The following is a 55,922-nucleotide window of genomic DNA, read 5'->3' on the forward strand; positions in this document are numbered from 1 at the left end:
ATGTCGATGTCGACGACGGTGCCCCCGGAGACGGGCCGCACGACCCGGATGTAGTCCGGGGTGCGGCCGGTCATCCGCTCCGCGAACTCGCCGACCGCGATGAGCGCGCCGGTGCGGGTGTTGACGGCGGCGGCGGAGGGCTGGTCGACGACGAGCCCGGAGCCCTTCACATAGACGCGGGTCCTGGCCGCCCCCAGGTCGACGGCGAAGTGGCAGCGTCGCAGCTGCTCCAGCGTGGCGGTCATGGCGGTCCTCCCGAGAGCGCAGACCATGGGTCCGCCGGGTGGGTGGCGGGCCTAGCGTGGGGTGCGTGGTCGTGGTGTCGCGAGGCCGTGCGTGTGGCGGCCTCCCTCGCATCGTGCGCGCCGCCGGGTGCCGGGCGCATTCCGGAGGGGGCCGGGCGGGGTGCCGCTGAATGGGGGGTTCTGTCCCTGAGGGGGCGTCAGGAGGCGTGTCGGAGAGCGGGGAGCGGGACCGGTTCGGGTACGGCCGCCGCGTCCCCGTGGGGTGCTCCCGGGGGGGAGTCCGCCTACCCTTCGACGACGCCCCGGATCAGCCCCGCCTCGACGAGGTCCTGCGGCCGCAGGCGGAGCTGGTCCGCCGTCGCGTCCACCTCGTCGGGGCCGCGCTTGAGGATGGCCGCCGCGAGCTCCGGCGCGATCACCGAGAAGTAGCTGTCCGGTGTGGCCCAGGTGTTGCCGGGTGCCGCGAGGGCGAGCGCGCCCCCGGAGCCGCCCTCGCCGATCAGCAGGGTCGTCACCGGGGTGCGGACCGACGCCAGCGCCGTGAACAGGTCCGCGATGGCCGCGCCGACGCCCTCGCGCTCCGCCTCCGCGTCGTTCGCGGCGCCCGGCGTGTCGACCAGGGTGAGCACCGGGATGCCGAGCCGGTCGGCGAGCCGGATCAGCCGGGCGGCGGTGCGGTACCCGGCGGGCCGGGTGGCCGTCCCGGTCTGCGCGGCGTACGCGACCGTCCGGCCCCCGTGGTCGCCGAAGCCGCACAGCATGCTCTCGGGGTCCGCGCCGCCGCAGCGGTCGCCGGTGAGGGGGACGCGGTGCGTGAAGTAGGCGTCCAGATAGCGTGCCGCGCGCGGGCGTTCGGGCGCACGGGCGCGCCGCACGGCGTCCCGGCCCGAGCCCGGCGCCCCGGTGTCGCCGCCGAGCGCGCGCGGCGGGGGTGCCGCCTCTCCGGAGGACGCCGTCAGCAGCCGTAGCCAGCGGCCCAGTTCATGGCGCAGCCGGCCGGGCCGGACCAGCGCGTCCACCGCGCCGGACGCCAGCTGGGCCTCGGCCGTGTACGCGGCCGGGTCCGCGTCCGGCGGGCGGACCCGGGAGCCCGCGAAGCCGACCTGGGCGCCGGGCAGCGCGAGCGTCACGTCGGCGCTCGCGCCGAGCGTCGCCCAGCCGCCGCCGGTCGTCGGGTCCCGCAGCACCGCGATCTGCGCCAGCCCGGCCTCCCGGGTGAGCGCCGACTGCCGTGCCACCCGCTGGAGTTGGGTGAGGGCGACCATGCCCTCCTGCATCCGGCTGCCGCCCGTCGCCACCAGCGCCACCACCGGGAGCCGGTGGGCGCGGGCGTGCCGGTACGCCGCCTCCAGCCGGTCGCCGGTGCGCACGCCGAGCGAGCCGCCGAGATAGCCGAACTCGAAGGCGATCAGCACCGTGCGGGTGCCCTCGACGACGCCGGTGCCGCACACCACGGACTCCTGCTCGCCGCTGCGGGCGGCGGCGCGGGCGCGGGCCTCGCCGTAGCCCTCCCAGTCCAGCGGGCCGTCGGGGCGGTCGCCGGGCGGCGGGCCGCCGTCCTCGGGGCGCAGTTCGGTGAAGTCCCCGGCCACCAGGGCGATGACCTGGCGTGCCGTCAGGCGTTCCGTCATGCGCCCAGCGCCCGCTTCATGATCTTCCCCATGTCGTTGCGGGGCAGGACGTCGAGGTGGTGCACGCGGCGCGGGCGCTTGTGCGGGGCGAGCCGCCCGGCGACGTGGTCCGCCAGTTCCTCGGCCGACGGGGGCGCCTCGGGGTCCGCCGGGACCACCCAGGCCACGATCCGCTCGCCGAGGTCCGCGTCCGGCTCCCCGGTGACGGCCGCCTCCCGCACCCCGGGGTGCTCCAGCAGGGCGTTCTCGATCTCCCCGGCGCCGATCTTGTACCCGCCGCTCTTGATCAGGTCGGTGGCCTTGCGGCCGACGATGCGGACGTAGCCGTCGGGGTCGCGCACCGCCATGTCACCGGTGCGGAACCAGCCGTCCGCCGTGAAGGCGTCCCGCGTGGCGTCGGGCCGGTTCAGGTACCCGGTGAACAGGTTGGGGCCGCGCACCTGGATCTCGCCGACGCTCTCGCCGTCGTACGACGTCAGGGGGGTGCCGTCCTCCTCGACCAGCCGCAGCTCCACCCCGGGCAGCGGCACGCCGACCGTGCCGGCACGGCGTTCGCCGTCGGCGCGGACGCTGGTGTTCATCAGCGTCTCCGTCATGCCGTACCGCTCGACGACCCGCTGCCCGGTCGCGGCGGTGATCCGCTCGTGGTCGTGGACGGGGAGCGCCGCGGAGCCCGAGACGAGCAGCCGGGCCCTGCCCAGCGCCCGCGCCAGACCGGGCTCACCCGGCAGCGCCTGCGCGATCCGGTGGTACATCGTCGGCACGCCGAACAGCATGGTCGCGCCGTCGTCCAGTTCCCGGGCGACCCCCTCGGTGCCGAACCGGCCGAGGTGGCGCAGCGACCCGCCGCGGCGCAGCGGGCCGAGCACGCCGAGGACGAGACCGTGCACATGGAACAGCGGCAGGCCGTGCACGAGGACGTCCTCGCCGGTCCACGCCCAGGCGTCCGCGAGCGCGTCCAGGGTGTGCGCGACGGCCCGGCGGGGGAGCACGGCGCCCTTGGGCGGGCCGGTGGTGCCGGAGGTGTAGACGACCAGCGCCGCCTCCCCGTCGGGCACCTCGGTGCCGGGCAGTGCGCCCGCGGCGCGCACGTCGACGTCGACGCGTTGCAGACCGGCCAGCGGGGCGGGCAGGTCGTCGCCCGGGGCGGCGAGCACCGCCGAGGGCGCGCTGTCGGACAGGATGTGCCCGAGCTCCCGGTCGCCGGACCTCGGGTTGAGCGGGACGGCGGCGACCCCCGCCTCCAGCGCCGCCACCACCGCCACGGAGGTCTCCAGCGCGGGCGTCGCCCACACCGCGACGCGGCCCGCGCCGCCGATCCGTGCGGCGAGGGCACCGGCGGCGGCGCCGAGCTCGCCGTAGGTCAGGGCGCGGTCGCCGAACCGCAGGGCGGCCCGCCCCGCCGGGGCGTCCGCGAGGGCCGGGAAGAGAGAGGACACGCGTCGTACTCCTTGACTGCTCGACGGGGACGGCGGGCTGACCGTCCGACGGACACCGTGCACCGGGACGCCGGGCCACCCCCAGCCCGGTACGACCATCGCGAGCCAGACCACCGCGGGCACCACGGCCACCACGATTCCTCCGTACACCATCAGCTGCCGGAAGAAACGCTCCCGGTCCACGTCCGGCGCGGCGGCCAGCACCAGGGCGCCGTTCGTGGCCTGCCGTCGCGGGCGGCCGCGGCCATGCGCCGCCACGTCCGCACGGTGGCCAAGGTCCGCCTCCTCGACTGGGAACCGGACGACACCCCTTAAGGGGTGTCCCCGCGCCGCACCCCCACCAGCGCCGCCAGGTCCCCGGCGAGCGGGAGTTCCACGGTGTCCAGCGCCGGGTGCCGCAACCAGTGCATCCGGGGCCGGTCCACCTCGCCGCCGTACAGCGGGGGCCAGCCGGTGGCCGGGGTGAAGTCGTCGACGACGATCCGGCCGCCCGGCACGAGCAGCCGTGCCGGGTCGGCCGCGCCGTCGTCCCCGCCCTTGGCGGCACCGCCCCCGTCCAGCACCAGCAGGTCGTACGGCCCCCGCTCCCCGATCCGCCGCCAGTCGCCGTGCAGCACCTCCACCTCCGGCCGGCCGGCGAACACCTCGGCGGCGAGCCGGGCCCGCTCCGCGTCCCGCTCCACACTGACCAGCCGCACCCCCGGCCGGGCGCCCTCCGCGAGCCAGGCCAGGCCCACCCCGCAGCCCGTGCCCGTCTCACCGATGAGCCGCCCGGCGCCGCCCGCGAGGGCGTACAGCAGCCGACCCTGCTCCGGGCGGCAGGAGTGGACGAACCCGTGGGCGCGGGCCACGGCGAGGGCGCGCCCGACCAGCGGCGGGAGCGCAACTTCCGTGGCGTAGGCGTCCGTTCCGGTGAGCGACATGGCACCGATCCTGCCGTACGGGACGCCGCCCGGGGGCGCGGTCAGGCCGCGCGGTCCACCACGTCCGCCACCACACAGCTGACGTTGTCCGGGCCGCCGGCCTCGTTCGCCGCCTCGATGAGGGCCCGTACGGCGTCGTCGGGGCCGGCGGCGGAGGCGAGCAGCCCGCGGACGCGGGCGTCGGGGACGGCGGTGGTCAGGCCGTCGGAGCAGACGAGATAGCGGTCGCCGGGCTGGGCGTCCTGGAGCCGAAGGTCGGGCGGTGTGCCGGCGGACAGGGCCTTGACCAGCAGGGACCGCTGGGGATGGGTGACGGCCTCCTCCGGCGTCAGCCGGCCCTCGTCGATCAGCGACTGCACCACCGTGTGGTCGTCGGTGATGCGGAACAGGGCCCCGTCGCGCAGCACATAGGCGCGGCTGTCCCCGATGTGCACCAGGGCCAGCCGCGAGCCCGTCCACAGCAGGGCCGTCAGCGTCGTCCCGGCCTCCCCGCCGCCGCCGGCCGCGTCCCGGACCGCCTCCGTGGCGCCCCGGACCGCCTCCTCCAGGACGTTCAGCACATTGCCCGCCGGGAGCTCGTCCGTGTCCAGGAAGCGCAGCGCCTCCACCGCGGCGGCGCCGGCGAGCGCGCCCGCCGGGCCGAAGCCGTCGGCCACCGCGAGCAGCCGGCCCCCCGCGTAGGCGGTGTCCTGGTTGGCGGGGCGGACCAGGCCCCGGTCCGATCCGGCGCAGTAGCGCAGTTCCAGCATGGTGTCGTCCTTCCTCGGTTCCGTCAGCAGATGTCCGACGAGGAACCCGGCGAGGTCCCGCCGCGCGGCCGTGTCGGCCTCGACCCGCGCCCAGTAGGCGCGGATCTCCCGGGCGGCGGCGGCCGGAGGCAGCGCGCACACCTCGCGGATGCGGGCCAGCGGCATCCCCAGCCGGCGCAGCCACGCCACCAGCCGGGCCTGCTCCAACTGGCCCACCGCGTAGTAGCGGTAGCCGGTACCGGGGTCGACCCGGCGCGGCCGCAGCAGCCGCAGCTCGTCGTAGAGCCGCAGGGCCTTCGGCGACAGCCGGCAGGCCCGGGCGAAGGCCCCGATCGTCAGCTCGTCCTCGCGCACCCGGTCCCCCCTCGGTCGTTCGCACCGATGCTGTGGCTTCCCCGAAGGGGAAGGTCAAGCGGTCCGCCCCGGTTCCCTCCCGCGCGCTTGTTAGCCTGCGCAGCGCCCCCGTCCGCCCCCGCCTGGAGGAGCCCGTCGTGCCCCGCATAGCCCTGGTCACCTGCCGTCCCCGGCCCGACGTCAGCGAGGACCGGGACCTGCCGGTGCTGGTGCGCGCCCTGCACGAGGCGGGCGCCGCCGCCGACGCCGTGTTCTGGGACGACGACGGCGTCGACTGGGGCGCGTACGACCTCGCGGTGATCCGTTCCACGTGGGACTACAGCTGGCGGGCCGCCGAGTTCCTCGACTGGGCCGAGCGGTGCGGCGCGGCGACCCGGCTCGCCAACCCGGCGTCCGTGGTGCGCTGGAACGCCGACAAGCGCTACCTCGGCGACCTCGCGGCGGCCGGCGTCCCCGTCGTGCCCACCCGCTATGTCGCCCCCGGCGACAGCCCCGGTCTGCCCGACGGGCACGAGTTCGTCGTGAAGCCCACGTCCGGCGCGGGCGCCCGGTTCGCCGCCCGGTACGCGCCGCACGAGCACGGCACCGCGCTGCGGCAGCTCGCCCGGATGCACGCCGACGGCCTCACCGCGATGGTCCAGCCCTATGCGCGGGCCATCGACACCGGCGGCGAGCGGGCGCTGCAGTACTGCGGCGGGCGCCTGCTGCACGCCAGCCGCAAGGGCGCCGTCCTCACCGCCGGCACACCCTACGACCAGCGCAAGGTGGCCCACCCGGGCCTGGAGCCCTGGGCGCCCACCCCGGCCGAACGGGACGTCGCCGAACGCGCCCTGGCGGCCGTACCGGGCGCGGCCGGGCTGCTCTACGCGCGCGTGGACCTCGTCGACGGGGACGACGGGCGGCCGCAGGTGATGGAACTCGAACTCGTCGAGCCGAACCTGTTCCTGTCCGTGCACCCGGGCTCGGTGCCCCGCGTCACCGAGGCGATCCTGGCCGCCGCACGCTAGTCGGCGACCGCCACCCGCTGCAGCAGGCCCCAGGTGAACTCGGCGGTCACCTCCCGCGGCGCCCCCGGACCGTCCGGTGCCGTGAACGCCAGCCCCCAGCGGGTCGGGGCGCTGCCCTCCAGCGGGCGGGCCGGGGGGAAGGCGCGGGCCACCTCGTCGACCGTGCACGACCAGGGGGTGAGGTCGTCCAGGGTGCCCAGCACCGGCGCCGGGGCGTCCGGGGCGCGCACCAGCCACTCGTTCCACACCGCCCCGCCCGGCGCCAGCAGCACCTCGAACCGCAGCGTCGGCCACAGCGGCACCGGCCACCGCCATGCCTCGCAGTCCAGATCACCGACCCTGCGGGACAGCACCGACTCGGGCGGGCCCAGGACCGAGCGGTAGCGGGCGGCGGAGCCGCGCGCCCGGGGCGAGCGGACCATCGCCTGCCAGCGCTTGTTCGCCTCGCGCATCCCGGCCAACGACACCCCCAGCTCACGGCGCGCGTCCTCGACCAGACCGGGGTTGTGGTCGGCCATCCGGCGCAGCAGGACGAGCTGGAAGTGCAGCGGAGTGAACGGACCGGCGGCATGCGGCCCGCCGGCGGGGCGCTTCGCGGAGGACATGGGACCCATGCTCGCGCACCGGCCCGCCAGGACGGCGGCCGTCGGGCAGGAACAGCACCGAGTTGACGTAGCGGGGCCCGCGGAACGGCAGCACCCGGCGCAACAGGCCCAGCGCGACGACGTGCGACGTCGCGGCCTGGTGCGCCTCCAGCGGGAACGACGCCAGCGGCACCCAGGAACGGCCCGGCAGCACCCAGCCCTCGTAGCCGAGCATCGACAGATAGGTCAGTACCGGGCCGGGCGGCTGGATACGCGACTCCAGCTCCACGAACACGGCGGGCCGGTCCCGGGCGAGGATGCCGGTCGCGCCGCGCAGGACGGCCAGTTCGGCGCCGTCCACGTCGATCTTGACGAAGCCGACGTCCCGCAGCCCCAGATCGTCCAGGGCGACACAGGGCACCCATAGCGCCTGCCCGTGGATGTCCCGGCGCACCAGCGACGACACGCCCCGGTCGCCCTCGTCGTCCGGCGGCAGCCACAGCCGTGCCGTGCCGGGGCGGTCGGCCGCGGCGGCCCGCACCACGCGCAGGTTCGCCGGTGCGCCCGCGGCGAGCAGCCGCGCCAGCCGGGGGACCGGTTCGACGGCCACCACCTGCCGGGCCCGGCCGCACAGCCGGCGGGTCCAGGGGCCGTACCAGCCGCCGACGTCCACCGCCGTGCCGCAGTCGGGCGGGCACAGCTCGCCCAGCCGGGCCAGCTCGGGTTCGAAGCGCGGGTAGACGGCCCGCGCTGTCGCGGCGACCAGCCGCGCGGGCAGCAACGGCGCCAGCCGGGCCGTGAGGGTGGGGGTCATGGGTCCGTCCGGGTCGTCGTCGGGTCGGTCAGGGGGCGAGCCGTCTCAGCAGGGCCTCGTGCTCGTCGTCGGTGACCTGCTCACCGGAGTCCGGCAGCAGCTGCGGGACGCCGTCCACGATCGGATAGCGCCGCCGCAGCCGCGGGTTGTAGAGGGCCTCGTCCGGCGGCACGAGACGCAAGGGGCCTTTGTCGAGCGGGCAGGCCAGGATCTGGAGCAGCGGGTCGTCGGGTCTCATGGGGGTGTCAACTCCTTGGCATCGAAGCGGGGTCGAGGAGCCGGATCGTGCCTGGGCATGGCCAGCAGTACGGCGACGGCGAGCACCGTGCCCGCGAGACGCAGCGCGACCCGCGCCGGGTCGTGGGGCAGGGACTCGCCGAACGAGAGCGTGCCGAGCACCGCCGTGTACAGGCAGGTCACCGTCGTGCACACCGGCACGATCAGCGAGGCCCGGCAGCGCTGCAACGCCGCCTGTGACATGACCAGCCCGAACACCCCGGTGAACAACAGCAGATACGGGTACGGGGAGCGCAGCAGGTCGAGCAGGGCGGCGCCGGGAGCGGTCGAGGACAGGCGGCTCGACACGCCCTTGATGGCCAGTGAGCTGACCCCGTACAGCAGGCCCACCGCCACGCCGTACTCGACACCGGTCGTCGGCATGCGGTGCCGGTGCCGGGTGCGCCGCTCGGCGGAGCCGTACAGCCACACGCCCGCCGCCAGGGACGGCACGCACACCAGCAGGATGAGCGGGTACGGGGCATCCCGGCCGACCTGGTCCGAGCCCTCCTTCAGGGACAGCACGACCATGAGCAGGGCGAGCAGGATGGCGGCCAGCGCGTACCGCTCCCGCGCGGTCGTCTCCTCGCCCAGCAGCCGCGCCGACAGCAGGACCAGCAGGACCAGACCGGAGACGAAGATGCCCTGCGCGGCCGCGACCGGAAGGGTCCGGTACACCGCGAGCTGCGCTCCGAACCCGGCCGCCAGCGAGAGCGACCCGCCGATCCACAGCGGACTGCGCAGCACCAGCCCCAGCAGTCTGGCCGGCTGCCGGATCGTCACCTCCGGCAGGGAGCCCAGCGCCCGCTTCTCCAGCACGAACCCGACGCTGTACAGGGTGTTCGCCAACAGGGCCGCCGCCACTCCCCACCACATGGTCCACGCCCCCTACGTCCGGCGCGCGTGCAGCAGCAGGATCGACGCGAGGGACGGTCGGGCACAGGCCAGCCGGTCCAGCGCCCGCAGCGGACGCGGCACCCCGTGGAAGGGCGCGCCCGCGAGCCGTACGACCTCGAAGCCGGACGCGGCCACGAACTCCCTGAGCGCACGCGCCGTGTACAGCCGCAGATGCCCCACGACCTCCCGCCCCGGCCGCCCGTGGATCGCCCGCAGACTCACCTCCGAGAACACCGGCTGGACCCCGGCGAGCAGCAGGGCGCGGTTGTACCAGGCGGCCAGGTTCGGTGTGGACAGCATGAGATGGCCTCCGGGGCGCAGGACGCGGCGGATCTCGTCCAGTGCCGAGTCCGGGTCGACGAGATGCTCGACGACCTCGCTGAACAGCACGGCGTCCACGGACCCGTCCTGGAAGGGCAGCCCGGTGCCGGTCAGTTCACCCCGGATCGCGTACGGCAGCCGGGCGCGGGCCCGCTGGAGGGCGTCCTGGGACCAGTCGACGCCGACGATCCGGTGACCGGTGAGGAGCGGGGCGGCGGTGGCGGCCGCGGTGCCGTCGCCGCAGCCGATGTCGAGGACGGTGCGCGGTGCCGTACCGGCCGTTCCGAGGGCCGTGGCCAGCATGCGGGCCTGGCGCAGGGAGCGGGGGGTGCCGGAGGCGACCGGGACGGCGGGGTCCTCGTAGAAGTCCCGGAGGCCGCCGTGGCGCGAGGGCGCGGTGGTGTTCACGGGTCCACCTCCGTGGTGTGCAGATAGTGCTCGAAGAGGTCCCGCAGATGGGCGCCGTCGCCGTGGCCGAGCAGGGCCCGGGACCAGCGCAGGGCGAGATGGAGCCGGCCCGCGGTGGAGGCGGTGGTGACGGTGAGGCCGCGCGGCATCCGGGCGGGCGCCGAGAACCACACGGCGTGCGCGCGTCCCGCCTCCTCGCCGAAGTCCAGGGCGTACGGGATCCGGCCGATGTTGCTGAGCAGCGTCGTGGACGTCCAGGGCGCGGCGGCCCGGCGCAGCCCCCGGGTGAGGGCGGCCCGCCAGGCGACCGGCGTCACCGGGGCGGTCAGCAGGGCCGCCCCGCGTCCGAGCTGGGGCCGGGGCCGGGCCTTGAGGGCCCGGGTCCGGGCGGCCGTGCGCTGCAGCAGGGCGGGCATCCGGTCCGGGTTCGGCGTCAACTCCTCGTGCGTGAAGGCCACTTCGACCAGGCGGGTGCCGTTGCCGATGGGCATGCCGGCGTCGCGGGGGCGGTCGTCCACCGGCATGGTGACGCGCAGATGGCGGGGGCGGGCGCCGTGCTCGCGGTTCCAGTGGGCGAGGGTCAGGGCCGTGGTGACCATGAGCTGGTCGTTGACGGTGTAGGGGGCGCCCCGGGGGCGGCGGGGCAGCGGCAGTTCGGTGACGAGCAGACCGTTGCCGGGGGAGGGCTCGGGGGTGCCGGGGGCGACCCGGGCGGGACGGCGCCAGGGGGACGGGGCGGCGTCGGCGGGCGGAGGTGTCCCGGGTGCGCCGCGCACGGGGGGCGCGGCGGGGGAGTTGTCCCGCCCGCCGTACAGCTCGGCGGCGGTGGCCAGCACCCGCAGACAGGCCGGGCCGTCGAGGGCGGTGTGGTTGAGGGTCAGGAACAGCACGGAGCCGGCCCCCGCGTCCGGCGCGGGACGGCCCGCGTCCCGGGGCGGCACCCCGACCGCGTCACCCGCCTCGCTGCCCTCGACCGGCCCCGTCGCCCGGACCACCTCCAGCCTGACCGGCGGTGACGAGGACAGCGCGGGCGCCTCGGCCAGCGCCCGGGTCCGCGCGTCCCGCAGGGCGTTCCGCCCCGGCGGCGGGAAGCGCACCACCTCCACGTCCGGCTCCGCCGTCAGCTCCCACGCGTACCGGAGCCGGTACCACCGCCCCGGCGCCTCGCGCATCAGCACGCGCGGATGCCGGCGCAGCGCCTCGGCGAAGGCGGCGCGCAGCCGTGCCTCGTCCAGCCGGCCCGGCAGGTGCACCTCGATGTGCACGGTCTCCGGCTCCTCCTCCTGGAGGCAGTGCCGGGCCACCTCGTCGACGACGGGGAACGGCACCCGGACCGGTGCGGCGGCCCGCGCGGGGCGCTGGAGCGCGGTCATGTGCCCTGGCCCTTCGCGGAGTCGTCCGTCGCCGTGCGCGGGGCCGGAAGGTCCGGGCCGGGGGCGCCGGGGCCGCGCGCGGACAGGGTCGGGCCCGCGGCGGGGCGCGGCGGCTGCGAGGGCGCGCCCCGGGGGCTCTGTCCCCGCTCCCGGTGGGGCAGGTCCGGCAGCGGGCCGTCCGGTGGCGCACCGGCCGGTGTCCGGGTCTCCTCCGGCCGCTCGCGGACGCTCACGAGCGCGGCGAACAGCCCTATGAGTGCCAGCAGCTGGGCCGTGTGCCCGAACGCGCCCCGCCCGGCCGCCACCGGCTCCCCGCCGCCCACGGCGGCGACGATCCCCGCCCCCGCGAGGGTCACGAACGCGAGCGGCACGAGCAGCGTGTGCCGGCGCCACGCGAGCAGCGCCAGCGCGGGGACCAGCAGTGCGAGCCACCCGGCGACGAGCACGGCCACCACCGTCAGCGCCACGGTGCCCGGCCACAGCCCCGGCAGCGGCGGCGTGGGCCGCGGCCCGTCCGGGTCCGGCTCCCGGCGCCGCCACAGCACCAGCCCCACGAGCAGCGCGAGCCCGACCGCGCCGCCGATCAGCCCGGCCTCGTACGTCACCGCCGGTTCGTACGACAGCCGGACCGTGCCCCCGGCGCCCGCCGGGATCCGCCAGCCCTGCTGCCACCCGTCGAGCCGGACCGGCGTCAGCTCCTCGCCGTCCAGTGTGGCGCGCCAGCCGTCGTTGAAGTTCTCGTACATGGTGAGGTAGCTCGCCGCCCCGGAGCCCACCGACAGGGTGCGCCGGTCGCCCAGCCAGTCCCGGACCGTCAGCTCCCGCGCGGACGCGGGGGCCCCGGCGACCGTGCCGCGGGTCAGCGTCACCCCGGTGAGCGCGAGCGGGCCGGCGTCACCGCCCTCGACCCGGTGCTCCCCGGCGGACAGCCGCACCCCGGCCTCGTCCCGGCCTCGCTGACACAGCGTCACCTCGATCCGCCGGCGCTCCACGAGGTCCCGTACGGTTCCGCGCGCGCCCGTCTCGTACAGCTCACCGTCCACCGCGACCACCGGGCCCTTGCCGCACGCAAGGGTGAACGGCCGGTCGGCCTCCGGCCGCGGGGTCCGGTACGCGTCGAGCGCCGGGACGTACGCCTCCGTCAGGCCCACCGGGAGCCGCAGGTCCTCGTCGACGACCGGGTTGTGCAGGGTGAGCGGCGCCGTCCCGGTGATCGTGACGTCCAGCCGGTCGGTGGTGATCGGCGGGAAGCGGACCACGCCGTTCTGGTCGACGCCCGCGATCGCCGCCCCGTCGGGCGAGGAGATGTGCACTTCGGTGGCCCGGGTGGACAGGCCGCCGGCCGGCGCCAGCACGATCTCGCCCACCGCCTGCTTCCCCGGCCAGGTCAGATGGATCGTGGGCCGGTCGCCCGCGATCCACGCCGTCGTCAGGTCGCCGTCGGTGAGGTTGCGCGCGGACAGTCCCGCCCCGAGCCGGGCGGTGGAGTCGGCGGTGGCGACGATCCGCTCCCGCTGCTCGGGCGCCACCGTGTACAGCAGCCGGTCCAGGGCCTCGCCGGGCACCGGCACCGCCTGCGCCCGCAGCTCGTAGGTCCCGGCCGTGGTGGTCGTGAAGCGCCGGTGCAGGCCCGCCTCGGTGCCCGTCGCGGACAGGCCGGTGGGGTCGGCGGCCCGGGACAGGGAGACGATCTCCGCGTCGGCGGGGGAGTTACCGGCGTCGGTGGGCAGCCGCAGCATCCGGGTCACCCGCACGTCCGGCAGGGCGATCTCCGAGAACCCCGCGCCGGTCAGTCCGGCCCGCCGGGACACGGAGTCCGTGACCGTCAGCTTCATCCAGCGGGTCGCGCCCGCGGCCGCCCTCACCGGTTGCACGGACCCGTCGGGCCGCAGGACGCTGCTGCGCTCCCCCTTCTCCGTCTCCACCCGCACCCGCGTCGGCGCGGCCCGCACCCCCTCCTGCGGCAGCGGCGCCACCTCGAACGACGACGGCATGTCGTACGGCCCGCCCGCGAAGTCGATCCGCAGCCACTCGCCGTCCGGCGACCCCGCCGAGCCCTCGGCCCACGCCGTCGCCGGATCGCCGTCGAAGGCGTTCACCGGGTCGAACTGCGGGAGATGGAACAGCCAGTTGCCGTACGAGGACGCCGTCACCGACCGGGCGCCGCGCAGCTGGGCCACGGTCTGGTGGGCGAGCCCGGTCACCGGCAGGATCTGGTGCGGCTCCTCGCCCGCGTCCTGCGCGGCGCCCGGCGCGTTGCGCTCCCCGGCGGTGTACGTGTAGGACGTGTTCGCGTTGACCAGCCCGAACCGGGTGTCCGCGCGCCGCATCCCGTCACCGGTCACCCGCACCCGCGGCACACCGAGACCGGGATGACGGTCGCCGGCCAGCACCGCGGCACGGCCCCGCAACTCCGGTGCCAGGGGCAGCAGCGCCTCCGGCCCGCCGGAGACCACGGCCGTGCCGGCCACCGGCAGCAGCCCGGCCTGGTGCGGGCGCGTCACGTCCGCGCCGGTGGGACGGTAGATCTCCACCGCGCGCTGCCGCGGATACAGCCCCTCCACCTGGAGCGGGGTGTCCGGGGCGATCCGCCCGCCGGTCATGACCGGCCCGAAGCCCGTCACCCGCTCGTACCCGGACTGCTCCAGGGTCCGCTTCACCGTGGTGGTGGGGACGGCACCGATCTGGTCGGGGTCGAGGTCGTTGCGGACGACGACGTAGTGGATGCCCGCCCGGCCCAGGAATCCGGCCAGCCCCGGCACCTGGCTCCCGGTCATCAGGGCCTGCTCGACCGCGTCCATCGCGCGCCGGTTGCCGGGTGTGCCGAAGGGCACGTAGTCCCGCTGCGCCCAGCGCGAGGCGGCGACCACGTCCAGCGGCTGGTCGATCGTGGTGCCCCACGTGTGGATGCCGTGGGCGGTCGCCGGAGCGACCAGCACCCGGGCGTCCGGGGAGTACTTCTCCATCCAGTCCGCCGTGGCCCGCCAGTACGCGGGGATCTCCTTGAAGGACCCCGGGTTGAGGATCGAGCCGTTCAGATACGGCCACAGCAGTCCCGGCAGCACCAGCACGGCCGCGGCCAGCGGCGCGAACCGGCGTCCGCGCACCGGCCGGGCGCCGCGCGTCTCGGCCGCCACGCCCGCCAGATGGGCGAGGCCCAGCACCAGCGCGAGAGCCAGTCCGGTCTGGAACTTGTAGATGTTGCGGAAGGGCGCCAGTCCGCCGTCCAGCCAGTCCTGCACCACCCCGTGGAAGGGGCCGCCGAACGCCCCGCCGTACCCGGCGAGCAGGACCGGCACGACCGTCAGCGCGGTCAGCACCAGCCACCGGCGTTCCGGCATGTCGCGCCGCGCCAGCCCCGCGAGCCCCAGCCCGGCCGCGAGCGCCGAGCAGACGATGACCACGGCGGACGAGGCGACGGTCCAGCCGGCCGGCAGCCACGCCTCCCCGAAGTGCAGATAGGCCACCCAGTTCCCGGCGCCGCGCAGGGCCTCCGTCGCCGCCATGGTGTCGGTCGTGGTCTGTGCACTCTCCACGTAGGGGAGGAAGTTCTCGCCGTAGGCGCCGAGCAGCAGCAGCGGGATCACCCACCAGGCGGTGGCCAGCAGCACCCCCGGCACCCACCAGGCGATCAGCCTGCGCTGCCGCGGCCCGGGCGGCCGGGACAGCAGGTACAGCGCGGCCGGCAGCAGCGAGGCCAGTGTGGAGGCGGCGTTGACGCCACCCATGAACGGCACGGCGAGCGCCGAGCGCAGCGCGGCGACCCGCGCGCCGTACCATTCGTCGGCCAGCGGCAGCAGCACCCACGGCAGGAAGGCGCCGGGCAGCGCGGCGGCCGACGTCGACCCGATGACGACGGTGAACACGGGCCACAGGGCGTAGGCGGCGGCCGCCACCAGCCGGGAGCCGCCGTTGCCCACCCGCAGCCGCTCGGCCAGCCGCAGCGCGCCCCAGAACGCGGCCGACACGATCAGCGACATCCACAGCCGTTCGGCCAGCCACACCGGCAGCCCCACGGCGCCGGCCAGCCAGTGGAACGGCAGCATCGGCCACAGATAGCCCGCGTACTGGTCCTGCAGACCGCCGAAGCCGCCCTGGTCGTGCCACAACTGGCCCAGGTCGCCGAGGAACCGCCCCGGATCGGTGGTCACGCCCAGCTTGGTGTCGAAGGTCTGCCGCCCCGGCCGCACCGCGAGGAACAGCACGAACGCCACGGCCCAGAACCCCAGCAGCCAGCGCCGGGACCGCGGGCCCTCGGGCGGTCCCGCGGCGGGCACGGGGGTGGGCACGGCCGCCGGGGGAGGGGCCTGGACCGTGGTCGTCGTCATGGTGGACACCGCCTGAGGATGAGGAGGAGGTTCCAGGTGGCGAACTCGCGGACACCGGGCGCCTTCACGACGGCCTCCGCGAGGAACGGCCAGTAGCGGGAGCGCGCCGACACGATCTCGACGTCGTGGCGGGCGCGGACCTGCCGCAGGGTGCTGCCGACGTGCACGGCGAACAGGTTCTCGCCGAGGGTGTGCTTGGCGTCGCGTCCGGTGCGGCGCCGGTAGCGGGCACGGGCGCGTTCGGCGCCGAGGTAGTGCCAGGGCGCCCACTCGTGACCGCCCCACGGGGACAGCCAGTTGGTGAACGACACGTAGAGCAGCCCGCCGGGGCGGGTCACCCGGGCCAGCTCGCTCAGGAAGGTCTGCGGGTCGGCGACGTGCTCCAGCACGTTGGAGGAGAAGGCGACGTCGGCGGCCCCGTCGCGCAGGGGCAGCAGATAGCCGTCGGCGACCACGGCCCCCTCGGGCGGCCGCGCGCCCAGCTCGCGCGGGTCCGGTTCGAAGAGGTACGCGTCGGCGCCCCGCCGCCGGAACTCCTCGACGAAGTACCCGCTCCCGCCGCCCACGTCGACCACGGTCCGCCCGGCGAGGGGACCGCCGTACTCCTCGACCTGGTCGGCGGCGTCCCGGGCGAGGAGGGTGTAGCAGGACGCGGGGTCGTCCTGCTCGTGGCGGAACGCGCGGAACAGGGCGAGGGACCGGCGCAGCGACGGGTCCCGGACGGGCCGGGGCGCCGGGGAGCCGCGCGGCCGGCCGCCGCCGCCTCGCGCGTGCGGCCCGGCCGGCCCGCTACGGCGTACGGCCGCCACGGCTCACCGCCTCCGCGGCCACCGCGCGGAACTGCCGCACCGTCCGCTCCCAGCGGTAGCGCGCCGCCCGGTCCCGGGCGGCCTTCCCCATCAGCCCCCGCCGGTGCCCGGACAGCGCCAGCGTGCACCAGGCGGCGGCGAAGGAGGACTCGCCCCGCGCCAGCACCCCGGTCTCCCCGTCCACGACGGAGTCCCGCAGCCCGGGTACGTCGAAGGCGACGGCCGGTGTCTCGCGGGCGGCGGCCTCGGTGACGACCAGCCCCCACCCCTCGACGGCGGACGGATGCAGCAGCAGCCACGCCGCGCACAGCAGCCGGTGCTTCTCCGCCTCGGAGACATGGCCGGTGAACTCCACACCGGGACCGGCGAGTTCCGTCAGCCGCCGCCGTTCGGGGCCGTCCCCGACGATCACGAGCCGTCCGCCGGTCACGGGCCGCACCCGCTCCCACAGCCGCAGCAGCAGGTCGATCCGCTTGTACTCGACGAGCCGTCCGACGGCGACGAACAGCGGCTCGGGGGACCGTTCGCCGAGCGGTCCGGGCTCCTCCACGCCGTTGTGCACGACGCGGATGCGCTCCCGCTCGACGCCGATCGCGCGCAGGGCGTGGGCCGTGGACGGGGACACGGCGACCAGCAGCCCCTGCTGCCGGGCCCCGGCGAGCGCCCAGTGCTCCAGGCACCGGCCGAGCCGGGCGGCGGGCGCGAGCGGCCCGCCGAACCGCATCGGCCACAGGTCGGTGTGCACATGGTTGACCAGCCGCACGGTCGGTCCGCGGTGCCACAGCGGGGCGAGGTAGGGCATGCCGTTGCAGACCTCGACCAGCAGGTCGCAGTCGCCGACCTGGCGGGCGAAGGCGGATCTCGCCCGCAGGTAGTGGTCGAAGGGGCCGCCCGCGGAGACGACCCGGTAGTCGCGGTAGGCCGCCGGGCCCCCGCACAGCAGGGTGACCTGGTGGCCGAGCCGGGTGAGGCCGTCGGCGAGCCGGTCGACCAGGAGCTCGGACCCGCCGGCGGAGCGGTTGCCCAGGTCGCGATGGGCGAGAAAAACGATTCGGCGCGGTTGTGGGGGGAGCGTCGAAGGGTGGTGCCGCGACGCGCAGGGGAGCGTGGCGCGCGGCGGCGAGGGCACGTGCTGGGGCATCGGTGCTCCAACTCGTCAGGGTGCGGAACTCGGTGTGGGGAGCGAGGTCGGGTTCCTGTGGGGGGAGTGGAGGGTCCTGGGCGGCGTGCGGATGTGGCGCGGGGAATGCGAGAAATGGGACGAGTATGGACAGGCTGTGTCCGGGTGGGAGGGGACAGTTTTCGCCCAGCCGCGGCCCCGCGGCTACTCACCGGGGTGACAATTTCGGCCCGAAACGGAGCTGACGTTATGTCACATCGTGAGAGAAGGGCGGGGCGTCTCCGACGTACCGGTCGATTCCGGGCGCCTTCGTCCCCGGACCACCAGAACGGCACCGGCCACCGCCGCCACGCCACCCGCCACGGCCGCGCCGATCGGCAGCGTCACGCCCACCGTGCGCAGCATCCCGCTGTCCCGCTCGGCCTGGCGCACGGCCTCCTTCTGCGTGGCCGTGGTGAACGCGATCTTCCGGCTGTCCAGCAGCACCGCCGCGTCCCGGTCGCCGCCCGGCGCCCGCAGCGTGCGGCGCGGACCGGTCCGGGCGTAGAGCACCCGGCCCGTGCGCTGGTCCACGACCAGCTCGAACCCGTGGTTGGCGTACCACTCCTCGGCCAGCACCTGCGGCCGCCCGGGCTCGCCGACGAGGCTGCCGGGGACGAGCCGGGTGCCGACCTTGCGGGGCGCGACCTCGGCGGTGAACCGGTAGCCCGTGTACCCCTGGACCTTCTCGGTGCCCGAGTACCGCATGGTCACCGTCGTCCCGCCGGTGTTGTCCCACCACTGGTAGGAGCGTTTGCGCACGTCGAACGGGAACTTCAGATACGCCTCGCCCTCGATGTACGGGCTCTCCTGGCAGCAGTGCACCGGCCGGGTCGTCCTGCGGTCCATCACCCAGCGGTGCGGCGTGACGTCCAGCGCGTCGTGCGGGTCGGCGGCCGGCAGCGTGTCGTCGGTGTCGACGGTGGTGACCACGTCCCAGACGGCGTTGCCGCTGCGCTCGCTCGCCGCCACGTCGCCCCGGACGCGCTGGGTGACGGTGATCGTCCGGTCCGGCACGGTCGCGATCCGCTCGGTGTCGAAGACGCTCCCGGTGCCCTTGTAGACCGCTGTGGTGTCGATGTCGACGGGGTTCACGGCGGCCCGCGGCGTCACGTACCAGGCCAGCATCGGAGCCAGGACCAGCAGAAACGTGCCGAGGCCCAGCAGGATCAACGAGACAGGTGAGGCTGTACGGCGCATCCGGCACTCCTGGGGGTCGACACGTGGACGATGCCTGGCCGTGCTCTGGGCGGGGAACCGTAGGCGGGCCGGACCGGGGTGTCAACGGTCTTGACGGGCCGTCACGGGTTGTCGACACTGGCCGGACAGGCAGAGGTCGGGACCGGACGGGCGACACCCGGGTGGGGGACGACTCCGGGATCTCGGACAGAGAGGCTGACCCTGCGATGTCCAGACTGCTCGCCGCCACGCTGACCGTCGTGCTCGCCGCCCTCCTCGCGGTGGGCGCCGCGCTCGGCGTCGTCGCGCTGCTGGAGGCCACCCCCGACCAGCCGAACACTCCCTTGATCACCTACGAGCGGGCCGGGCAGGGGAGTTGACGGTGGCCGTCACCCGCCCCGCCGCCGGGCCGGCCGCCCTGCGGCGCTCGGCCTGGCACGACGTCCCCCGCTTCCAGGTCCGCCGCTTCGCCCAGCTCGTCCTCGCCGACGCGCCCGCGCTCGCCGAGGAGATCCTGAGGGAGATCCGGCGCGAGTACCCGCACCTCCCGGTCGTGCTGGACGAGTCCGGCGAGCCCATGGCCCTCATCGGCATCCGGCGCGCGATCGAGGTCTTCGTCGGGCACCTGGAGACCTCGCAGGGCCGCCCGACCGTCCCGCCCGGCGTCTTCCAGGACTTCGGCCGCGGCGAGGGCTACAACGGGCGCTCCCTGGACTCCCTCCAGGCCATCTACCGGCTCGGCGTACGGCTGGCCTGGCGCCGGTTCGCCGAGATCGGCCAGCGCGTCGACATCCCGCCGCCCGCCATGTACGAGCTGGTCGACGCCGGCTACGAGTACCTGGACGGCCTGGTCGACCAGTCGGTGCGCGGCTACGCCGAGGCCGCGGCCCGCCAGGCCGGCGAACGCCTGCGCCTGCAGCGGCGCCTGATGGAACTGCTGCTCGCCGAGCGCCACCGCGGCGACCCGGCCGACGCCCTCGCGGAGCGCGCCGCCCGGATCGGCTGGGCGCTGCCGGAGAAGGTCGCGGTGGGCGTGCTGCTGCGCCCGGCGCGGGAGGCGCTGGCCCCGGCCGTCGGCGAGGGCGTACTGCTCGACCTGGAGTACGAGCGGCCGCGGATGGTCGTCCCCGAACCGGCCGCCGCCGGCCGCCCCGAACTGCTCAGCCGGGCGCTGAGCGGCTGGTCCGGGGCGATCGGACCGCCTGTGCCGCTGGCCGAGGCCGCGAAGTCGCTGCGCTGGGCCGAGGCCGCCGTAGGGCTGATGGAACGGCGGCTGCTGCCGGCCGGGGAGGTCCTGCACTGCACCGAGCACACCGAGGCGCTGGTGCTGCTCCAGCCCGAGGAGCTGATCGACGACCTGGCGGTGCGTTGCCTGGCGCCGCTGGCGCACTGCGGGCCCTCGCACGGACGGCGACTGGCGGAGACGCTGCTGGCCTGGCTGGAGACCAGGGGCGGGGCCCCGGAGGTGGCGGCCCGGCTCGGGGTGCATCCGCAGACCGTGCGCTACCGGCTGCGGCAGATCCGCGAGCTCTGGGGCGCGGAGATCGACGACCCGGACCGGCGCTTCGAGCTCGAACTGGTCCTGCGCGCCCAGCGGTTGCGCGGGGTGCTGGGCGAGACGCCCCGGTAGGCGTTTCCACAGTCCCGTCCGGGGCGACGCCGCATGCGAGACCCGCCCCAGCCGGCCGGTCAGGCGTCCTGGCGGACCCGCCGCCCCGTGCCGGACCGGGCGCGGGCGGCCTCCTCGCGCTGCCGGCGCCCCCGCCGGGTCAGGCCCCAGGGCTTCAGCACCGAGATCACCGTCATGAAGACGTACGCGGACAGCGACACCACCGGGCCCATCAGCACGTCCCCGGTGTCCGGCAGCGGCCCGCCCGCGGCGACCTCCGCGACGGCGGCGTTCACGGCGGGCCGCAGGACGAAGGCGGTGGCCGCGGTGGTGCCCAGGGTCAGCCAGAACTTGGTGTACACCCAGCGGTGCCGGGCCAGCCCCCAGGGCGTACCCAGCGACAGCACCAGCCCGCTGACCAGGGTGAGCAGGGCGAGCGGCAGCAGCAGCCAGTCGGCGAACAGCTTCATGGCCCGCACGGACGCCTCCACGGCCGCCGCGGACCCGGTGGTCGCGGCGGTGGTCCCGAGCGCCAGCAGTCCGAGCGTGAGCCCGAGCCAGCCGGCGGAGGCGAGGACATGGACGACGAGGAGGCCCCGGCGGGCCGGGCGGCTCAGCCTCGTGGCGGGGGTGGAAGCGGTGGACGACATGGGCACCACGGTGCCGCGGACGGGTCCCGAGGGCGTCCGACGGCGGGAGTAACCCGGCGTACCCGCGAGGGAGTAGGCGCACGGCCATTGCCGGAGCGAAGGGCTCCGACTAGCCTGTGTTCGTCATTCCGATCGGCTGTTGAAATACCGAACACAGCCTCTTCGACACCCAAGGAGGAGGCCGGACGTGGGACGCCTCGTACCTGCCGTGACCCGGGCTCTCGACATCCTCGAGCTCTTCCTCGACGGGGACGGCACGCTCTCCGCCCCCGACATCGTGCGCAGGCTCCAGCTGCCGCGCACCACCGTGCACGAGCTCGTCACCACCCTCGCCGCCCGGTCGTACATCGTGCAGGTGCCGGGCCAGCCGGGACGGTACCGGCTGGGCGTACGGCCGTACCAGCTCGGCAGCCGGTACGCCGAGCAGCTCGACCTCGCCGCCGAGGGCCAGCAGGTCGCCCGGTCCGTCGCCGAGACCTGCGACGAGACCGTGCACGTGGCCATCCTGGAGGGGACCGACGTCATCTACATCGCCAAGGTCGACTCGACGCACGCCGTCCGCATGGTGTCCGCCGCCGGGCGCCGGCTGCCCGCCCACTGCACGTCGGTCGGTAAGATGCTGCTCGCCTCCCTCCCGGAGGCGGAGCTCGCCTCCCGCCTCCCCGACGGCACCGAACTCGCCGCGATGACACCGAACAGCATCACCGACCCGGCCGTGCTGCGCGAGGCCCTCGCCGGGATCCGCGAGCGGCAGCTCGCCGTCGAGACCCGCGAGTCCAACCCGGACGTCTCCTGTGTGGCCGCGCCCGTACGGGACCGCACCGGGCAGGTCGTCGCCGCACTGTCCATCTCCGTCCCCATGATCCGCTGGAGCGACGAGCGGCGCGCCGAACTGGAGCAGCTCGCCGTCAAGGGCGCCGCCGAGCTGTCGGAGCGCCTCGGCCACCGGGGCGCGGCATGAGCGCGCCCTACGAGGTGGCGGTGCGGGCCGAGGCCCAGCTCGGTGAGGGCCCGACCTGGGACCCCGCGAGCGGCCGCCTGCTGTGGATCGACATCCTGGGCTCCCGCGTCCACACCTACGACCCCGTCTCCGGGCGCCGCTCCGTGCGGACCACCCTGCAGCACATCGGCGCCGTCAAGCCCCGCGCCGGCGGCGGACTCGTGCTGAACCTGAGGGACGGCGTGGGACTGCTGGACCCGGACGGCGGCTTCCGCTGGCTGCGCCACGAACCGGTCCCCGGCCGCCGCGCCAACGACGCCGCCGTCGCCCCCGACGGCTCGCTGTGGGCCGGCACCATGCGGTACGACGAGGCGCCCGGCGGCGGCACGCTGTCCCGGATCACCGGGGACGGCACGGCGGAGGTCGTCCTCGACGACGTGGCGGTGAGCAACGGCACCGGCTGGAGCCCCGACGGACGGCTCCTCTACTACATCGACTCGCCGACCCGCCGGGTCGACGTCTTCGACCACGACGGCGGCCGGGTGGCGAACCGGCGCCCCTTCGCCGCGATCGAGGACGGGGCCGGCGTCCCCGACGGGCTGACCGTCGACGCCGAGGGCGCCGTCTGGGTGGCCCTGTGGGACGGCTCCGCGGTACGCCGCTACACCCCCGACGGGGTGCTGGACCGGGTGATCACGTTTCCGGTGCCGCGCGTGACGGCGTGCGCGTTCGGCGGGCCCGGCCTGACCGACCTGTACGTCACCACGGCCCGGGTCGGCCTGGACGCGCCTCCGCCGTCGGCCGGCTCGCTGTTCGTGGTGCCCGGCGCGGGGAAGGGGCTGGCCCAGCCCGCCTTCGCCGGGTAGGTCAGAGCAGTCCCGCCTTCTTCATCTCCTCGGCGGTCAGCGGCGGCGCGGTGAGCTGGGGCTTCAACGGCCCCACCGCCGCCGCCAGCAGCACCGACGGGCTCAGCAGCACCTCCGCCCGCCGCTCCAGCGACGTCACGTCGGTGACGCGGCGGGCGATCCGCCCGTTGCCCGTGGCCGTGTGCATCAGCCGGTCCACGTACCCCGCCACCAGCCGGTCCCGCAGGGTCGGCCCGGTCTCGGTGGCGCCCGGGTAGAACACGTCCTGGCCGATCGCCAGGTCCCAGGCCGCCCCGACGGGGCGCGCCACGGCCTTCTGGACCCGCCGGGCCAGACCCGCCGCGCCCCAGCCGTGCCGCCGGACCGTCTCGCGCAGGATCAGCGCGCTCTGCGCCCCGACCGCCAGCCCGTGCCCGTACACCGGGTTGTACGCGGCCAGCGCGTCACCGAGGACGGTGAAGTTCTCCGGCCAGGCCGGCATCCGCTCGTAGTAGTGCCGCCGGTTGGCGGTGGTACGGGTGAAGGACACGCCGGACAGCGGCTCGGCCCGCGCGAGCAGGTCGCCGATGACCGGATGCCGCAGCTCCTCGCGGGCGAACCGCTCGAAGTCCTCGTCGGACGCGCCCGGTTCGCCGCCCCGGGTGCCGCTGAGCGTGACGAGCCAGCGGCCGTTCTCGATCGGCAGCAGCACCCCCGCCCGGCCGGGGCCGTCCGCGCGCGGGTCGGCCTGCACGTTGACCACCGGGAAGCCGTCCCGGGCCGGCTCGGGCGCGAGGTGCAGCCGGCTGGCGTACGCGAGACCGGAGTCGACCTCGCGCCGCACCGGCGCGGGAAGTCCCAGCGCGGCCAGCCAGCGGGGCGCCCCCGAGCCCCGGCCGGTGGCGTCCACGACCAGCCCCGCCTCCAGGGTGCTCTCGTGCCCGTCGCGCCCGCGCAGCCGTACGCCGGTGACGGCCCGCGCGTCGCCGAGCAGGTCCACGACCTCCGTGCCGTCGCGGAGTTCGATCCGCTCGTCGGCCAGGACCCGCGCGCGGACCGTCGCGTCGAGCAGGTCCCGCCCGGCCAGGACGACGTGGTGCGACTCGGGCCAGCGCCGGAACCAGCCGCGCGGCGAGAGGGCGACCATGTCCGTGGTGACCGGCGCCCGGCGGGCCCCGGCCGCGAGCAGCGCCTCACCGATGCCCGGCAGCAGCTCCTCCATCGCCGGCAACCCGCCGGACCAGAGCAGATGCACATGGCGGGACTGCGGCAGGCCCTTGCGCGGGTCGGGCCCGGCGGGCAGCACGTCGCGCTCCACCACGACCACCCGGTCGGCGGACCCGGCCAGCGCCCGCGCCGCGAGCATGCCGGTATGCGATCCCCCGAGGACCACGGCGACTCTGGCGGGGGAGGGACGTTCACTCATGCGCGGACATGCTCTCTGCCGGGACGGCCGCGCGGGCGCGGACCGCCTTGATCTCGTCGGGCCTGCGCAGGACGCCGGAGACGGCGTGGATCTCGCGCAGCAGATAGGTGGTGTCGGGTTCCGCGGCGCCGTCGCCGTCCGGGACCCGCCGGCCGCTCTCGACGGCGTCGGCGATCGTCACGGCGACGGCCAGCGCCTGGGCCCGGTCCGGATCCGCGCCGAGCGCGAGGGCGGCGGCGTGGGCGCGCCGGCGCAGGTCGTCGTCGAGATGGCGGGAGAGCAGGAGCAGCGCGTCACGGATGTAGGTCTCCCGGCGGATCAGCCGGATCTCCGGCGCCGCCCGCAGCACGAACGGCTCGTGCCGGCCGGCGACCGGACGCAGCAGCCGGGCCAGCGGCCGCAGCCCACGGCGCCGGCGCCGGACCAGCAGCCGCTCCTGGAGGTACTGGCCGGCGTGCGGGACGATCACGCCGACGGCGACCATGGTGGCGCCGACGCAGGCGGCGGACGGCGCGACGTTGGTGTTCAGCCAGTCCAGGTCGTGCCCGGTCCAGCGGGCGATGATGGCGGTGAACTTGGCAGCGCTGAACGCCAGGTTGGTGACGTAGCCGACGCTCAGGAACCGCAGCCCCCAGCGCAGCCAGCCGTCCAGGCCCTCGGTGCGGATCCAGGTCCAGATCAGCCGGGCGGTGATGAGACAGGCCACCGTGTGCACGATCAGGTAGAGGAGGATCTCCTCGCGCATGAACGGCGTGGACGCGTAGTAGGTGTCCAGGTCCTCGATCTGCTCCACGGGGACGTCGGCGAGCGCGAACAGCACCCACAGCGCGGCCACCACGGTCGCGTAGACCGAGACCACCCAGCGGGTCGCCCGCCGGGTCCGCTCCCGGCGGTCGGTGTGACCGCCGCGCCAGTGCACCACCAGCAGCAGCCAGGACGCGGACAGCGCGGTGATCAGGGAGTACACCCAGGGCGCGGCGATGTTGGGGACGCCGACGACCCGGTTGGTCCAGGCGATGGTGCCGGGAGCCGCGAAGACGAACACCATGCAGGCGAGCAGCAGCAGACCGCCCACGGCACGCAGCAGCGGGTCGCGCCACAGCTTCACGATGCTGGGCAGCTTGATCGCCAGGGCCGCGCCGAGGACGAGGCCCGGGAGCCAGAAGGAGATGTACAGGCCGGACAGGAACTCCACCGGGCCTTCTGCCAGTTGCGGGTGTGTCACCGCGTCCTGCCTCCGCGTCCGCGATAGCCGAGCGAGCGGTGGACCGGGTCGGGCGAGGCGCCCCGGCCCTCGCCGGACACCAGGGTCCGCACGGCGGCGGCCAGCCGGTGCCCGAAGTCGTCCGCCTCCGCCTCGTCGGTCTGCCGGGAGCCGTCGCGCGCGGCCACGGTGAGGGCCACGTCGTCCCAGCCGGGCCGGCCGGCGAGGGCGTGCGCGGCGGCGGTGCCGATGCCGTGGTGGTGGTGCCGGTGCCCGGCGTGCAGGTGCCACAGCTCGTGGCCCAGTATCACCAGTTGCTGGATCGCTTCGGCGCGCTCCTCGACGATGACGAGGTCGAAGTCCTGGAACTCGACCCAGAGTCCGGTCACCTCGATCTCGTCGGGGAACCGCTCGAAGCGCAGCTCGACGGGCCGGCCGCCGCGCCGGGCGCTCATCCGCGCGCACAGCGCGTGGCACACCTCGCGGACGCCGGCCGGGGCGGAGGACCCGGAGCGCACGGCGGCACTCAGGTCGCGGACCAGGTCCCGCATGACGACGGTGGTGTGGGCGCGCCGCAGCCGTAGCGCCGAAGCGACCCGGGCCGCTGTCGCGCGCGCGCCCGCGATGTCCATCGCACCCCCTGTTCCCCCCGCCGCCTCGACGGGCTGTTCGAGCCTACGCGGCACCTGGTGTCCCCGTCATGCGGTCCGGCGTCCGTCGTTCAACGGAGAACGACCGTCGCGCCCCGGGGCATGGACGGGCAAGCGCTTGCACCCTCCTGGAACGTGATCCGGCCGGCCTGGGCCGGGCCGGGGCGACGACTGCGCACTACAGTCGGTTTGTCTTCAACTACCTTATAAATGGCCGGAGTTGGCCCCTGCGGAGGGCGCTTTCCGCCCCCTACGATGCGTACGCTTCCGGCCTTCACAGAAACCCCACCTTTTTCTTCAAAGCTTCAACCAGGGTGGGCCGGGCCGGGGGCGCAGCCACCCCCCATCCTGAGGAGAGATCCATGGCACGTGGACTCCTGAGACTCCTGCTGAGCGGAGGCGCGCTGACCGCCCTGCTCACCGCGGCCCTGCCCGCCCACGCGGACCCGGCGTTCGACGACCCGCCGCCGGACAAGATCGTCATCAAGGTCGCCACCGTGAACGGCTCCGGCTGTCCGCAGGGCACCACGGCGGTCGCCGTGTCCGAGGACAACACGGCCTTCACCGTGACCTACAGCGACTACCTCGCCCAGGTCGGCGGCAACTCCGACCCGACGGCCTTCCGCAAGAACTGCCAGCTCAGCCTGGTCGTGCACGTCCCCGGCGGGTTCACGTACGCCATCGCCAGCGCCGACTACCGGGGCTTCGCCGCCCTCCAGCCCGGCGCCAACGCCATCCAGCGGGCCTCGTACTACTTCCAGGGCTCCCCGAACACCCAGTTCCGCAACCACCCCTTCAACGGCCCCCTCAACGACAACTGGCAGGCCACCGACGAGACCGACTGGGCCCAACTGGTCTGGGCGCCCTGCGGAGTCCAGCGCAACTTCAACATCAACACCGAACTGCGCGTCAACCTCGGCTCGTCCTCCCCGAGCAAGGTCAGCTTCATGACCATGGACTCGACCGACGGCGACATCAGCACGATCTACCACCTGGCCTGGAAGGAGTGCCCGAAGAAGTAGCCGACGCGGGCGCCCTGGCCCCGACCGCCGGCGCGGCCGGGGCCCGGGCACGCATACATTCGGCAAATATTCACACCTGCGCCCGACGGGGCCGCTCCGGGGCCGACCGGGCAGGTGACGGCGAACCAGGTACTGCCATGCGCTCGCCGAGACGGTGGGTCCTGTGAAGAAGTCGGCAGGTTCGGGTGACCCCGTGGTCATGGCGGTGAAGACACCCGTCGCAATGCCGCGGTGCGGGGCGAGGTGACAGTTGGCCGCTTCTTCGCCTCCGTGCTTTGATTCCCGAAATTTCGACAGCCCCGGCTGTCGAAGAGCGTTGATTCGAAGGGAACCGCAGGCCATGAACTTCACCCCTCAGGTCGAGACCGCCGAGATATCCGACGCCGCCTTGGACCAGGTCTCCGGCGGGCAGGCGGGCAGCGCCTCCGCCGGTCTGACGGGCGCCCTCGCCGGCACCGTGAACGCGGTCGCCTGCGTCGACGTCTTCGCCGCGGCCTCCCCCGAGGGCGTGGCGCTGGGCCTGCACACCCACGCGCAGGCACAGGCCACCGCTGTCTGACGGACCGTTCGCGACGGCCCCCCGGAATTCTTCACGGGGGGCCGTCGGCATTCGCAGGGGGTCCACCGATCAGAAGATCGGCCGCTCGATTTCGGCCGGACGTCCCGGCAACCGGTCGCGGGCAGGGGCGCGGATCTTTTCCGTCACTCGTCGGCCTTCCCTCGAAAGTGGAACCCGCAAGGGGTGAGTGCGCGGGAGCCGGTTCAGGCGCCCGCCGCGTTGGGCCAACTCTGGCTGCCCGGCCATCCGGTGGCCGGAGCGGGTGCCAGCCCGGGGCCGGTGGTGCCGCGGACCTGCGCCGCCGTGAGGCCGCCCCGGGCCGGGACGCCGGGCGGGGTGGGGCCGGGCGGCACCATCGTCGCGGCCGGCGCCACCGGGGACGGGAAGGGCATCGGCGTGGGCGCGGGCGCCACGGGGGACGGGAACGGCGTGGGAGTGGGGGCGGGCGCGGCCGCCGCGGCCGCGGCGGCCGGCACCGGGGCGGGCGCCGGCATGGGGACCGGTGCGGGCGCGGGAGCCACCGGTAGGGGGGTCGGCATGGGCGCCGGCATGGGGGCGCCGCCGCTCTGCGGCACCGGCTGCGGCTGCGGCACCGCCGTGAAGCCCGCCCCGTTGGTGGAGCCCACCAGCCGGTCCACGGCCGCCGTACCCGAGCTGTAGTTGGTCCCGTTACCCGGCTCGGGTACGGCGGCTCCCCTCCTGGACCCGTAGAGCACCTGCTCCAGGCCGGACACCAGGCGGCGCACGTCCACCTGGGGGCGCACCACGAGTCGCAGGAAGCGGCTGGACGAACCGATCTTGTTGCCGCACTCGCGGACCAGGATCCGGTGCTCGGTGAGCATCCGGTCGCGGACCACGGTGCCCTCGGCGCCCACGGGAAGGCGCACGAAGAGGAAGTTGCCCTGGGACGGGTAGACCGTCAGGCCGGGCAGCGCCGACAGGGCCCCCGCCATCTCCAGCCGGTCCCTGCGCACCTGCTGGAGGCTCTGCGCGTACTCGGCGCCATGCTCCTTCAGCATGAACACCACGTGCTCGGCGAAGGAGTTGAGGTTCCACTTCGGCAGCATCGAGCGGACCATCCGGGCGAGGGCCGGGTTGGCCACCAGATAGCCGAAGCGGATGCCGTGCAGGCCGAAGTTCTTGCCGAGGCTGCGCAGCACGATGACGTTGGGCCGCAGCATGGCCTCCTGGACGACCGACGGCTCCTGCTCGGCGTCCGCGAACTCCAGGAAGCTCTCGTCCACGACGATCAGGTCCAGATCGGCCATGGCGTCCATGAACTGCACGATCGCGTGCTTGTGCAGAAAGCCGCCGTCGGGGTTGTTCGGGTTGCAGATCACCGCGACCCGGGTCCCCCTGGTCCGGATGAACTCGGCGTACTGCGCGAGGTCCAGGGCGAACCCGCTGGACTCCTGGAGCGGGAACATGTCGACCCGCTTGCCGGTCTCCATCGGCTGGTCGGTCCAGCGGCCGAACGTGGGGACGGGGACGGCGAGGGACTCCCGGACCATCAGATGGTCGATCCAGGTGATCAGCTCGGTGGAGCCGTTGCCCATCGCCACGCACTGCGGCGGAAGCTGGAGCAGGCTGCACAGCTCGGCCGTGATGGTGTCGGCGCTGCTCGGGTAGTACGTGATGATGTCCCGCAGCTTCCCCGCCATGTCCTCGAACATCTCGGGCGTCGGGAAGTAGGGGTTGCAGGGGATGCAGAAGTCGACCGGGCCGGCCCCGTCGCCGCCCTCGCGTGTCAGCGCCGCCATCGACGGGCTGTGTGCCGCGGTGCTGCGGAACAGCGAGGTGACGTTGTCGGCCATGGAACCTCCGTAGGGGGCGGACCCGGCGGGGACGACCGGGCCCGTCGTCTTGGGGTGGCCCGCGCGGGGGAGCGCGGGCCGCCCCTACATACGGAGACTGGGGTGAAGCCGTTCAATCACCGGGGAATCAGCGGGTGAACGAGTGCACCGTCGTCGATCGGTAGGTCTGCCCCGGCCGCAGCACCGTCGACGGGAACGACGGACGGTTCGGCGAGTCCGGGAAGTGCTGGGTCTCCAGGCACAGTCCGTCGCCCTGCCGGTAGACGCGGCCGCCCGTGCCGACGAGGGTGCCGTCGAGGAAGTTGCCCGAGTAGAACTGGAGCCCCGGCTCGGTCGTCGCGATGCGCAGGGTGCGCCCCGAGGACGGGTCCTTGAGAGTGGCGACCCACTCCGGGCGCGGTGAGATCCCCTTGTCGAGCACCCAGTTGTGGTCGATGCCCTTGCCGTACAGGAGCTGCTGGTGGGCCGCGCGCAGGTCCTCGCCGACCGCCTTGGAGCGGCGGAAGTCGAAGGGGGTGCCCGCGACGCGCGCCAGTTCGCCGGTGGGGATGAGGCCCTCGTCGACGGGGGTGTAGCGGGAGCCGTCGATCTTCAGCTCGTGGTTCTCGATCGTTCCGCTGCCCTCGCCGGCGAGGTTCCAGTAGACGTGGCTGGTCAGGTTGACGACGGTGGCCTTGTCGGTGGTGGCCGCGTAGTCGACGCGCCAGTCGCCGTACCGGGTGAGGGTGTACGTCACCTTCACGCGGAGCGTGCCCGGGTAGCCCATCTCGCCGTCGAGGGACGTGTAGTACAGGCGCAGGCCGACGTCGGTGCCCTTGGTGAACGGCTCGACGTCCCACACCCGCTTGTCGAACCCCTTGGCGCCGCCGTGCAGGCTGTTCTCGCCGTCGTTGACGTCGACCTGGTACGTCCTGCCGTCGAGGGTGAAGCGCCCCTTGCCGATCCGGTTGCCGTACCGCCCGATCAGCGCGCCGAAGTACGGACTCGACGCCACGTAGTCGTCGAGGGAGCGGAAGCCGAGGGAGACGTTGGCGAACCGGCCCCGGCGGTCGGGGACCTCCAGGGACTGCACCACACCGCCGTAGGAGAGGACCTTCATCCGGGTGCTGCCGTTGGCGAGCGACCAGCTGTGCACCTTCGTGCCGTCGGGGAGGGTGCCGAAGAGGGACCTGACCGGCGCCCCGCCTCCCGTCGCGTGCGCGCTGCCGAGGGTCGCGGCGGTGATGCCCGCCGCCGCGGCACCGGCGATGACCGTGCGTCTGCTCATGTCCATGTGCGGCTCCTGTTCAGGAAGGCGGGGCCCCGCCGCACGGCGGGGCCCCGTGCGTGGACCTACGAACCGACCTTGCGCTTGTTCCACACGTCGAAGCCGACCGCCGCCAGCAGCACCAGGCCCTTGATGACCTGCTGCCAGTCGGTGCCGATGCCGACGAGGTTCATGCCGTTGTTCAGCACGCCCAGGACCAGACCGCCGATGATCGCGCCGAGGACGGTGCCGACACCGCCGCTCATCGACGCGCCGCCGATGAACGAGGCCGCGATCGCCTCCAGCTCGAAGTTCAGGCCGGCCTTGGGAGAGGCCGCGTTGAAGCGGGCGGCGAAGACCAGACCCGCCAGGGCCGCGAGCATGCCCATGTTCAGGAAGACCAGGAAGGTGACCTTCTTGTCCTTCACACCCGACAGCTTGGCCGCGGGCAGGTTGCCGCCGATCGCGTAGATGTGGCGGCCGATGATCGCGTTGCGCATCACATAGCCGAACCCGACGAGCAGCACCCCGAGGATGAGCAGCACGATCGGGGCGCCCTTGTAGCTCGCCAGCAGCATCGTCAGCGTCAGAACGGCGGCGGCCAGCGCCACCAGCTTCAGCAGGAACAGGTTGAACGGCGGGACGTCCAGCGAGAACTCCTGCTGCCGGCGGCGGTCCCGGAACTCCTGGAAGACCACGACCGCGATCATCGCGAAGCCGAGCAGCAGCGTGAGGTTGTGGTAGTTGGTGTCCGGGCCGACCGCGGGCAGGAAGCCGTTCGCGACCTTCTGCAGCCCCTCCGGGAACGGGCCGAGGGTCTGGCCCTCCAGGAAGATCTCCGTCAGACCGCGGAAGATCAGCATGCCCGCCAGGGTCACGATGAACGACGGTATGCCGCCGTACGCGATGAAGAAGCCCTGGGCCGCGCCCGCGAGCGCGCCCATCGCCAGGCACAGCAGGACCGCGAGCGGCCACGGCATGTCGTTCTTGACCATGAACACGGCGGCCATGGAGCCGACGAACGCCGTCAGCGATCCCACCGACAGGTCGATGTGGCCCGCGATGATGACCAGCATCATGCCGATCGCGAGGATCAGGATGTAGCTGTTCTGCAGCACCAGGTTGGAGACGTTGCGCGGCAGCAGCAGGTCGCCGTCGGTCCACACGGCGAACAGCACCACGATCAGGCCGAGCGCGATCAGCATGCCGTACTGGCGCATGTTGCGGCGCAGGCCCTCCAGCACCAGCTGGAGCAGTCCGTCGCCCCCGCCCCGCGCGCTCTTCCCCGGCGGCGCGGGGGCCGGGCTCTTGGCGGTCACATCCGTGCTCATCGGGTTACCTCTTTGTCCTTCGTCATCTGACGCATCAGCGATTCCTGCGAGGCCTCTTCGCGGGAGAACTCGCCGGTCAGCCGGCCCGCGGCCATCGTGTAGATGCGGTCGCACATGCCGAGCAGCTCGGGCAGCTCGGAGGAGATGAAGACGACCGCCTTGCCCTGGGCGGCCAGCTGGTCGATGACCGTGTAGATCTCGTACTTGGCGCCGACGTCGATCCCGCGGGTGGGCTCGTCCAGGATCAGCACATCTGGACCCGCGAAGATCCACTTGCTGAGGACGACCTTCTGCTGGTTGCCGCCGGACAGCTTGCCCACCGGCTCGAAGACGGTCGGCGCCTTGATGTTCATGGACTTCCGGAAGCCCTCGGCGACCTGCCGTTCGCCGTGCTCGTCGACCACGCCCCGCTTGGCGACCTTGCCCAGCGCGCTGAGCGAGATGTTGCGGTTGATGGTGTCGATGAGGTTCAGGCCGTAGTGCTTGCGGTCCTCGGTGACGTACGCGATGCCGTGCTTCACCGCCTCCGGGACGGTCTTGGTGCGGATCTCCTTGCCGTCCTTGAGGACCGTGCCGCCGTGGTAGCGGCCGTAGGCGCGCCCGAAGACGCTCATCGCCAGCTCGGTGCGGCCGGCGCCCATCAGCCCCGCGATGCCCACGATCTCGCCGCGCCGCACCTGGACCGACACGTCGTCGACGACCTTGCGCTGCTGGTCGATCGGGTGGTGCACGGTCCAGTTGCGGATCTCCAGGGCCGGAGCGGCGCCCTCCTCCGGCTCGTGCGGGGTGCGCTCGGGGAAGCGGTGCTCCAGATCCCGGCCGACCATCCCGCTGATGATCCGGTCCTCGGTGGTCTCCGGCGCCTTCACGTCGAGCGTCTCGATGGTCCGCCCGTCGCGCAGGATCGTCACCGAGTCGGCGACCCTGCGGATCTCGTTGAGCTTGTGGGAGATGATGATCGAGGTGATGCCCTGCTTCTTCAGCTCCAGGATCAGGTCCAGGAGCTTGCCGCTGTCCTCGTCGTTGAGGGCCGCGGTCGGCTCGTCGAGGATGAGCAGCTTCACCTTCTTCGACAGCGCCTTCGCGATCTCCACGAGCTGCTGCTTGCCCACGCCGATGTCGGCGACGCGGGTGTCGGGGTGGTCGGAGAGCCCCACCCGGCGCAGCAGTTCGGTGGCGTGCCGCAGCGTCTCCCGCCAGTCGATGAAGCCGCCCCGGGCGTGCTCGTTGCCGAGGAAGATGTTCTCCGCGAGGGAGAGGAACGGCGACAGCGCCAGCTCCTGGTGGATGATGACGATGCCGCGCTGCTCGCTCGCCCGGATGTCCTTGAACTCGCACACCGCGCCCTCGAAGAGGATCTCCCCCTCGTAGCTGCCGTGCGGGTGGACGCCGGAGAGGACCTTCATCAGCGTGGACTTGCCGGCGCCGTTCTCCCCGCAGATGGCGTGGACCTCGCCCTGCCGGACGGTCAGTGTGACGTCCGACAGCGCCTTGACGCCGGGAAAGGTCTTGACGATCGAGCGCATTTCCAGGACGGGTCCCGCCATGGTCGTGCCTTCCAATCAGAGTGGGCCGGCGGTTACTTGAGGTCGCTCGCCTTGATGTAGCCGGAGTCCACGACTTCCTTCTGGTAGTTGGTCTTGTCCACGGCGACCGGCACCAGCAGGTAGGCCGGGACGACCTTCGAGCCGTTGTCGTAGGTCTTGGTGTCGTTGACCTCGGGCTTCTTCTTGTTGAGCAGGGCGTCGACCATGTTCGAGGCCACCTTGGCGAGTTCGCGGGTGTCCTTGTAGACGGTCATCGACTGCTCGTCGTCGATGATCGACTTCACCGAGGCGACCTCGGCGTCCTGACCGGTGACGACCGGCAGCGGCTTGTCCTTGGAGCCGTAGTCGTCCGACTTCAGGGCGGAGAGGATGCCGATGGAGATGCCGTCGTACGGCGAGAGCACGGCGTCGACGCGCTCGCTCTTGTAGGCCGAGGTCAGGATGTCGTCCATGCGCTTCTGCGCGGTGCCGCCGTCCCAGCGCAGGGTGGTTACCTGGTTGAGCGCGGTCTGCTTGGAGCGGACGACGAGCTGCTTCTTGTCGATGTAGGGCTGGAGCACCTTCATCGCGCCGCCGAAGAAGTAGCGGGTGTTGTTGTCGTCGTTGGAGCCGGCGAACAGCTCGATGTTGAACGGGCCCTTCTTCGAGCCGTCCTTCAGGCCGAGCTTGTCGATGATGTAGCCGGCCTGGAGCTCGCCGACCTTCTCGTTGTCGAAGGAGGCGTAGTAGTCGACGTTCGGGGTGCCGAGGATCAGGCGGTCGTAGGAGATGACCGGGATGTCCGCGTCCTTGGCCTGCTGGAGGACGTTGTTCATCGACTTGTTGTCGATGGCCGCCACGATCAGCGCCTTGACGCCCTGGGTGATCAGGTTCTCGATCTGCGAGACCTGCTGGTCGGGGTCGTCCTCGCCGTAGACCAGCTTGGTCTTGTAGCCCTTGGACTGCAGGTCCTTGACGACGTTGTTGCCGTCGGCGATCCAGCGCTCGGAGGACTTGGTGGGCATCGCGATGCCGATCGTCGCCCCCTTCGCGCTGCCGTTGTCGTCCTTGCTGCCGCCCTCGCTGTCCTGGCCGCAGGCGGTCAGGGTCAGGGCGAGGGAGGCGACGGAGGCCATGGCGGCGAGTGCGGCTCTGCGACTACGCATGATCATCATCCTTGATGTGAGTGGAGCGGGGCTCGGTCGTGCTCGGTCCGGTCAGGTCCGGGTGCTGCGGTGGGCGTTGCGAGGACATGTCCGGGGCTGTTCGGGTCGGCTGGTCGGTCGACCAAGGGTGTGTGGGATTGTGTTCGCCTGCGTCTGCTTCTGTGAAGGGGGTTTCGCCGGAACGTTATGCGCGCGTTTCGAAACGCGTCAGCGTTCCGGGCAGCCGGGAGCCGAGGGGCGCCATCGCGCCGTCGGCCCCGTGCCGTGCGAGCAGATCCAGGGCCAGCCGTCCGCGCCGGACGCGTTCGCGGGCGGTGGCCAGCGTCAGCTCTCTCATGTGGTGGCCGTAGGGATAGATGCCGGGGGCCTTGGAGAGCCCGAACTTCAGGTAGAGCGGGGCACCGCGCCGGATCAGCTCGGCGACCTCGTACATGCGCACATAGCCGCCCAGGTCGTCGGGGGCCTCGATGTACATGTCCATGGGGGCGGCGGAGACCCGGCGGATCTCCGTGAGGTGGTCCAGCGTCAGGTCGCTCGGCACGTTGACCGAGTCGGCGCCCAGCCGCTCGTACACCGCGTAGGCGGCCGGGTTGACCGGGCCGATCAGGGCGCTGACCTTCAGGGTGGTGTCGGCCGGGAGAATGCCCGTGGCGCGCGCCCGGTGCAGCGTCCACAGCACGCCCTCGTCGGCGACCAGCAGGCACTTCACGCCCAGTTCGGTGGCGCGCACGGCGTCCTCGACGCAGCCGGCCACCGCGTCGTGGCCGCGGGCGCGCAGCCCGGCCCCGCGGGAGTCGGTGCGGGTGGAGCCGCCGATGTCCCAGGTGCCGCGCGGGCCGGTGAACAGGCAGAGCTCGATGTCCCGTTCGGCCGCCGCCTCGACCATCTCGGTGATCTCGGCGTCGGTCAGCATCCACACGCCGCTGCCCTGGCTGATCCGGTGGATCGGCACGTCCAGCCGGGAGGCTTCCTTCAGGACGACGGCCAGCGTCTCGGGCCCCTCGCACGAGGGGATCTCGGTGCGCCAGCGGCCCCCGCCCGGGAAGGTGTGGGGCGAGGCGTCGGCGGGGGAGAGGTCGGGCGCGCCCAGGCCGAGGGCGGCGAGCACCCGCTCGCCGGGTCGTCGGGCTGCGGAGGCGTCGGTCACGGGATGTCCTTTGTGTTCGGTATTTCGGACGAGGTTCGCGTCTCTCGGTGTGCGGGACCTCGGGAGTACGCCGGCACGGGGACCGTCAGGGTGCCCCCGTGCCGGCGTACGGCGAAGGGCCGCTCACGGGCGGAGGAGAACCTTGCCCACCTTCGGGTCGCCGGAGCCCACGAGCTCGATCGCCTGCGGGAACTCCGTCAGCGGCAGTTCGTGCGTGACGAGCGGCAGCGGGTCGAGGAGGCCGGCGGAGAACACCCGCACGGCGTGCGCCCAGGCGTCCGGCGGCGCCCCGAAGACGGTGTGCACCTCCAGCTGGCGCACGACGAGATCGGTCGGGTCGAGCCCCTGCGCGCCGGGCGCCGGAATGCCGGTGAGCACGAGACGCCCGCCCCGCCGCAGCAGCGCGGCCGAGGTGCGCGCGGCCTCCGCCGACCCTGCGGTCTCCACGACGACGTCGAAACCGCCCGGCAGTTCCTCGTCCTTGGTGCGGAAGGCGGTGGCCCCGTACGCGCGCGACAGCTGCTCCCGATCGCGACGCGTGCCCACCACCAGCAGCTCGCCGGGCGAGCCCGCTGCCAGGAACTGCACGGCGAACATCCCGAGCGTCCCGGTGCCGACCACCGCCACCCGCTCGCCCGGCAGCGCGCGCGCCTTCATCGCGGCGGCCGCGACGCAGGCGGCCGGCTCCAGCAGGGCGGCGGCGGTGAGGTCGCAGTCGTCCGGCAGGACGTGCAGCAGCCGGGCCGGGAGCGTGAGCGTGGCCGCCATGGCCCCGGGCCGGGTGAACCCGGTCTCCTCGTACCCCGCCTCGCACAGCGTCGTCTCACCGGCGTGACAGCGGTCGCAGACCTGGCAGTTGCGGAACCCCTCACCGACGACCTTGCGGCCGACGAGCCGCTCCGGCACCCCGGCGCCGACCGCGGCGACGGTCCCGGACCACTCGTGGCCCGGCGTCAGCGGGTAACGGACGTACCCCTCGGGCCGGTTGCCCTGGTACACCTCGCGGTCGCTGCCGCAGATGCCGGCCGCGTGCACCCGGACCAGCGCCTCGCCGGGGCCGGGCGCACGGGGCGTGTGCTCGGCGAGCCGGTGCCGGCCGGGCGCCTCGACGACGACGGCGACGCTCATCGTGTCCCCTTCGGCTTGCGCTGCTCCCAGCCCTCGGCCCACAGGTCGAACCGGGCCTGCTGCTGCGGGAACTCGGCGGCGGCGTCGGCGTCGAACTCCACGCCGAGCCCAGGGGCGTCGGAGAGGTGGAAGTACCCGTCCACGACCTGCGGCGCGCCCTTGACCACCTTCTTGATCTCCGCGTCGGCGAAGTCGTTGAAGTGCTCCAGGATCTTGAAGTTCGGTGAGGTGAACCCGACCTGGAGGGAGGCGGCGGTGAGCACGGAACCGCCGACGTTGTGCGGGGCGATGAGCGTGTAGTGGGTCTCGGCGGTCGCGGCGAGCTTGCGGGTCTCCCAGATGCCGCCGATGTGACCGACGTCGGGCTGGATGATGTCGACGGCCTGGCTCTCGAACAGCTCCCGGAACTCGATCCGGTCGTGGATGCGCTCACCGGTGGCGACGGGGATGTCGACCTTCGCGGCGACCTTCTCCAGCGCCTTGAGGTTCTCCGGCGGGCAGGGCTCCTCCAGCCAGGCGGGCTGGAAGGGCGCCAGCTCCCGCGCGAGGCGGACGGCGGTGGCGGGGGAGAAGCGGCCGTGCATCTCCAGCATCAGCTCGGCGTCGGGGCCGATGGCGTCCCGTACGGCCTCGATGAGGGAGACGGCGTAGCGGGTCTGCTCGTGGTCGAGCTCGAAGTGCCCGGTGCCGAAGGGGTCGATCTTGAGCGCCTTGTACCCGCGCTCCATCACCCCGCGGGCGGCCTTGTGGTACGCCTCGGGTGTGCGCTCGGTGGTGTACCAGCCGTTCGCGTACGCCTTGACCTTGTCGGTGACCTTGCCGCCGAGGAGCTGCCACACCGGCACCCCGAGTGCCTTGCCCTTGATGTCCCAGCAGGCCATCTCGATCACGGCGATGCCGGACATCACGATCTCACCCGCGCGCCCGTAGTCGCCGTACTTCATACGGCGCACCAGGTCCTCGACGGCGAACGGGTCGGAGCCGAGGACGTGGTTGGCCTCGGCCTCCCGCAGATAGCCGATCAGCGCGTCGGTGTGGCCCAGCATCCTGGTCTCGCCGACTCCGGTCAGCCCTTCGTCGGTGTGCACCTGGACGTAGGTCAGATTGCGCCACGGCGTCCCGACCACGTGTGTGCTGATTCCGGTGATGCGCACGGCAGTTGCCCCTTGATGCGTCGTCGGCTCATTCGGTTGTGCACCCGGCGTGTTCGATATTTCGTCACACGTTCGAAATGCTGACGTGACAGTAGGGAGAGGGTGACGGGGGTGTCAATGGGTCGCGCGCATAACGGTTTCGACACCGCTTCCGGCGTCCGAAACCGGCCTCTTCGTCGCGCAGTGTGCGGGGCGTGTCTGGCGTGTCATGGCATATCCGCCAACCGGTCATGCCTGTGCGCATTGTTGTCCACAAAACTTTCACAGCGGTGACTAGGAACGGTGTGCGTCCGGAACCTAGTCTTCCCGCGTCATGGACTACTGCCAGCCGTGCCGACGGCACCTGAACGGCGCACTCGCCTGTCCGGGGTGCGGCGCCACGACCGATCAGCCGCATGCGTACGCGGACGCCCTCGCCGGCGCCGGGTACTCCCAGCCGGCCGAGCGGTCCCCGGGCGCGCCCGCGGCGTACGCGGGGCAGTACACCGACGCCGAACCGGACGCTCCCGGGGGCGTGCGCGCCCCCGGTGGCACCGGTGAGTTCGCGGAGGCGGCACCGGCGGGCGGCCGGGCCGCGCGGCGGGCGGCGCAGCGCCGCGGCCGGGGCCGCCGGCGCGGCCGTGACGAGCGGGATGCCCATATCGGCCCGCAGGACGAACGGACGGGCCCCGACGGCTACGACGACTCCGAGGGGTACGGCGACCCGGACGCGTACGACGACGAGGACGCCTACGACGACGAGGACGGCGACGCCGACGAGAGCGGGGCCGGCGCGAGCCGCCGGGACCGCAAGGCCGCCGCGCACCGCCGCAGACGGCGCCGCACCCTGCTCGTCGCCGCGGGCTTCGTCCTGGCCGCCGGCGGCCTGAGCCTCGCCGAACTCGGCATGGACGCCCCCGGCGGCAGCCCCACGACGGCCGCGGCCGGCGACTCCTCGGTGGATGGCACCGCCGAGGGCGAGGTGCCGGCGTCGCCCGGCGCCACCGGCGTCGCCGTCGGCACGGGGGCGGGCACGGCCTCGGGGAAGCCGTCCGCGTCCCCCTCGGCCTCCGCGTCCGGCGAGGACAAGGACAAGGACGAGGACGGGAAGAAGGGCGAGGACGCGGACGGGGACGGCACCCCGGACCCGCAGTCGCAGTCGGCGTCGGCGGGTACCGGCGCGGAAACGCCGCCCCCGGCCCCCGACCCCACGCCCACGTCGGGCGGCGACCCCGCCTCGACCGAGGCCCCGCCGGCCACGTCGGAACCGACGCCCGACCCCAAGCCGACGGAGGAGTGCGAGCGTTTCCTGTGGTGGTGCACCTGATCCCGCCGCGCGCGGGCGGGCGTCAGTCCGCCAGCATCCGGCGCAGCAGGTCGCGCAGCGCCACCCGCTCGTCCTCCGACAGGCCCGCCAGCGGCTCCCGGGCGAACCGCAGGGACTCCCGCAGGCTCCGGGCCACCTGACGGCCCTCCTCGGTCGCGGCGGCCAGTTTCACCCGCCGGTCCGCCGGGTCCGGTCGGCGCTCCACCAGGCCCCGTACCTCCAGCCGGTCCACGATGCCGGTCACGTTCGACGGCTCGCAGCGCAGCCGCTGCGCCAGCTTGCGCATCGGCAGCGGCTCCAGCGAGAGCAGGCTCAGCAGCCGTGCCTGGGCGCCGGTGAGCGCGTGCTCCGCGGCCGCCTCCTCGTACTCCGCGTGATAGCGGGCCACGACCGCTCCGATGAGATCGACGACCTCGAAGGTCAGCTCGTCCGGACGGTTCGTCTTGGGTGGAGTGGTCACTCGTCCAGGGTAACGGGTTACTTGACATCCTGAAATATTCAGGCGCATGGTTGTTTCAGGTACTGAAGTATTTTGATGGAAGGGCACCCCGTGATCAACCGCGAATGGCACCTCGTCTCCCGTCCCGTCGGCTGGCCCAAGGCCGAGGACTTCGCCCTGGTCGAGGCCGAGGTGCCGACGCCCCGCGAAGGTCAGGTGCTCGTCCGGAACCGGTACCTCTCGGTGGACCCCTACATGCGGGGCCGTATGTCGGCCGCGAAGTCGTACGCCGCCCCCTACGAGCTCGGCAAGGTCATGCAGGGCGGCGCGGTCGGCGAGGTGGTCGCGTCGAACGCCGAGGGCATCGCGGTCGGCGACCACGTCCTGCACTTCTTCGGCTGGCGCGAGTACGCGGCCCTGGACGCCCAGCACGCCGTCAAGGTCGACCCGGAGGCCGCGCCCCTGTCCACGTACCTCGGCGTCCTCGGCATGACCGGCCTCACCGCCTACGCCGGACTGCTGCGCACCGCCGCCTTCAAGGAGGGCGACGCGGTGTTCGTCTCCGGCGCGGCCGGCGCCGTCGGCAGCCAGGTCGGCCAGATCGCGCGGCTCAAGGGCGCCTCGCGCGTCATCGGCTCCGCCGGCTCCGACGAGAAGGTCAAGCTCCTGGTCGAGGAGTACGGCTTCGACGCCGCCTTCAACTACAAGAACGGCCCGGTGCGCGAGCAGCTGCGCGCCGCCGCCCCGGACGGCATCGACGTGTACTTCGACAACGTCGGCGGCGAGCACCTGGAGGCCGCCATCGGCTCCCTCAACCGGGACGGCCGTATCGTGGTCTGCGGCATGATCTCCGTCTACAACGACACCGAGCCCGCCCCCGGCCCGCGCAACCTCGCCCGGCTGATCCAGACCCGCGGCCGTATCGAGGGCTTCCTGGTCGGCGACCACTACGACCTGCAGCCGCAGTTCGTCCAGGAGGTGGGCCCCTGGGTCGCCTCGGGCGAGCTGAAGTACCGCGAGACCGTGGTCGAGGGCATCGAGAACAACCTCGAGGCGTTCCTCGGCGTGCTGCGCGGCGACAACACCGGGAAGATGATCGTCAAGCTCTGACGGTCCCCGCACACGCAGCGGCCGCGCCCCCGCAGGGGGGCGCGGCCGCGCGTGTTCCCCGCTCAGCCGGCCCGCGCCGCGGTGTGCACCGCCCGCACCAGCCGGTCGTTCTCCACGGCCGCCCCGCCCGGAAAGGCGTAGCGGCGCCGGGTGTAGCCGTACGCGAGACCGCCGCGCGGGTCGGCGAACGCCTGGGAGCCGCTCGCGCCGGCGTGCCCGAACGAACCGGCGCCCAGGAACGGGTACCAGGGGTCCGCGACCGCCTGGAAGCCGAGCCCGAACGACTTGTACGTCCCGGACACCAGGTCCCGGCCGGTGGAGTGGATCTGGCCGACCTCGGCGACCGTGTCCGGCTTCAGCAGGGGCGGGCGCCCGCCCAGCCCGCTCACGGCGGCCGCGTACATCCCCGCCAGGCCCCGCGCGGAGGCGACACCCCCCGCCGAGGCGGGCCCGTTCGCCCGCACCGCACGGGAGTTGGGGTAGTCCGCCGGCTCACCCGGCATCGGCACATGCGTGTTGTACGCGATCGAGGCCAGCGTGTGCGGGCCGGTCGGTACGGCGTCCAGCGCCGCCCGCTGCTCCGGCGTGGGCTCCATCGGCTGCACCGGGCGGTAGCGGGACTCCAGCTCCTCGGGCAGCCCGAGGAAGAAGCCCAGGTCGTGCGGGGCGCGGACGCGCTGCTCGTAGATCTCCTGGAGGGTGCGGCCGGTCGCGCGCCGCACGACCTCGCCGGTCAGCGCGGCGACGCTGAGCGCGTGGTAGCCGAAGGCCGTGCCCGGCCGCCAGAACGGCCGCTGCCCGGCGAGGCGCTCCGCGATCGCCCGGTCGTCGGCCAGCTCGTCCGCCGTGAATCCCGCGTCGAGGCCGACGACCCCGGCGCGGTGCGCGATCAGCTCGCGCAGGGTGATCCCGGCCTTGCCCTCGGCCGCGAACTCCGGCCAGTAGGACGCCACTTCGCGGTCGAGGTCCAGCACGCCGTCCTGGACGAGCAGCGCCACCACGAGATGGGCCGCGCCCTTGGAGGACGAGAACACCCCGTAGAGGGAGTCGGCCCCGGCACCGGGGCCCGCCCACAGGTCGACCACCCGTCTGCCGTGCACGTACGCGCACACCTGGCCCTCGTAGTCCGGCCGTTCCGTGGCCACGAACGCCGCGAACTCCTCCCGGACCACCTCGAAGCCGTCCGCGACCGTGCCGTGGATCTCCGGTGCCATCCGCTCTCCTCACCCTGGCCCGTGACGTCTGCCACGCCCACAACACCCGCCCTGCCCGGGCCCATTCTCCCGGGGAGGCCGCCGGCCGCCGTGACCGGGCACCGAAGCCACCGTGACGGCGGTGTGACACACCCCGTCTACAGTGATCCGCATGCGCGATCTCGGTGCCGGTTTCAGATTTCTCCTCAAGGGCCAGCGATGGGTGGCCCGGCACGGCAGGCAGTACGGCTTCGGGTTGATCCCGGGCCTGATTACCCTGGTGCTGTACGCCGCCACGCTCGTGGCCCTCGCCTTGTGGGGCCAGGACCTCGTGGCCTGGTCGACCCCGTTCGCCGACGGCTGGGCGAGCCCCTGGCAGGGCCTGTTCCGCGGGCTGCTCACCGCCGTCCTGTTCGCCCTGGCCCTGCTGCTGTCCGTGGTCACCTTCACCGCCGCGACCCTGCTGATCGGCCAGCCCTTCTACGAGAGCCTCTCGGAGCGGGTCGACCGGGACGTCTCGCCCGACGGCACGGCGCCCGAGTCCGGGCTGCCGCTCTGGCGCGAGCTGTGGATCTCGGGCCGGGACAGCCTGCGGATCGTCGTGCGCGCCGCCGTCTGGGGCGTGCTGCTGTTCGCGGCGGGCTTCGTCCCGGTCGTCGGCCAGACGGTCGTCCCGGTCCTCGGTGTCGTCGTCACCGGCTTCTTCCTCACCGAGGAGCTGACGGCGGTCGCCCTCCAGCGCCGCCGCGTCGAGCTGCGGGAGCGCATGCGGCTCCTGCGCTCCCGCAAGATGCTCGTCTGGGGCTTCGGCACCCCGCTCGCCGCCGTCTTCCTGGTGCCGTTCGTCGCCGTGTTCCTGATGCCCGGCGCGGTCGCGGGCGCCACGCTGATGGCCCGGGAGCTGTCGGGGGAGGAGACGCGGGAGGACGAGCCGGCCGAGCCCGAGGGCGAGAAGGTCACCTGGTGACCGGGTTGCCGGCCGCCACCGTCAGGATCGTGCGGACCTGGGCGATGATGTCCAGCCGGTTGCGCACGAACTCCGGGTCCGTCACCGCCCCCGACGCCGGATCGGTGTTGCCGGCCCCGAACTGCAGCACCGGCGTGTGCACATGCCCGCCCGGCAGCACGTCGTGCAGCCCCAGCCGGTCGCGCAGCAGCGTCGCCCGGTAGGCGATCTCGTTGGAGAGGTAGTCCCCGCCGCCCCCGGCCCGGGCGCTCGAACCGGGCGTCGGCCCGTCCGGCCGGACGACGGCCGCGGTGCCTCCCGCCGGGATCTCGGTCACGCTCGTGTTGTCGAACACGGGGAACCGGCCGGTGGGCGCGGCGACGACCGCCGCGTACGGCAGGGTGGTCGTCGTCCACTGCGGCTGCGGCTGCGGGCCGGGGCTGGCGACGGGGACCAGGCCGGTGCTGGAGGCGTTCTCGTTGTCCGGGAACCCGCCCCGCCAGGCCCCGTTGGTCCGCTCCACGTCGAACCGCCCCACCCGTCCCTGGCTCACGGTCGTGAAGAGGTCGACCCGCCCCAGGTACGGCCGCAGCGCCCGCTCCACCGTCCCCTCCGCGAAGTCCCGCCAGCGCACCGGGAACACGGCCGTCTCCACGCGCGCCGGACCGGCCGCCGTCTCGACGACCGTGCCGTCCAGCGCCAGCGCGGCCGCCCCCGACGGGTTGGAGATACGGATGTCGCGGTCGAGCGTGAACGGGTCGAACCCGGTGACCAGGATGCGCCGGACGCCCTTCTCCCGCGGCAGCCGGATGTCGCCCTGCCCGCGTGAGGTCCGCTCCAGCGCGTCGAGCAGCGCGGCCCGCCGTCCCTCGCCGAGGGCGAAGCCCGGCTCCCACGTCCGCAGTTCCCGTGTCATCGTCAACCGGGCCCAGTACAGCGGCCGGTCGTCGTCCCGGCTCAGGTCGCCGCCCGCCGGTCCCCGCCCCTGCGCCCGGTCGACGGCCCGGCGCCACAGCGCCGCCCCGTGGTGTTCGACGGCCCGGCGGGCCGCCGCGTAGCCGTGCGCGCTCTCCAGGGCGCGGGCGAAGGCGGCGGTGGCGGTGCCGAACCCGGAGCGGCGCAGGATCTCCTGGGGGACCGCCCGGGTGAGCCGCTGTTCCTCGACGGTGGGCGCGGCGGCCGTCCCGGCGGCGGCAGCGGTCCCGGTGGCGGGCGCCGCGAGGCCGGTCAGCAGGGCCAGGGTGAGCACTCCGGTCCGAACACGGGTGGATATCACAGTGGTTCCGGTCCTTCCGTCACGGTGGGGGTCGTGCGGGACGCCGGAAGTATCGCGTGACGGGAGAGGTCCACGCCATGGTGCGTGCGCCTGGTCCGTCCGCCGCCGTCAGCCCTGCGGCTCGCCCAGCAGCCGCAGGAAGTCCCGGAACGCGCCCGGCATGTCCACCGACGCGGGGTCCAGCAGCCACTGGTACTGCAGCCCGTCCATGACCGCGACCAGCAGCGGGGCGGTGCGCTCGGGCGTGAGCCCGTTCGGCAGACGGTCGCCGTACTCGGCGCGCAGCATCTCCGCCATGCTCGCCCGCACCCGGGTGTACCGCTCGGAGAAGTACGCCCGCGCCGGGTGCCCGTCCGTCACGCTCTCGCCGAGCAGCGCCGAGAAGGTCTGCACGATGCCGGGCCGCATCGCGTTGTACTCGACCAGCGCGGCCAGCAGATCGACCCGCCACCGGCTGTCCGGCACGGCGTCCCACCGGTCCCGCTCCTGGAGCACGGCGACGAGCAGCGCGTCCTTGCTCGGGAAGTGGTGCATCAGCCCCTGCTGGGTGAGCCCCACCCGTTCGGCGACCGCGGCCAGGCTCGCGCCCCGGTAGCCGCGCTCGGCGATCACCTCCAGCGCCGCCCGGACGATCTCGCCGCGGCGCTCCTCGCCCCTGACCCTCGCGTTCATGGCGTCACCGTACGGGATGCCTCCGGCCCTCGTATAACGCGCGGATAACGAAACCTACCGGTCGACAGGTGACCGAGGCAGGATGGTGCCCACAGCCCGGACTCGACGAGGAGGCACCGCGATGGCGGGAACGCGCACCCAGGCCGACGCAGCACGCGAGGCGGTCGTGGAGACGGCCCTGGCCCGGCTCGACCTCGACGCGAAGACACGGCTGCTCTCCGGCCAGGACATGTGGACCCTGCCCGCCCTCCCCGGGATCGGCCTGCCCTCCCTCGTGATGTCCGACGGCCCGATCGGCGTCCGCGGTGTGCGCTGGACCGCCGACGACCCCTCCGTCGCCCTGCCGTCCCCGACCGCCCTCGCCGCCGCCTGGGACCCGGACCTCGCCCGTCGCGCCGGCGTCCTCCTCGCCCAGGAGGCCCGCCGCAAGGGCGTCCACGTCCTGCTCGCCCCCACCGTCAACCTGCACCGCTCCCCGCTCGGCGGACGCCACTTCGAGGCGTACAGCGAGGACCCGTATCTGACCGGGGTCATCGGCGCGGGCTACGTGTCCGGCGTGCAGTCCGGCGGCGTCGGCACCACCGTGAAGCACTTCGTCGCCAACGACGCCGAGACCGAGCGCTTCACGGTGAACAACGTCGTCGGCGAACGCGCGCTGCGCGAGCTGTATCTGGCGCCCTTCGAGCACATCGTGGAGCACGCCCGCCCCTGGGGCGTGATGACCGCGTACAACACGGTCAACGGCACGACCATGACCGAGCACCGCCGGCTGGTCGAGGAGGTGCTGCGCGGCGAGTGGGGCTTCGACGGCGTCAACGTCTCCGACTGGGCGGCCGCCCGCGACACCGCCGCCGCCCTCGACGGCGGCCTCGACATCGCCATGCCCGGCCCCCGGACCGTCTACGGCGAGGCCCTCGCCCGGGCCGTGCGCGACGGCGAGGTCCCCGAGTCCAGGGTCGACGACGCCGTGCGCAACGTCCTGCGGCTGGCCGCCCGCGTCGGCGTACTCCCCGGCGCCGAACCGGCCGTCACCGCTCTCCCGCCCGAGACCGACGGCACCGCCCTGGCCCGCGAGATCGCCCGCCGCTCCTTCGTCCTGGTCCGCAACCAGGACGCCCTGCCGCTGCCGCCCGGCGGCACGGTCGCCCTGATCGGCGCCGCCGCCCGCGACGCCCGGGTCCTCGGCGGCGGCTCCGCGACCGTCTTCCCGGCCCGCACCGTCTCCCCGCTCGACGGCCTCACCGCCGCCCTCCCCGAGGGCGCCCTGACCTACGCCGTCGGCGCCGACCCCAGCACCGAACCCGGCGTCGCCGACCGGGGCTTCACCCTGCGGGCCGTGTGCCGGGACGCCGCGGGAGACATCCTCGGCACCGGCTCCGCGCCCAGCGGGCACATCCAGTGGATGGGCTCCGACCTCCCCGACGGCGTCACCCACGAGACCCTGCACAGCGTCGAGCTGACCGGCACGTTCACCCCGCGTGTCACCGGAGCCCACACCTTCGGCATCAAGGGAATCGGCGCCTTCACACTCGTCGTCGACGGCACGACGTACTACGACGACGTCCAGCGCCCCACCAAGGACGACCCGTTCATCAGCTTCTTCGGCGCACCCGTCCCGCGCGCCCAGCCCGAACTCACCGCCGGCACCCCCGTCGAGGTCTCCCTCACCCACGTCGTCGAGCACGCCGAGGCCCCGCTGAGGGTCGTCGGCTTCACGCTCGCCCACCAGGAGCCGCTGCGCGACCCCGACGAACTCATCGCCGAGGCCGCCGAGGCCGCGCGCGCCGCCGACACCGCCGTCGTCGTGGTCGCCACCACCGAACGGGTCGAGTCGGAGGGCTTCGACCGCACCGACCTGAGGCTGCCCGGCCGCCAGGACGACCTGGTCCGCGCCGTGGCCGCCGCCAACCCCCGCACGGTCGTGGTCGTCAACTCCGGCTCCCCGGTGGAACTGCCGTGGCGCGAGGAGGTCGCCGCCGTCCTGCTGGGCTGGTTCCCGGGGCAGGAGGGCGGCGCCGCCCTCGCCGACGTGCTCACCGGAGCCGAGGAGCCCGGCGGCCGGCTGCCCACCACCTGGGGCCCGCTGGCGGACGCCCCGGTCACCGACGTCGTCCCCACCGACGGCGAGCTCGTCTACTCCGAGGGCGTCTTCATCGGCTACCGCGCCTGGGAGAAGGCGGGCCGCACCCCGGCGTACCCGTTCGGGCACGGCCTCGGCTACACCACGTGGGCGTACGAGTCCGCCGAGGTCAAGGGCACCACGGTGCGGGTGCGGGTGCGCAACACCGGCGAGCGGCCGGGCCGCGAGGTCGTCCAGGTCTACCTGGCGCCCGCCGAGCCGGACGCCGGGCGGCCGGCGCGGTGGCTCGCCGGGTTCGCGGGGGTGTCGGCCGAGCCGGGGCAGAGCGGCGAGGCCGTGATCGAGTTGCCCCGCCGGGCTTTCGAGGTGTGGGACGAGACGACCGAGGTGTGGACCTTTGTGAAAGGTTCGTACGAGATTCAGCTCGGACGCTCGATCGCCGACCGCAGGCTGACCGCGACCATTAACGTCTGATCCGGGAGAAGTGCCCAGGAACAGCCCCGGTCCGGGCCCTGACACCGGGACCGGGGCTCGGGCCTTCTCCGTCCGTCAGCGCGCCGAGAAGGCGTACACCGTCTCCGACCGGTACACCTCGCCGGGCCGCAGCACCGTGCTCGGGAAGTCCGGCCGGTTCGGGGAGTCCGGGAAGTGCTGGGTCTCCAGCGCGATGCCGTCACCGGGGGAGAAGGGCTCGCCCAGCTGGTCGGCCGTGTACAGCTGCAGGCCGGGCTCGGTCGTGGCGACCGTCAGCACCCGCCCGGTCGAGGGTTCGTACAGCTCGGCTACCTCCCGCGCGTCCTCGGTCACGCCCTTGTCCAGCGCGAAGTTGTGGTCGTACCCGGAGCCGACCTTGCGCGTTCGGCGGAAGTCGAAGCGGGTGCCCGTGACGTCCTCCAGGACGCCCGTCGGGATGAGATCGGCGTCGACCGGGGTGAACCGGGAGGCCGCCAGCCGCAGTTCGTGGCCGCCCGCGTCACCGGAGGCCGCCCCCGCGAGGTTGAAGTAGCTGTGGTTGGTCAGATTGACCACGGTCGGCGCGTCCGTCACCGCCTCGTACCCGAACCGCAGCGCCCCGTCGGCCTCCAGGGTGTACGTCGCCGTCACCTCCAGGCGCCCCGGGAAGCCCTCCTCGCCGTGCGGGCTGACGCGGGTCAGACGCAGCCCGTGCTCGACGGGCGTCACGTCCCACACGCGCTTGTCGAACCCGCGGGCGCCCCCGTGCAGGGAGTGGGGCGGGGTGTTGGGGCCGAGCGCGTGGGTGACCCCGTCCAGCGGGAAGCGGCCGCCCGCGATCCGGTTGGCGTACCGGCCGATCAGCGCGCCGAGATACGGCCCGGGATGCGTCACGTACCCGTCGAGATCGGCGAACCCGAGGACCACGTCGGCCGTCCGGCCGTCCCGGTCGGGCACCTCCAGTGACTGCACGATCCCGCCGTACGACAGGACTCGCGCCCGAACGCCCGCGCGCTCCAGGGTCCAGCGATGGACCTCCGTGCCGTCGGAAAGTGTTCCGAAGTGTTCGCTCATGAGCGGAACACTAGTTCGTGACCGTGCGGTAGGCGATCTCCGCCAGCCGCGCCTGACCGTCCACGCTCGGATGGAAGAAGTCCCACTGGCTCAACTGCGCCTGGCTGAACTGGTAGCCGTACACCGCCCCGCCGTCGAACCGGCACCGGCGGTCCTTCGCGCAGACGTCCTTCAGCACCTTGTTGTACGCCTCGACCCGGCCCTGCACGGTCGCCCGGCGCTGGTTCGCCGCCGCCGTCAGGGACTCCGCGTCACCCAGCATCGACGGGCAGATCCCCAGGTCCCACACCTGCCGGGCCGTCGGGTTCAGGCGGCCCTGCTCCCACAGCCGCATCAGGTTCGGCACGCTCGCCACGTACACCTGGGACTTCGGGAGCGACCGGCGCAGCGTGCGCAGCGCCTCCTCGAAGCTCTCGCGGAACTCGGCCACCGGCGTCATCGCGTCGACCGATCGGCGGCAGGCGTCGTTGGCGCCCGCCATCACCGCGACCAGCTGCGGCCGGTGCGTCACGACCCGGGCCATCTGGCCGGGAACGTCACCGATTCGGGCCCCGGTCACGGCGAGGTTCCAGCTGTGCTCCGTCGCCTTCGCCCGGCCCAGCAGCCGCACCGCCAGACTGTCGACCGCCGCACGGGTGCCCGTCGCCCAGGACACCTCCGGGCAGTCCGACAGCACCGCACAGGCGTCGAACCCCGTGGTGATCGAGTCGCCGACCGCCGCGACCGAGGCGGGAGCCCGGTCCCACACCGGCGCCGGCTTCGGCGAGGGCCGCGCGCCGCGCCCCCCGGTGCCGGTGGGGGCGGGGGAGGTGCCGCCCACGGCGTCGCAGCCGGACGCGCCCAGCACGGCCGCGGTCACGGCGGCGAGGACAGCGCGTGTGACAAGCCGTCGCTTCCGCATACCCGTCCATTCCCTCGTCGGACCCGTCGAAGTGTGAACCCATGACACCGCACGCGGGTTCCCCGGCCCGCGCATGCAACGGCTCACACCCGCACAAGCGTCCTGCCGGGTGAATGGCAGGCGTTTCACGGCCCCGGGACCGACGGTACGTCACACTCCTTGCCCCGCCGCACGGTAGCCTCGCCATCAAACGTGGCTCCCCTGCCACGCTCGTCCGCCAGTTCGCAAGATGTCCGCTCAGCCCGGAGGTCCCGGTGACGACACGTGGAGTTCTGTACGTGCACTCCGCGCCGCGCGCGTTGTGCCCGCACGTCGAGTGGGCCGTCGCCGGGGTGCTCGGCACGCGCGTCAACCTCGACTGGATCCGGCAGCCCGCCGCGCCCGGCACCTGGCGCTCGGAGTTCTCCTGGCAGGGCGAGGCCGGCACGGCGTCCAAGCTGGCGTCCGCCCTGCGCGGCTGGCACCTGCTGCGCTTCGAGGTGACGGCGGAACCCTGCCCCACCGCCGAGGGCGAGCGCTACAGCTGCACCCCCGACCTGGGCATCTTCTACGCCGTCACGGGCATGCACGGCGACATCCTGATCCCCGAGGACCGGCTGCGCGCCGCCCTGACCCGCGCCCAGCGCGAGGGGGCGGACCTGGAGGCGGAGATCGCCAAGCTCCTCGGCAAGCCGTGGGACGACGAACTGGAACCCTTCCGGTACGCGGGCGAGGGCGCGCCGGTGCGCTGGCTGCACCAGGTGGTCTGACACCCGCTCACCTCCGGGCACACGAAAGGGCCCCCGCCTCGAAGGCGGGGGCCCTTCCCGTGCGTACGGGGGTCGCTCAGACCGTCCGGAACGCCAGGACCACGTTGTGCCCGCCGAAGCCGAACGAGTCGTTCAGCGCGGCGATACGGCCCTCCACGGGCAGCTTGCGGGCCTCGCCGCGGACCACGTCGGCGTTCGCCTCGGCCTCCGGGTCGAGGTTCTCCACGTTGATGGTCGGCGGGGCCAGCCGGTGGTAGAGCGCCAGCACGGTCGCGACGCTCTCGACACCGCCGGCACCGCCCAGCAGGTGCCCCGTCATCGACTTGGTGGCGGAGACGGCCATGTGGTCGGCGTCGTCGCCGAAGACCTTGCGCAGCGCCTTCAGCTCGGCGATGTCACCCGCCGGGGTCGACGTGGCGTGCGCGTTGACGTGCACGATCTCCGCCGGGTCCAGGTCGGTGCGGTCCAGCAGGTTCTGCAGGGCGTGCGAGATGCCGCGGCCCTCCGGCTCCGGCTGCACGATGTCGTGCGCGTCGGCGGAGATGCCCTGCCCGACCGCCTCGGCGTACACGCGGGCACCGCGCTTCGCGGCGTGCTCGGCGGACTCCAGGACGATCACGCCGGCGCCCTCGCCGAGGACGAAGCCGTCCCGGGCGACGTCGTAGGGACGCGACGCGCCCTGCGGGTCCTCGTTGTTCTTGGACATCGCCATCATGTTGCCGAACGCGGCGATCGGCAGCGGGTGGATGGCCGCCTCCGTGCCGCCCGCGATCACGACGTCGGCGCGGCCGCTGCGGATCATCTCGATGGCGTAACCGATGGCCTCGGCGCCCGAGGCGCACGCCGACACCGGCGTGTGCACGCCCGCGCGGGCGCCCACGGCCAGACCGACGTTGGCGGAGGGGCCGTTCGGCATCAGCATGGGGACGGTGTGCGGGGAGACGCGGCGGACGCCGTTCTCCTTCAGCACGTCGTACTGGTCGAGCAGCGTCGTCACGCCGCCGATGCCGGAGGCGATGACCGCGCCCAGGCGGTCCGGGTCGACGGTCGGGTCCTCACCGGCCCTGGCCTCGAACCCGGCGTCCTTCCACGCCTCCTGAGCTGCGATCAGGGCGAACTGCGCCGAGCGGTCCAGGCGGCGGGCCTGCGGCCGGGGGATGACCTCGGTGGGCTCCACGGCGACCGTCGCGGCGATACGGACCGCCTGGTCGGCGGCCCACTCCTGCTCCAGGGGCTTGACGCCGGAACGTCCGGCGACCAGGCCCTCCCAGGTAGAGGCTGCGTCGCCACCCAGCGGTGTGGTTGCGCCGATACCGGTGACGACCACGGTGCGATTGGTCGGGCTCACGGGAATTCTTTCTCCAACGGATACGAGGATTCAGCGGCGCCACCGCCGGGTGGCGGGGCAGTCGGCCCAGGGGCCGGTCGGTCGATCAGCCCTGGTGCTTGAGGATGTATTCGGTCGCGTCGCCGACGGTCTTGAGGTTCTTGACGTCCTCGTCGGGGATCTTCACGTCGAAGCGCTCCTCGGCGGCGACGACGACCTCGACCATGGACAGCGAGTCGACGTCCAGGTCGTCGGTGAAGGACTTGTCCAGCTGGACGTCCTCGACCGGGATGCCGGCGATCTCGTTCACGATGTCGGCGAGACCGGCGACGATCTCTTCCTGAGTGGCGGCCATGGTGGCGCTCCTTCGTTGTTGTTCAGGTTCTTCAGAGGGTTGGGCGCCCGCCGCACGAGCGGCAGGTGGTGCGCGTCCCGTGCCGGTTCACATGATCCGGCACGAAGTGCCTAGGGGAGAGTAACGACCGTGGCGGCGTAGACGAGACCCGCCCCGAATCCGATGACGAGCGCGGTGTCGCCGCTCTTCGCCTCGCCGGTCGCCAGGAGCCGCTCCATCGCGAGCGGGATCGAGGCGGCCGAGGTGTTGCCGGTGGTGCGCACGTCACGGGCGACCGTCACGTGTTCCGGCAGCTTGAGAGTCTTCACCATCGAGTCGATGATCCGCTCGTTGGCCTGGTGCGGGATGAAGACGTCCAGGTCGTCCGGGCTGATCCCGGCCGCGTCCAGCGCCTGCTGGGCGACCTTCGCCATCTCGAACACGGCCCAGCGGAAGACCGCCTGACCCTCCTGCGTGATCGCGGGGAACTTCTCGACCTCGCCGTCGCGGTAGTCCGTCCACGGCACGGTCTGCTTGATGGTCTCGGACTTGTCGCCCTCGGAGCCCCACACCGTCGGGCCGATGTGCGGCTCCTCGGAGGGGCCCACCACGACCGCGCCGGCGCCGTCGCCGAACAGGAAGGCCGTGGCACGGTCCTCCAGGTCGGTGAGGTCGCTCAGCCGCTCCACGCCGATCACCAGGACGTACTCCGCGGAACCCTCGACGATCATGCCCTTGGCGAGGGTGAGACCGTAGCCGAACCCCGCGCAGCCGGCCGAGATGTCGAAGGCTGCGGCCTTGTTCGTGCCGAGCTTGTCGGCGATCTCCGTGGCGACGGCCGGCGTCTGCTTGAAGTGCGAGACGGTCGAGACGATCACGCCGCCGATCTGCTCGGCCGAGATGCCGGCGTCGGCGATCGCCTTGCCGGACGCCTCGATCGACATCGCGGCGACGGTCTCCTCGTCGTTCGCCCAGTGACGCGTCTGGATGCCGGAGCGCGAACGGATCCACTCGTCGGACGAGTCGATCGTCTCCAGGATCACCTCGTTGGGCACCACCCGCGTGGGCCGGTACCCGCCCACGCCCAAAACGCGTGCGTACGGGGCGCCCTTGCTGGGCTTCAGCTTCGCCATGCTCCGGGCTCCTTGTCAGGCGTGCTCTGCGACGAGCTCGCGAGCAGCGTCGAGATCGTCGGGGGTCTTCAGCGCCAGGGTCTTCACGCCCGGCAGGGCGCGCTTGGCGAGTCCGGTCAGGGTGCCACCGGGGCACGCCTCGATCAGGGCCGTCACGCCGAGCTCCTTGAAGGTCTCCATGCACAGGTCCCAGCGGACCGGGTTGGCGACCTGGCCGACGAGGCGCTCCAGCACCTCGGCGCCGGTGGTGAGCGCCTTGCCGTCCTTGTTGGAGACGTAGGCGACCTTCGGGTCGGCGGGGACGAGCTCCTTGGCGGCCTCGGCCAGCTTGTCCACGGCCGGGCCCATGTGGTGCGTGTGGAACGCGCCGGCGACCTTCAGCGGGACGACCTTGCGCACGCCCTCGGGCTTGTCGTCGTTGAGCGCGGCCAGTTGCTCCATGGTGCCGGCGGCCACGATCTGCCCGGCGCCGTTCATGTTGGCCGGGGTCAGGCCCAGCTTCTGCAGGTGCGCGACGCTGACCTCGGGGTCGCCGCCGAGCAGCGCCGACATCCCGGTCTCGGTGATCGCGGCGGCCTCGGCCATCGCCAGGCCGCGCTTGCGCACGAGGGTCAGCGCGGCGGTGTCGTCGAGGACGCCCGCGTAGGCGGCCGCGGTGATCTCACCGACGCTGTGGCCGGCGACGGCGCCGGGGACGATGTCACCGAGTGCCGCGGCGGACAGGATGCCGGCCGCCACCAGCAGCGGCTGGGCCACCGCGGTGTCCCGGATGGCGTCGGCGTCGGCCTGCGTCCCGTAGTGGGCGAGGTCCAGTCCGATGGCGTCCGACCAGGCGCCGAGGCGGTCGGCGGCACCGGGCAGTTCGAGCCAGGGGGTCAGGAAGCCGGGCGTCTGGGCGCCCTGGCCGGGAGCGACGAGTACGAGCACTCTCACACTCTCTCTTGGGGACGGCCGACGCCGCCCGTGAGGACAAGGACGAAGAACACGAGGGGGTTTTGTGGGCCTCCGACAAAAGACTAGAGCTGGAGATCGCCGTCGGCCAGACGCCCCAGGATCAGCGCGATTCGCAGGGTGAAGGCGGAGCGTACATCGGACGGTGACCAACCGGTGACGTCAGTCACACGTCGAAGCCGGTAGCGCACGGTATTGGGGTGAACGAACAGCATCCGGGCCGCGCCCTCCAGACTGCTCGCCTGTTCCAGATAGACGGACAGCGTCTCCAGCAGTGCCGACCCCGCCTCCTCCAGTGGTCTGTAGATCTCCTCCACCAACTGCTCGCGCGCGCTCGGATCCCCGGCGATGGCGCGCTCCGGGAGGAGGTCGTCCGCGAGCACCGGACGCGGCGCGTCCTGCCAGGCCGTGCACGCCTTCAGCCCGGCGGCCGCCGCCTGCGCGGACCGTGTGGCGGCCAGCAGGTCCGGTACGACGGGCCCGGCCACCACCGGTCCGGCCGCGTACGGCCCGATCAGGGACTTGGCCACGGCGAGCGGGTTGTCGCTGCCGCCCGCGATCACCACGAGCCGGTCCCCGAGCACCCCCGTCAGCACCTGGAGCTTGGCGTGCCGGGCGGCCCTGCGGATCGCCTCCACCGTCAGCTCGCTGTCGCCGTCCGGCGCGGTCCCGAGCACCACGCAGACGTGCTCCGGCGAGTTCCAGCCGAGCGCGGCCGCCCGGGAGACGGCCCCCTCGTCGGCCTCCCCGCTGAGCACGGCGTTGACCACGAGGGACTCCAGCCGGGCGTCCCAGGCACCGCGTGCCTCGGCGGCCTGGGCGTAGACCTGCGCCGTGGCGAAGGCGATCTCCCGGGCGTACACCAGCAGCGCCTCGCGCAGCACGCTCTCGTCGCCGGGCGCCGCGACCTCGTCGATCGCCGACTCCATGACCTCGATGGTGGTGCGCACCATCTCCACGGTCTGCCGCAGCGTGATGGCCCGGGTCAGCTCGCGCGGCGCGGTGCCGAAGACGTCGGTGGAGATCGCCTGCGGCGCGTCGGGATGCCGGAACCACTCGGTGAACGCGGCGATACCGGCCTGGGCGACGAGACCGATCCAGGAACGGTTCTCCGGGGGCATGGCCCGGTACCACGGCAGCGTCTCGTCCATGCGCGCGATGGCCTGCGCGGCGAGCGAACCGGAGGACTTCTCCAGTCGCTTCAGGGTCGCGGCGTGGGCGTGGACGTCGTGCGCGGCGGCTTCGGGCTTTCGGGTTACGGGTTCGGGCACGGGGACAAGACTGCCTTATCGGGACGCCGCCGCGTGCCCGAGGGTCGCCCGCGGGCTGTCCGGTGGGTCTACGGTGGTCCCGTGATGGATGTACGGCGCGCCGCGGAGCGCTATCCGGGAGGGGATCCGGCCGCGGGCATCACCTCCCGCCACGCCTTCTCCTTCGGCCCGCACTACGACCCGGACAACCTCCGCTTCGGCGCGGTCATCGCCTGCAACGAGGAGCGGCTCGCTCCCGGCGCCGGCTTCGATGAGCACCCGCACAGCCACACCGAGATCGTGACCTGGGTGGTCGAGGGCGAGCTCACCCACCGCGACTCCACCGGCCACGCCACCGTGGTGCGCCCCGGCGACGTCCAGCGGCTCAGCTCGGCGGGCGGCGTCCGGCACGTCGAACGCAATGACGCCGACGTGCCCCTCACCTTCGTGCAGACCTGGCTGGCGCCCCTGGCCCCGGGCGGCGACCCGGCCTACGAGATCGTCCACGGCATCGCGGACTCCACCCCGTACGCCGTCCCCGAGGCGGGTGCGATGCTCCATGTACGGCGGCTCACGGCGGGGGAGCGGACGGCCGTACCGGACGCGGCGTACCTGTACGTCCATGTCGCGCGCGGCGAGGTGCGGCTGGCCGGGGAGGAGCTGGGCCCGGGCGACGCGGCCCGCGTCACCGGCGCCGTGGACCTGGAGGCGGTCGCGGTGACCCCGGCCGAGCTGCTGGTCTGGGAGATGACCGGCTGACCGGCGTCAGCCGAACGGCCACGGCGGCGGACGCCGCACTGATCCACCCGGCGTCC

Annotated in this window: 51 protein-coding genes and 1 pseudogene (1 of these 52 cut by a window edge); 14 read left to right on the forward strand and 38 right to left on the reverse strand. The window is 73.5% G+C overall.

From position 1 onward, the window contains the following. The 3 genes from ACFRAC_RS03010 to ACFRAC_RS03020 all read right to left on the reverse strand — a co-directional run. Positions 1-245: the 5' portion of a rod shape-determining protein gene (locus ACFRAC_RS03010; protein ID WP_382919809.1), read on the reverse strand. 790 nt of this gene lie to the left of the window's left edge; only the first 245 of its 1,035 coding nucleotides appear in the window; the start codon lies at positions 243-245; its stop codon lies off the left edge, out of view. Positions 246-529: 284 nt separating this feature from the next. Then, complete coding sequence (locus tag ACFRAC_RS03015) at positions 530-1,876, reverse strand: carboxyl transferase domain-containing protein (protein WP_382919811.1); 1,347 nt, start codon at positions 1,874-1,876, stop codon at positions 530-532. After that, positions 1,873-3,315: an acyl-CoA synthetase gene (locus ACFRAC_RS03020; protein WP_382919813.1), complete on the reverse strand. Its 1,443-nt coding sequence runs from the start codon at positions 3,313-3,315 to the stop codon at positions 1,873-1,875. The genes ACFRAC_RS03015 and ACFRAC_RS03020 overlap by 4 nt, the downstream gene beginning before the upstream one ends. Before the next feature lie 225 nt (positions 3,316-3,540). Here ACFRAC_RS03020 and ACFRAC_RS03025 point away from each other — a divergent pair. Then, positions 3,541-3,630: pseudogene (locus tag ACFRAC_RS03025) on the forward strand (GntR family transcriptional regulator); the annotation flags it as partial. Here ACFRAC_RS03025 and ACFRAC_RS03030 read toward each other — a convergent pair. Together ACFRAC_RS03030 and ACFRAC_RS03035 are read right to left on the reverse strand one after the other, a co-directional pair. Continuing rightward, positions 3,627-4,238 (reverse strand): O-methyltransferase, encoded by a 612-nt coding sequence (locus ACFRAC_RS03030; RefSeq protein WP_382919815.1) that lies wholly within the window; start codon positions 4,236-4,238, stop codon positions 3,627-3,629. The pseudogene ACFRAC_RS03025 and the gene ACFRAC_RS03030 overlap by 4 nt on opposite strands. 41 nt (positions 4,239-4,279) lie before the next feature. Beyond that, the gene (locus ACFRAC_RS03035) at positions 4,280-5,341 is read right to left on the reverse strand and encodes a MerR family transcriptional regulator (protein ID WP_382919816.1); all 1,062 of its coding nucleotides are present in this window, start codon (positions 5,339-5,341) and stop codon (positions 4,280-4,282) included. Between the two features lie 137 nt (positions 5,342-5,478). Between ACFRAC_RS03035 and ACFRAC_RS03040 the strand changes: the two genes are divergently transcribed. Then, the gene (locus tag ACFRAC_RS03040) at positions 5,479-6,348 is read left to right on the forward strand and encodes a RimK family alpha-L-glutamate ligase (RefSeq protein ID WP_382919818.1); all 870 of its coding nucleotides are present in this window, start codon (positions 5,479-5,481) and stop codon (positions 6,346-6,348) included. Here ACFRAC_RS03040 and ACFRAC_RS03045 read toward each other — a convergent pair. From ACFRAC_RS03045 to ACFRAC_RS03090, 10 genes are all read right to left on the reverse strand, one after another. Next, complete coding sequence (locus tag ACFRAC_RS03045) at positions 6,345-6,896, reverse strand: hypothetical protein (protein ID WP_382919931.1); 552 nt, start codon at positions 6,894-6,896, stop codon at positions 6,345-6,347. The genes ACFRAC_RS03040 and ACFRAC_RS03045 overlap by 4 nt on opposite strands. Next, positions 6,823-7,746 (reverse strand): FkbM family methyltransferase, encoded by a 924-nt coding sequence (locus tag ACFRAC_RS03050; RefSeq protein ID WP_382919819.1) that lies wholly within the window; start codon positions 7,744-7,746, stop codon positions 6,823-6,825. Before ACFRAC_RS03050 ends, ACFRAC_RS03045 begins: the two co-directional genes overlap by 74 nt. A 28-nt stretch (positions 7,747-7,774) precedes the next feature. Continuing rightward, positions 7,775-7,984: a Trm112 family protein gene (locus ACFRAC_RS03055; RefSeq protein ID WP_361344493.1), complete on the reverse strand. Its 210-nt coding sequence runs from the start codon at positions 7,982-7,984 to the stop codon at positions 7,775-7,777. Beyond that, complete coding sequence (locus ACFRAC_RS03060; protein WP_382919933.1) at positions 7,981-8,886, reverse strand: hypothetical protein; 906 nt, start codon at positions 8,884-8,886, stop codon at positions 7,981-7,983. Before ACFRAC_RS03060 ends, ACFRAC_RS03055 begins: the two co-directional genes overlap by 4 nt. A gap of 24 nt (positions 8,887-8,910) precedes the next feature. Continuing rightward, on the reverse strand, positions 8,911-9,648 hold the full coding sequence (locus ACFRAC_RS03065; protein WP_382919821.1) for a class I SAM-dependent methyltransferase: 738 nt from the start codon (positions 9,646-9,648) through the stop codon (positions 8,911-8,913). Beyond that, on the reverse strand, positions 9,645-11,021 hold the full coding sequence (locus tag ACFRAC_RS03070; RefSeq protein WP_382919823.1) for a condensation protein: 1,377 nt from the start codon (positions 11,019-11,021) through the stop codon (positions 9,645-9,647). Before ACFRAC_RS03070 ends, ACFRAC_RS03065 begins: the two co-directional genes overlap by 4 nt. Then, the gene (locus ACFRAC_RS03075) at positions 11,018-15,349 is read right to left on the reverse strand and encodes an alpha-(1->3)-arabinofuranosyltransferase family protein (RefSeq protein ID WP_382919824.1); all 4,332 of its coding nucleotides are present in this window, start codon (positions 15,347-15,349) and stop codon (positions 11,018-11,020) included. Before ACFRAC_RS03075 ends, ACFRAC_RS03070 begins: the two co-directional genes overlap by 4 nt. Further along, complete coding sequence (locus ACFRAC_RS03080) at positions 15,346-16,056, reverse strand: class I SAM-dependent methyltransferase (protein WP_382919935.1); 711 nt, start codon at positions 16,054-16,056, stop codon at positions 15,346-15,348. Before ACFRAC_RS03080 ends, ACFRAC_RS03075 begins: the two co-directional genes overlap by 4 nt. An 82-nt stretch (positions 16,057-16,138) precedes the next feature. Next, entirely contained in the window at positions 16,139-17,299 is a 1,161-nt protein-coding gene (locus ACFRAC_RS03085; RefSeq protein WP_382919826.1) for a glycosyltransferase family 4 protein, read from the reverse strand. A gap of 231 nt (positions 17,300-17,530) precedes the next feature. Beyond that, positions 17,531-18,517, reverse strand: coding sequence for a DUF3068 domain-containing protein (locus ACFRAC_RS03090; RefSeq protein WP_382919827.1), 987 nt, complete (start codon positions 18,515-18,517; stop codon positions 17,531-17,533). 206 nt (positions 18,518-18,723) lie between these two features. On the opposite strand from ACFRAC_RS03090, the gene ACFRAC_RS03095 reads away from it, so the two are divergent. Continuing rightward, entirely contained in the window at positions 18,724-18,876 is a 153-nt protein-coding gene (locus tag ACFRAC_RS03095; RefSeq protein ID WP_210980695.1) for a hypothetical protein, read from the forward strand. Positions 18,877-18,878: 2 nt separating this feature from the next. After that, positions 18,879-20,126, forward strand: coding sequence for a PucR family transcriptional regulator (locus ACFRAC_RS03100; protein ID WP_382919829.1), 1,248 nt, complete (start codon positions 18,879-18,881; stop codon positions 20,124-20,126). Positions 20,127-20,185: 59 nt separating this feature from the next. Here ACFRAC_RS03100 and ACFRAC_RS03105 read toward each other — a convergent pair whose 3' ends face one another. Continuing rightward, positions 20,186-20,755 (reverse strand): DUF2269 family protein, encoded by a 570-nt coding sequence (locus ACFRAC_RS03105; protein ID WP_382919831.1) that lies wholly within the window; start codon positions 20,753-20,755, stop codon positions 20,186-20,188. A gap of 187 nt (positions 20,756-20,942) precedes the next feature. On the opposite strand from ACFRAC_RS03105, the gene ACFRAC_RS03110 reads away from it, so the two are divergent. Continuing rightward, positions 20,943-21,716 carry an IclR family transcriptional regulator gene (locus ACFRAC_RS03110; protein ID WP_382919832.1) on the forward strand — a complete coding sequence of 258 codons (774 nt, stop codon included), beginning with the start codon at positions 20,943-20,945 and terminating at the stop codon, positions 21,714-21,716. Continuing rightward, positions 21,713-22,561: an SMP-30/gluconolactonase/LRE family protein gene (locus tag ACFRAC_RS03115; protein ID WP_382919834.1), complete on the forward strand. Its 849-nt coding sequence runs from the start codon at positions 21,713-21,715 to the stop codon at positions 22,559-22,561. The genes ACFRAC_RS03110 and ACFRAC_RS03115 overlap by 4 nt, the downstream gene beginning before the upstream one ends. 1 nt (position 22,562) lies before the next feature. Here the strand turns inward: ACFRAC_RS03115 and ACFRAC_RS03120 are convergent, their stop codons facing one another. Genes ACFRAC_RS03120 through ACFRAC_RS03130 form a run of 3 tightly spaced genes read right to left on the reverse strand, consistent with a single transcriptional unit; the run spans position 22,563 to position 25,802 of the window. After that, entirely contained in the window at positions 22,563-23,966 is a 1,404-nt protein-coding gene (locus ACFRAC_RS03120) for an NAD(P)/FAD-dependent oxidoreductase (RefSeq protein ID WP_382919835.1), read from the reverse strand. Beyond that, positions 23,959-25,191, reverse strand: coding sequence for an MAB_1171c family putative transporter (locus tag ACFRAC_RS03125; RefSeq protein WP_382919837.1), 1,233 nt, complete (start codon positions 25,189-25,191; stop codon positions 23,959-23,961). Before ACFRAC_RS03125 ends, ACFRAC_RS03120 begins: the two co-directional genes overlap by 8 nt. Further along, a complete protein-coding gene (locus ACFRAC_RS03130; protein WP_382919839.1) occupies positions 25,188-25,802 on the reverse strand; it encodes a toxin-antitoxin system, toxin component family protein in 615 nt (204 codons plus the stop codon). Before ACFRAC_RS03130 ends, ACFRAC_RS03125 begins: the two co-directional genes overlap by 4 nt. A 380-nt stretch (positions 25,803-26,182) precedes the next feature. Between ACFRAC_RS03130 and ACFRAC_RS03135 the strand changes: the two genes are divergently transcribed. Further along, positions 26,183-26,842 (forward strand): DUF4360 domain-containing protein, encoded by a 660-nt coding sequence (locus ACFRAC_RS03135; protein ID WP_382919841.1) that lies wholly within the window; start codon positions 26,183-26,185, stop codon positions 26,840-26,842. 340 nt (positions 26,843-27,182) lie between these two features. After that, a complete protein-coding gene (locus tag ACFRAC_RS03140) occupies positions 27,183-27,401 on the forward strand; it encodes a hypothetical protein (RefSeq protein ID WP_382919842.1) in 219 nt (72 codons plus the stop codon). 203 nt (positions 27,402-27,604) lie between these two features. Here ACFRAC_RS03140 and ACFRAC_RS03145 read toward each other — a convergent pair whose 3' ends face one another. The 8 genes from ACFRAC_RS03145 to ACFRAC_RS03180 all read right to left on the reverse strand — a co-directional run bounded on the left by ACFRAC_RS03145 (position 27,605) and on the right by ACFRAC_RS03180 (position 37,913). Beyond that, positions 27,605-29,215 carry a pyridoxal phosphate-dependent aminotransferase gene (locus tag ACFRAC_RS03145; protein WP_382919844.1) on the reverse strand — a complete coding sequence of 537 codons (1,611 nt, stop codon included), beginning with the start codon at positions 29,213-29,215 and terminating at the stop codon, positions 27,605-27,607. A 127-nt stretch (positions 29,216-29,342) separates the two neighbouring features. After that, entirely contained in the window at positions 29,343-30,488 is a 1,146-nt protein-coding gene (locus tag ACFRAC_RS03150) for an aldose epimerase family protein (protein ID WP_382919845.1), read from the reverse strand. A 59-nt stretch (positions 30,489-30,547) separates the two neighbouring features. Further along, positions 30,548-31,792 (reverse strand): multiple monosaccharide ABC transporter permease, encoded by a 1,245-nt coding sequence (gene mmsB, locus ACFRAC_RS03155; RefSeq protein ID WP_382919847.1) that lies wholly within the window; start codon positions 31,790-31,792, stop codon positions 30,548-30,550. After that, positions 31,789-33,339, reverse strand: coding sequence for a multiple monosaccharide ABC transporter ATP-binding protein (mmsA, locus tag ACFRAC_RS03160; RefSeq protein WP_382919848.1), 1,551 nt, complete (start codon positions 33,337-33,339; stop codon positions 31,789-31,791). The genes mmsB and mmsA overlap by 4 nt, the downstream gene beginning before the upstream one ends. A gap of 32 nt (positions 33,340-33,371) precedes the next feature. Further along, positions 33,372-34,484: a multiple monosaccharide ABC transporter substrate-binding protein gene (chvE, locus tag ACFRAC_RS03165; protein ID WP_382919849.1), complete on the reverse strand. Its 1,113-nt coding sequence runs from the start codon at positions 34,482-34,484 to the stop codon at positions 33,372-33,374. Between the two features lie 184 nt (positions 34,485-34,668). Then, positions 34,669-35,631, reverse strand: a complete 963-nt coding sequence (locus ACFRAC_RS03170; protein ID WP_382919851.1) for a hypothetical protein — start codon at positions 35,629-35,631, stop codon at positions 34,669-34,671. A 123-nt stretch (positions 35,632-35,754) separates the two neighbouring features. Further along, entirely contained in the window at positions 35,755-36,759 is a 1,005-nt protein-coding gene (locus tag ACFRAC_RS03175) for a zinc-binding dehydrogenase (RefSeq protein WP_382919852.1), read from the reverse strand. Continuing rightward, the gene (locus ACFRAC_RS03180; RefSeq protein ID WP_382919854.1) at positions 36,756-37,913 is read right to left on the reverse strand and encodes a mandelate racemase/muconate lactonizing enzyme family protein; all 1,158 of its coding nucleotides are present in this window, start codon (positions 37,911-37,913) and stop codon (positions 36,756-36,758) included. Before ACFRAC_RS03180 ends, ACFRAC_RS03175 begins: the two co-directional genes overlap by 4 nt. Positions 37,914-38,226: 313 nt before the next feature. Here ACFRAC_RS03180 and ACFRAC_RS03185 point away from each other — a divergent pair, with 313 nt between their 5' ends. Beyond that, the gene (locus tag ACFRAC_RS03185; RefSeq protein WP_382919855.1) at positions 38,227-39,219 is read left to right on the forward strand and encodes a hypothetical protein; all 993 of its coding nucleotides are present in this window, start codon (positions 38,227-38,229) and stop codon (positions 39,217-39,219) included. Between the two features lie 22 nt (positions 39,220-39,241). Here ACFRAC_RS03185 and ACFRAC_RS03190 read toward each other — a convergent pair whose 3' ends face one another. Next, positions 39,242-39,679 carry a MarR family winged helix-turn-helix transcriptional regulator gene (locus ACFRAC_RS03190; RefSeq protein WP_382919857.1) on the reverse strand — a complete coding sequence of 146 codons (438 nt, stop codon included), beginning with the start codon at positions 39,677-39,679 and terminating at the stop codon, positions 39,242-39,244. Positions 39,680-39,754: 75 nt separating this feature from the next. Here ACFRAC_RS03190 and ACFRAC_RS03195 point away from each other — a divergent pair, with 75 nt between their 5' ends. Beyond that, positions 39,755-40,768: an NADP-dependent oxidoreductase gene (locus ACFRAC_RS03195; RefSeq protein WP_382919859.1), complete on the forward strand. Its 1,014-nt coding sequence runs from the start codon at positions 39,755-39,757 to the stop codon at positions 40,766-40,768. A gap of 62 nt (positions 40,769-40,830) precedes the next feature. On the opposite strand, the gene ACFRAC_RS03200 is transcribed toward ACFRAC_RS03195, so the two are convergent. Further along, positions 40,831-41,982 carry a serine hydrolase domain-containing protein gene (locus ACFRAC_RS03200; protein ID WP_382919860.1) on the reverse strand — a complete coding sequence of 384 codons (1,152 nt, stop codon included), beginning with the start codon at positions 41,980-41,982 and terminating at the stop codon, positions 40,831-40,833. Positions 41,983-42,133: 151 nt separating this feature from the next. Here ACFRAC_RS03200 and ACFRAC_RS03205 point away from each other — a divergent pair, with 151 nt between their 5' ends. Continuing rightward, positions 42,134-42,928, forward strand: a complete 795-nt coding sequence (locus tag ACFRAC_RS03205) for an EI24 domain-containing protein (protein ID WP_382919863.1) — start codon at positions 42,134-42,136, stop codon at positions 42,926-42,928. Here the strand turns inward: ACFRAC_RS03205 and ACFRAC_RS03210 are convergent. Together ACFRAC_RS03210 and ACFRAC_RS03215 are read right to left on the reverse strand one after the other, a co-directional pair. Then, positions 42,918-44,183, reverse strand: coding sequence for a pyroglutamyl peptidase (locus tag ACFRAC_RS03210; RefSeq protein ID WP_382919864.1), 1,266 nt, complete (start codon positions 44,181-44,183; stop codon positions 42,918-42,920). The two genes, ACFRAC_RS03205 and ACFRAC_RS03210, sit on opposite strands and share 11 nt — an antisense overlap. Positions 44,184-44,291: 108 nt before the next feature. Continuing rightward, entirely contained in the window at positions 44,292-44,873 is a 582-nt protein-coding gene (locus tag ACFRAC_RS03215) for a TetR/AcrR family transcriptional regulator (protein ID WP_382919937.1), read from the reverse strand. Positions 44,874-44,976: 103 nt separating this feature from the next. Here ACFRAC_RS03215 and ACFRAC_RS03220 point away from each other — a divergent pair, with 103 nt between their 5' ends. Continuing rightward, entirely contained in the window at positions 44,977-47,409 is a 2,433-nt protein-coding gene (locus ACFRAC_RS03220; protein ID WP_382919866.1) for a glycoside hydrolase family 3 protein, read from the forward strand. A 75-nt stretch (positions 47,410-47,484) separates the two neighbouring features. Here ACFRAC_RS03220 and ACFRAC_RS03225 read toward each other — a convergent pair whose 3' ends face one another. Continuing rightward, positions 47,485-48,462, reverse strand: coding sequence for an aldose epimerase family protein (locus ACFRAC_RS03225; protein ID WP_382919867.1), 978 nt, complete (start codon positions 48,460-48,462; stop codon positions 47,485-47,487). 10 nt (positions 48,463-48,472) lie between these two features. Continuing rightward, positions 48,473-49,363 carry an SGNH/GDSL hydrolase family protein gene (locus ACFRAC_RS03230; protein WP_382919868.1) on the reverse strand — a complete coding sequence of 297 codons (891 nt, stop codon included), beginning with the start codon at positions 49,361-49,363 and terminating at the stop codon, positions 48,473-48,475. A gap of 254 nt (positions 49,364-49,617) precedes the next feature. Between ACFRAC_RS03230 and ACFRAC_RS03235 the strand changes: the two genes are divergently transcribed. Further along, the gene (locus tag ACFRAC_RS03235; RefSeq protein WP_382919870.1) at positions 49,618-50,112 is read left to right on the forward strand and encodes a DUF3145 domain-containing protein; all 495 of its coding nucleotides are present in this window, start codon (positions 49,618-49,620) and stop codon (positions 50,110-50,112) included. A 76-nt stretch (positions 50,113-50,188) separates the two neighbouring features. Here the strand turns inward: ACFRAC_RS03235 and fabF are convergent, their stop codons facing one another. From fabF to fasR, 5 genes are all read right to left on the reverse strand, one after another. Continuing rightward, on the reverse strand, positions 50,189-51,460 hold the full coding sequence (gene fabF, locus ACFRAC_RS03240; protein WP_382919871.1) for a beta-ketoacyl-ACP synthase II: 1,272 nt from the start codon (positions 51,458-51,460) through the stop codon (positions 50,189-50,191). 85 nt (positions 51,461-51,545) lie between these two features. After that, positions 51,546-51,794, reverse strand: coding sequence for an acyl carrier protein (locus ACFRAC_RS03245; protein WP_030040115.1), 249 nt, complete (start codon positions 51,792-51,794; stop codon positions 51,546-51,548). A 110-nt stretch (positions 51,795-51,904) separates the two neighbouring features. Next, positions 51,905-52,906 (reverse strand): ketoacyl-ACP synthase III, encoded by a 1,002-nt coding sequence (locus ACFRAC_RS03250; protein ID WP_382919873.1) that lies wholly within the window; start codon positions 52,904-52,906, stop codon positions 51,905-51,907. A gap of 15 nt (positions 52,907-52,921) precedes the next feature. Beyond that, positions 52,922-53,833 carry an ACP S-malonyltransferase gene (locus ACFRAC_RS03255; protein ID WP_382919875.1) on the reverse strand — a complete coding sequence of 304 codons (912 nt, stop codon included), beginning with the start codon at positions 53,831-53,833 and terminating at the stop codon, positions 52,922-52,924. Between the two features lie 89 nt (positions 53,834-53,922). Continuing rightward, entirely contained in the window at positions 53,923-55,128 is a 1,206-nt protein-coding gene (gene fasR / locus ACFRAC_RS03260) for a fatty acid biosynthesis transcriptional regulator FasR (protein WP_361344384.1), read from the reverse strand. An 84-nt stretch (positions 55,129-55,212) separates the two neighbouring features. On the opposite strand from fasR, the gene ACFRAC_RS03265 reads away from it, so the two are divergent. After that, positions 55,213-55,866 carry a pirin family protein gene (locus ACFRAC_RS03265; protein ID WP_382919939.1) on the forward strand — a complete coding sequence of 218 codons (654 nt, stop codon included), beginning with the start codon at positions 55,213-55,215 and terminating at the stop codon, positions 55,864-55,866. The last annotated feature ends 56 nt before the right edge of the window (positions 55,867-55,922 follow it).

This window comes from Streptomyces sp. NPDC056628 (assembly GCF_042792555.1).
Taxonomy (GTDB): Bacteria; Actinomycetota; Actinomycetes; order Streptomycetales; family Streptomycetaceae; genus Streptomyces.

Excerpts from the sequence above, each read along its gene's own strand:
- ACFRAC_RS03150 (WP_382919845.1), bottom strand. The coding sequence starts at position 30,488 with ATGGACATGAGCAGACGCACGGTCATCGCCGGTGCCGCGGCGGCGGGC.
- ACFRAC_RS03050 (WP_382919819.1), bottom strand. The coding sequence starts at position 7,746 with ATGACCCCCACCCTCACGGCCCGGCTGGCGCCGTTGCTGCCCGCGCGG.
- ACFRAC_RS03135 (WP_382919841.1), top strand. The coding sequence starts at position 26,183 with ATGGCACGTGGACTCCTGAGACTCCTGCTGAGCGGAGGCGCGCTGACC.
- ACFRAC_RS03085 (WP_382919826.1), bottom strand. The coding sequence starts at position 17,299 with ATGCCCCAGCACGTGCCCTCGCCGCCGCGCGCCACGCTCCCCTGCGCG.
- mmsA (WP_382919848.1), bottom strand. The coding sequence starts at position 33,339 with ATGGCGGGACCCGTCCTGGAAATGCGCTCGATCGTCAAGACCTTTCCC.
- ACFRAC_RS03070 (WP_382919823.1), bottom strand. The coding sequence starts at position 11,021 with ATGACCGCGCTCCAGCGCCCCGCGCGGGCCGCCGCACCGGTCCGGGTG.
- ACFRAC_RS03225 (WP_382919867.1), bottom strand. The coding sequence starts at position 48,462 with ATGAGCGAACACTTCGGAACACTTTCCGACGGCACGGAGGTCCATCGC.
- ACFRAC_RS03095 (WP_210980695.1), top strand. The coding sequence starts at position 18,724 with ATGTCCAGACTGCTCGCCGCCACGCTGACCGTCGTGCTCGCCGCCCTC.
- ACFRAC_RS03200 (WP_382919860.1), bottom strand. The coding sequence starts at position 41,982 with ATGGCACCGGAGATCCACGGCACGGTCGCGGACGGCTTCGAGGTGGTC.
- ACFRAC_RS03105 (WP_382919831.1), bottom strand. The coding sequence starts at position 20,755 with ATGTCGTCCACCGCTTCCACCCCCGCCACGAGGCTGAGCCGCCCGGCC.
- ACFRAC_RS03230 (WP_382919868.1), bottom strand. The coding sequence starts at position 49,363 with ATGCGGAAGCGACGGCTTGTCACACGCGCTGTCCTCGCCGCCGTGACC.
- ACFRAC_RS03130 (WP_382919839.1), bottom strand. The coding sequence starts at position 25,802 with ATGGACATCGCGGGCGCGCGCGCGACAGCGGCCCGGGTCGCTTCGGCG.
- ACFRAC_RS03220 (WP_382919866.1), top strand. The coding sequence starts at position 44,977 with ATGGCGGGAACGCGCACCCAGGCCGACGCAGCACGCGAGGCGGTCGTG.
- ACFRAC_RS03250 (WP_382919873.1), bottom strand. The coding sequence starts at position 52,906 with ATGGCGAAGCTGAAGCCCAGCAAGGGCGCCCCGTACGCACGCGTTTTG.
- ACFRAC_RS03090 (WP_382919827.1), bottom strand. The coding sequence starts at position 18,517 with ATGCGCCGTACAGCCTCACCTGTCTCGTTGATCCTGCTGGGCCTCGGC.
- ACFRAC_RS03175 (WP_382919852.1), bottom strand. The coding sequence starts at position 36,759 with ATGAGCGTCGCCGTCGTCGTCGAGGCGCCCGGCCGGCACCGGCTCGCC.
- mmsB (WP_382919847.1), bottom strand. The coding sequence starts at position 31,792 with ATGAGCACGGATGTGACCGCCAAGAGCCCGGCCCCCGCGCCGCCGGGG.
- ACFRAC_RS03120 (WP_382919835.1), bottom strand. The coding sequence starts at position 23,966 with ATGAGTGAACGTCCCTCCCCCGCCAGAGTCGCCGTGGTCCTCGGGGGA.
- ACFRAC_RS03205 (WP_382919863.1), top strand. The coding sequence starts at position 42,134 with ATGCGCGATCTCGGTGCCGGTTTCAGATTTCTCCTCAAGGGCCAGCGA.
- ACFRAC_RS03245 (WP_030040115.1), bottom strand. The coding sequence starts at position 51,794 with ATGGCCGCCACTCAGGAAGAGATCGTCGCCGGTCTCGCCGACATCGTG.
- ACFRAC_RS03265 (WP_382919939.1), top strand. The coding sequence starts at position 55,213 with ATGGATGTACGGCGCGCCGCGGAGCGCTATCCGGGAGGGGATCCGGCC.
- ACFRAC_RS03115 (WP_382919834.1), top strand. The coding sequence starts at position 21,713 with ATGAGCGCGCCCTACGAGGTGGCGGTGCGGGCCGAGGCCCAGCTCGGT.
- ACFRAC_RS03015 (WP_382919811.1), bottom strand. The coding sequence starts at position 1,876 with ATGACGGAACGCCTGACGGCACGCCAGGTCATCGCCCTGGTGGCCGGG.
- ACFRAC_RS03140 (WP_382919842.1), top strand. The coding sequence starts at position 27,183 with ATGAACTTCACCCCTCAGGTCGAGACCGCCGAGATATCCGACGCCGCC.
- ACFRAC_RS03145 (WP_382919844.1), bottom strand. The coding sequence starts at position 29,215 with ATGGCCGACAACGTCACCTCGCTGTTCCGCAGCACCGCGGCACACAGC.
- ACFRAC_RS03030 (WP_382919815.1), bottom strand. The coding sequence starts at position 4,238 with ATGTCGCTCACCGGAACGGACGCCTACGCCACGGAAGTTGCGCTCCCG.
- ACFRAC_RS03075 (WP_382919824.1), bottom strand. The coding sequence starts at position 15,349 with ATGACGACGACCACGGTCCAGGCCCCTCCCCCGGCGGCCGTGCCCACC.
- ACFRAC_RS03185 (WP_382919855.1), top strand. The coding sequence starts at position 38,227 with ATGGACTACTGCCAGCCGTGCCGACGGCACCTGAACGGCGCACTCGCC.
- ACFRAC_RS03055 (WP_361344493.1), bottom strand. The coding sequence starts at position 7,984 with ATGAGACCCGACGACCCGCTGCTCCAGATCCTGGCCTGCCCGCTCGAC.
- chvE (WP_382919849.1), bottom strand. The coding sequence starts at position 34,484 with ATGCGTAGTCGCAGAGCCGCACTCGCCGCCATGGCCTCCGTCGCCTCC.
- ACFRAC_RS03195 (WP_382919859.1), top strand. The coding sequence starts at position 39,755 with ATGGAAGGGCACCCCGTGATCAACCGCGAATGGCACCTCGTCTCCCGT.